Origin of the sequence: Burkholderia sp. SJZ089, from assembly GCF_007828315.1 — a bacterium.
Lineage (GTDB): Bacteria > Pseudomonadota > Gammaproteobacteria > Burkholderiales > Burkholderiaceae > Burkholderia > Burkholderia gladioli.
Genome location: NZ_VIUM01000032.1, coordinates 1 through 51635 on the forward strand (window position 1 = coordinate 1; position 51635 = coordinate 51635).

The following is a 51635-nucleotide window of genomic DNA, read 5'->3' on the forward strand; positions in this document are numbered from 1 at the left end:
AGGCGGGCACAGCTCGCAACGCATTCCGCCGTCTTCGTTTTCAGAAGGCGTTCGCGAATTTCCTGTGGCGCGCTGACCAGTAAAGCGCGCAACTGGTTGATGGCTTGCGCTCGCGGCTTCCGCCGCAGCCTCTGGACGGGAAAATGCCTTTCACTCTCTAAGATAAAGAGAAAACTTATCTGGATAACACACGGCCCTCCGCTTTCTGGGATATCGCGAAAAGCCTTGTGGGATGGACTTTCCCGTTCACGGATGTGCTTTATTTTCCGAATTCTGAAGTCGCCCCTCGTAGAAATGCCAGGATAAGGAGGTTTCGCATTCGCGCCGCGCACGTTTCGCATTAGCGGAGAGTTCGATTTTCTATAAAGTGCTTTCGCTTCGTCGCGCATTTTAAGAGGATGTATTAAATTGAGAGTAGTGTGTCACGTTGAGTTCACGGAATTGTCATACAGTCGTTGGCGGTACCACGACGCCATCGCCTGCAGGGGGAGGTTAGCCCTGAATGGCGGTAGGTCCGCTTGGCAGCGCAACACATGCCCGACGTGAGAGGCCGGGTGGGGTGCATGGAGTGCCGCCGTTGGTAACGCCGGAGAGGGCGATCGCGTGTGCATGGCAGTTGGCAACCATTTACGGCGACGGTCAGGCCCGCTCGCCTTGTGCTCGCTTCTCCCATGTTGGTGTCGTGCCGGGTGGTCATACAACAACGTAACCCGAGGGAAATGAATTGATCGAGATGTTTGGCATGCTTGGGAAGGTCATCTCCAGCACCGGTACTGAGCGCTTCACGTCAGATCTACGTAAGTTGCTCATCCGATCCGTGCCGATTTGTTCGGCCAAGGTCACCGCGTGGTCGGTCGACAAAAGCGCAGGACAGGTTGTGGAGGTGCGTCAACTCGGCGCAGTCGCTTCGCGTGAGCAGGGGCATAGTGCCGATTTTCCCGGCGATGAGGAGAAGGGCGACCTCGCGGTTGATCCGCTGTCGCGGAGGATCATTGCGGCATCTGATATTCAGCTGATCCATATCAATCATCTGCGTATCTGTGAGCGGCGTGGCGGTTTCGAAACCACCCCGGCGGGCTGCCATCGCTGGCGGTACGAATGCCATCTCGTGTCACCCAGGGCACACCGCCGCTACGTGATCTCCTTGTACCGTGTCGACCCTTCGTGCGCTTTTTCCCTTCAGGAAATGTCCTTCCTGAAAAGCTGCGGGGAGGTGCTACTGCCGCTTGTAGAGAAGCATGCGGCCCATCCGCGCTTCAGGTCCAGTTTGGGTGTTGCAACGTGTGTGCGCCAACACGAGGAGCGCACGCGCGAGGAGCCATTGCGCTTGCAGTTGCAGCACCGGCTATCAAGCGCAGCCGGGGTTCTGTCAGAACGCGAGATTGAGGTCTGCGTTGGCTTGCTGACAGGCAGCACCTTCCGTGAGATGGCGGAAGTCTTCAGCGTCAAGCCCAGTACGGTGAAAACTTATCTGAGGCGCGCTGCCGACAAACTGGGCTTCAAGGGCCGCCACGGCCTTGTCAAATGGGCTCTCGACCGCTCCTGATATCAGTGCGCGCTTCTCATCGGTCATCCGACCGGCGAGCGTGCGTACGAGCTAAGCGTAGCCGACGGGGCCGCCGCAGTCCTAGGGCGGGCACCACGCCCCGGCGCCGGCGACGCTCACGCGTTTCCTCCGAGGCCTGCGCGCCGCGCGAGGGCCTGGGCGATCTCACGCGCCCGGACCAGGGCGGCCATGTCAGGGTGATCGTCTGCCTCCTCGGTGGCGTCGCCGACGAGCGGCACCGGACCGAGATCGCGACCGTTTCGCACGGCGTCGATCCAGCGAGCGAAGTCCCGTTCGCTGGAGTCCTGCGCGTGAAGCGCGGTCGAAGTCGTCTCGCACGATCAGGCAGGCCCGCACGAACGTCGGGCCGCCGGCCTGCGCGCCGAGCGCGAGGCGGGCCTCCTCGCCTTCGGCGTGGCCGCCCTGATAGGCCGCCAGCAGCGCGGAGAATGCGCTCACATGGCCGCTAGCCGCCGCCAGGTCCTGGCCGGCGAGCGCGGCGAGCCGGCCGGCTTGGCGCGCGTGGGCTCGGGCCGAGATCGGCCCCCTTTCGCGCGCGAGCGGCGGTGCCGCCCAGCCGCCGCGCTCGGCGGTGTGATAAACGTCGGCCGCCAGCGCGTGATTGACCTGCAGGCGATCGTGCACCGCGCGCCGCGCGAAGGCCGGCGCCATGGCTCGCGCCTCGGCCCGGCTCGGCACCGGCGGGCTCGTGCGCCCGAGGTAGTGGACCGTGAAGTCGCCGGCGGCGTCGCGCTCGACCCAGACGGAAAATCCTTCCACCACCGCGAGCGCGCCGTGTGGGCCATTCGGTTGCCAGCGTGGCGCGGGCGCCGGCGCAGCGCCGTCGATCGGCGTCGCGGGATAGAGACGAAAGTCGGACATCGGAACTCCAGAGTCAGTATCGAGGCGGCCAGAAGCGGTAGGGGCGGCGAGGCCTGGCGCGCCGCGACCTGTTCGGTCGGTCCGTGCGTTTCACGCGCCGTGCGCATCAGCTCCAGCACTTAGTCTGTCATCGAGACCGCGATCGCCGAGGCCTGCTCGAAGCTGACGATGCCGCGCGTTTCATGACCGCGGGTGCGATCACCCACCTTCAGTTCCACGGACTGCGACCCGAGCGCCAGGCTGCGGGTCACGGTGTAGTACGGCGCCTCCCCTTCCCTGCCGAGGTAGATCGCGACCTGCGCCTGCGACGCGCCGATCGGCGCATACCACGTGTCGGCATCCGGCGCAGCGGCGGTCCAGGTGACGCTGCCGACCTGACGCGTGGTCCACGCAAACCCGCTGGCCCACGCCAAGGCATCCTCGGCGCTGGCGAACCCGCTCTGTCGAACGAACAGCTCGTGGCAGTGCTGATAGTCGACGCGTGCGCTGTAGGTGGGCGCCTCGTACGCGCTAACGCCGAGACTTTCTGTGATCGTCACCCGCGCCATGGCACCGCTCGCGATGCCACGTAGCTCGGTCCGGGTGCGCGAACGCATCGCGAACCAGCGATGTCCGGCAAAGTCGAGGTGCTCGTGCGGGGTGGCGGCCGCCAGCGCGGCCAGGGTCGTGGGAGGTTCCGTCATGCGGGTGTCCGGTGGCATATCGATGAATCACGGGGGCTCGGCCGCGAAGTCGAGCGCGGGGTTGGGCCGGGCGCACGGACCGGGTGCGTTGCACTCATCCGGCACGCCCGTTGCGTTGCAGCCAGCGTTGTCGCCGCTCGGCCGGCGAATCCGGACGCAGGGTCAGCGTGCCGGGCCAGGCGGCCAGCGCCGCGCGCAAATCCGCCTCGAGATCCGCCGAAGGCCCTCCGCGCGCCAGTTCGACGAGCTCGAAATCGCCCAGGCGCTGGAGGCCGATGCGAGTGAGGCGCCAGGTGTGGTCGTCGTAGACCTCCACCAGGAAAGTGGTCAGCCCGATATCCCAAATGGACACGCGCCAGGTCTGGGTGACGGCGCGCACGGCTTGGGCGCCGGCTGCGCGCGTATTCGATTGTTCCATGGGAGGTGTCAGTGGCGTGCGGCCGGATAGGCGAAATCGGCCTCGGGCGTAAAGGCGTAGCGCGTCGGGTCGTTGTCGAACAGCACGAAGCCCTCGATGCCACGCTCCCGCAGCGCCAGCACGGTGCGCCGGGTGCTGGCCAGCGAGAACGCCTGAACTTCGGCAGGGTCGACGGCCTTGCCGCTCGACACGGTGCCCAGGCCAGTCATCAGGAGGAGCATGGGCTCGTCGGAGTCGATCTGGCGGCCGAAAATTTGGTACTTCATGGCGCAGCTCCTGGCGGCAGGGGTGGTGGTGGATACGAAAACTGTAGTGATCCGCACGTTCGGGGTGGCGCCCGGTCGACGTCCCCCGTTTTCAGTAACACTCGACTTTGGAGTCCGGGGTTCATTTAGCTGCATTCGCCATCAACTGGCGGGCGTAGTTTGCAGGGGTCAGCCCATCCACCACGCCATCACCATCATGCCCCACGCGCACGCGAACAGGGAAACGGTCAGGTTGAGTCACTCACCATTGAACCTACCATCAGCTTTTTCAACTCGATGTCGCTTGCCGTCGATACCATGTTTAGCATGACGTCGAAGTCACGGCGCGGCGAGGTACGAGCGCGTTGTCGGGCAGCGACGGCACGTCCGTCTTGATTAAACGATCTTGCTGGATAAGTCCGCCTTGGAGCGCCTGAATCAAATCCGGTCAGGTTCATATGCTGCCTGGTTCTCGTTTATGAGAGACCCTCGGGTCATTTCTCTCATGGGCGGCCGCGCCCGACTCTGTCGTGGCGAGACTGGCCACACGGGCCGTTGTGGCCAGTCTCTGGGTATCGAAAGCGTCAACGGTCCGCTGCCGGCGATTAGAACAACAAACCAGCCATCGAGACTTCCCGCAATCATATGGCAACCGCAATTGATCAGGTTATCCGGCATCGGGCATAGACGTACAGCCCTATCGGATTTTGACAAAACATCACATTCTCTGGCCCGCCTAGCGTGTCGGAGATCGCTAGCGCAAGCTTCTTCCACTCGTCGGCGCGTGAAGCGCGCGACGGCGACCCGGTGCGCGAGAATCTTGCGACTCGCCCAGCCCACTACCGCCGTCAGATACACGAGACCCCGCGCCATCGGAATGCAGCGGTTCGAATCGAGCAGCCACGTCGAATGGCTCCCATCGACGCGTCTTTCAACCACCAGATCGCCTATTCCTTGATCAGGAAGCGACCCCGATCTTTTGCGTTCTTGATCCACCCCGGCGGCCGCCCCCGGCCGGACCATGTTGCGCCGGTCTTCGGATCGAGATACTTGGGGTGAAATCGAGCGCTTACCGGTCTTCCACGCTGTCGACCGAAGATATCCCGTTCGGTCATCCCATATTCAGCCACCTTCGCACGCACCTCGTCGAGTGCGGCCTGGAATTCCTTCAGGCGCGCCGCTTCCGCTTGTTCAGCGAGGGCGTCTATTTGTGCCTTCAGCTCGTGGTACGTCGCCATCCTTTGCTCTCCTGAATGTCCAACCTACCGGCACCTTACTTATGCATTTCAGTCAGGACACCGTTGGCTCATGCCTCGTCCAAATGAACTAGGACACCAGGCAACCATTTCAAGTTTCATACGACCAGCTGCGCATGATATTTTGCGCTCTCCTAGTGCATGCCACTGCTGGGCAGTCGACATAGATCGTCGTGGCTTCCGCGAGCCTCGCAACAGCTTTTAGGGTAGATCGGACCTATCACGAGCGACTTCTTGCATATTGCCAAGCGCCACGCAAAGATCCCTTAATTTTTCAAGTCCAATTTGGTTCTCGATTGCCTGATACTGACACTCGATACGAGGTTGTACTCTGGCTATCAAGCTTCGGCTGCGCACTGTCAGTTTAATTTTTGCACCTCGCAGATCCAAATCCAACCGTTTCCGCGTGATCAAGCCATCTCGCTCAAGCCGCTCGAGTATGCGCGTCAGGCTGGGCTGCAAAATACAGCATCGCTTCGCGATTTTCACCGCCTCGAGCCCCTGTCCCGCCTCGCTTTCCAGCAACCACAGAATGCGCCACTGCTGCTCAGTGAGCGTGTGCTCATTAAGGATGGACCGAATGGGAGCAAGCAGTGCCTCACGCACCTCTTGAAGACGAATGATCAAGGCGTGAATATCGTTCATGCGGACAATGTTCCATCGCTCGATCTTCTCCGTCAAGCGACAACTCGACGATCTCGCCAACAGCGACAGTGGCTGTTCTATAACGATTATCGCCCCCCAGTCTCACGCCTGCGCCCTGAGCGCGATGCGCGCCAGGGAGGCAGATCGGCTGCTTCAGCCTGCCTGGCGAGCGACAGGGCTTCCGCCTTCAGCTCGTGGTACTCGCCATCCTTCGCTTTCATGACTGCCTGATCCAACGGCGCCTTTCTTCGCCAATCTGTCGCGTCGACCTTAGATTATTTCCAGCCTCAACGTAATCAGACACCGCTTCACTTGGCTCCGCGTGTGGTCAGCCGAGCGTGATACTTCGCGCTCTCCTGGCGCATGCGCTGCTGCTCCGCATTGACGTAGATGGTGGTGGTCTGCAGCGAGCCGTGCCCCAGCACCTGCTGCAGCACCTCGATCGCCATGCCGGCCGCAGCGGACTGCGTCCCGAAGGTATGCCGGAAGGCATGCGGCGAGGTGCCCGCCAGCTGCCGGCGGGCGCTCTCCTCGAGATCCGGCAATTGCTAGAGCAAACGCCCGATGGCCCGCGTCACCACCCGACGTGCTGCGCGCGGCGTATAGCCGGCCACACGCGTCACCTGGCCGGTGTCCGTCACCCCAAATTTGTCCCGACTGGCGGGCGTGGGCGGCACCACGGTCGGCGCCACCAGCGGCAGGCCGTCGGCGTTAGCGCCAGGCGCATCCAGATCCAGGCCGCGGTCCTGCCAGTGCTCGCGCAAGGCCTCCACGGCGTCCTCGGTCAGCGGCACGATGCGCTCCTTGTTGCCCTTACCGACCAGACGCAGCATCCAGGTCGCGGGAATCTCGTCGTCGGCCGGCCACCACTGCAGCCCGCCCCGCTCCGCCGTCACGGCCTCCTTGATGCGCAGGCCAGCATCGCCCATCAGCAGCACCAGGGCCCGGGCCACGCGCCAATCCGGCCCCTGCGGGCCGAATCCTTCGGCGCGATCGGCGAGCTCCGCGCGCACCTGGCTCCAGACATCGATCGGCAGCGCGCGCTGCACCTGCAGCTTGGTCGCCCGCTTCACCGGCTTCGGGTCGGTCACGGCCACCCACGGGTTGCCGGCCAGGTAGCGCACCTTCACGAACCAGTCGAACGCCGCGCGCAGCGTGCGCACCGCGTAGCGCTGGCTGTCGAGCGACAGCGGCGTTAGGGCAAATGGGCGCCAGCGGCCCGAGGCCCGCGAGGCCGGCGGCCCGCGGAATGCATCCGACCGGCTGGCCAGGAATGCCTTATAGGGGTGGCCTCAAGAAACGGATTTTTACGTACGCTAAGCGTTCCGGGAACGAGTTTCAGCCCGAAGACGTCTTCGTGCTGGCCCGAAATTCCCGCGGCGAGTAGCCGACGAGCCGCTTGAATGCATGACTGAACGCACTGTCGGAGTCGTAGCCGAGTGATTGTGCGACTGCTGACACCGTCACATCCGATTTCCTGAGCGCGCGCATCGCGAGCTGCATACGCCAGCGCTGCACGTACTCGAGCGGACCGAAGCCCATCCGTTGCCTGAAACGGGCCGCGAACGTCGAACGGGAGACATGGCAACGGGCCGCGAGATCCTCGACAGTCCAGCGCCGCGCTGGATCTGCATGAATTGCCGTGATTCCCGTCGCGATGCGCGAGTCCGCGAGCGCGGTAAGCCAGCCAGTCTCGCCATGCGTGTTCGTCTCGGCATGAACCCGCAGCATCTGCACGAGCATCATGTGCGCGAGGTGGCGCACCATCAGCGATGCGCCGAGCGACGTCGCGTCGATTTCCTGCGCGAGTCGCTGCAACGCCCAGCGCAGGACTGCCGCTGGTTCGGAGCAGCCGCTCACGATGACAACGGGTGGTAGACTGCCGAACAGTAGTTGCATGTTGTCCTTGAACGTGAAGCGGCCGCCCACGAGAAAGCAGTTCTCCGGCGCGCCGTAACGAGCGATGCCATCCTCCATCTCGTGATAGACATCGATGGCCGCGACCGGCGGCACCGCCAGATCACTCGCCAGTACAAACCGGCGTGGTGCGGCAAGCAGGAAGCAGTCGCCCGCCTCCAGCCGCGTCGGCGGGCCGGCGCCGTCGACCGTGAGCCAGCAACTGCCGTCAACCACCGCGTTGAATTTGATGCCGTCGGGCGGCGGGATGTCGACCGCCCAATCGCCGCCCGCACGGAGGCCGGTGAAATACGAACTGCGGGTTTCCAGCAGTGACAACACGTCAGACAAAGGGTCCATTGGGGAATCCTGGACGATCTCGATGATATTCAGGATTCTATGGCATTCCCGGTCTGAATCTGCTTGACGAAAATAAGACGTGACGACCTGCCTGCCCATTGCAGCACGCGTCATTTATACGAGGAGTGCAGATCATGGAAAAGCAGATTCCCCTTTCCTCTGGCTTCGACGCAACCTCCACGGCACGCGACGTGCTCGCCGGCATCGATCTGACTGGCGCGACCGCGATCGTGACAGGCGGGCACTCAGGCCTCGGGCTCGAAACGACTCGCGCCTTGGCCGCTGCCGGCGCCCGGGTAGTGGTGGGTGCACGGCAGCCTGATGCCGCGCGCAATGCAATGCGGGATATTGCCGGTGTCGAGATCGCCGGGCTTGATCTTGCAGACCTTGAGAGCATAGGCGCGTTCGCCGCGCGCTTTGTCGATGCACGGCGCGCCGTACAAATTGTGATCAACAGCGCAGGTGTGATGGCCTGCCCCGAGACGCGCGTCGGCCCGGGGTGGGAAGCCCAGTTCGCGATCAATCATCTCGGGCACTACGTACTCGTCAACCGATTGTGGCCCGCGCTGGCGCACGGAGACGGTGCGCGCGTGGTCGCCGTGTCGTCGCTCGGCCACCGTCTATCCCCGATCCGCTGGGACGATGTGCAGTTCACGAGTGGCTACGATAAGTGGCTCGCATACGGGCAATCCAAAACCGCAAATGCGCTATTCGCGGCTCACCTCGATATGCTTGGCGCGCCGCATGGGGTACGTGCATTCTCGCTACATCCAGGCAAGATCGCGACGCCGCTGCAGCGCCACCTGACACACGAAGAGATGATGGCGCAAGGCTGGGTGGACGAGAATGGGACACCCATTGACCCGACGTTCAAAACCCCGGAGCAAGGTGCTGCGACCCAGGTATGGACGGCGACATCACGACAACTCGACGGGCTCGGTGGCCTGTACTGCGAAGACTGCAACATCGCACCGATCACAACAGGCAACGAAGAAGCAGGAGTGCGTCCACACGCAACGGATCCAGAGCAGGCGGCACGCCTCTGGCAGCTGTCTGCACAACTGACCGGGGCTGATGCATTCGCATAGCGCAACTGGACAGCCATTAGAGAATGGTCCAATCGGGGAGCTGTGGCACGGGCTGAAATCCAACCCGTTCAACCACGTTGCTCTTTCGTACGGCGAGATGCGAAGGCCTCGGTGATTTGCTGGGAGCGCTTGAGATCGTCGCCGCGTAGATACATCGAGGTTGTCGCAATCGAGGCATGACGCAGGTTATCGCGCACGCTGGTGAGCTCGGCGCCGCGCGCAATGGCATGGCTGGCGTGCGAGTGGCGCATCCAGTGCGGGCTGGCGCGGCGCAATTTCTCGGCAAAGACCGGGTGTTCGCCCTGAATTTCCTCGGCCACGTTCAAGAAGAAGCGGCGCATCACGCGCCATAGCCGCGCCTCGGTGATACCTAGGCCTCCGTCGTCGCCTAAGCTGGCGAGGATGGGCGTGATTGGATTCCAGCGTTCTCGCGTCACGGGCAGACGTCGCTCGAGCAGATATTGGTCGAGTGCCTCGGTGGCCAATGGCGGCAACGCCACTCTGCCGGGCTTGCCACCTTTACCAATGAGGTGGAGCCAGGAGTCACCGCGTTCGTCGAACCGAATGTTGCGCAGTACGGCGTTGACGAACTCGTTTGCGCGCAGGCCCGTTGCATAGCCGAAATCCAGGACAAAGCGCATCCGCTGCGCGGCCGGCTCGGACCAGCCATACGACCATTCGAGGCCATCTGCGAGGGTCCGTAGCAGCAGCCACTCGCCCTCGGTGAAGCCGCGGGCCGTGTCGAGTGCCGGGTGCGTCGCCTTGCCCCGCACCTTGACGCCCGCAAAGGGATTCGCGAGGACGTAGCGCTGCTCGATGAGCCAGTGGAACAATGCCGAGAGGACCGTTAAGGCATAAGCAGTCGAGCGCGCCGAGAGGCCTCCCGTGAAAGGCCGCCACTCGACGGAGTCGCGTGGCCGCGGCGGCCCGATCCAGCGCTCGCGCGGCGCAGGGCGTCGCATGAACGTCCGGTATGCAATCGCGTCTTCAGTCGTCAGCGACGAAAGTGCGCGGCCGCGCTCGACGATCGCCCAGAGGATCAACCGCTCGGCTTCCTTGCGGTAGGCACGTTGTGTTGCGGCCGTCTCGTGCAGCGCGAGCCATGCTTGTATCGCCTCGTAGTCGTTTTTCGCATTGAGCGTGCAGGCTTCGTGCGGCGCCCTGAAAGTACCCTGCGAGCCATCAACCTCGTGCGGTACACGCAATTGCTCCCACGGCACGACGCCAGCAGGCTGCGCGACCGTGATCAACGCGCGAGCACGTTCGGTCAACGCCGGGTGCGCTGCAAAGAAGGTTTCGATGGTTTGCGCACCTATCGCACCAAGCCCTCGAATCCGGAGCCACCATTGGCGCCGGCGCGGAATGCGCACGGTCAGTTCCGCGAGCGTACGAATGCCATAGGCGTGCAGTGCGCTCACCGTGCGCGGCGCGAACCACAGCACGACGTCGTCGGTGATCTGCGGTTGTGGTGCGGGCAGCGATCGCAGCGTCTCGATCGCGCGGTCGACTGCCCCGGCGCGGCGATGCCGCTCGGCCGACGTGTGTTCGAAGACAGCGGCCAGATCGGGCCGATGGCGGCTGTGGGCAAAGGCAATCAGTTGCCGGCGGATGGCCCCGATGAGACCGCGCGAAGATTCTCCGGCTGCTCGACGTTCGGGTAGATAACGAGCCACGGCCGCCCGTGAGGACAGGCCGGCATACCAGCTGCGCAACGCAGCAAGCGAGGCTGCCTCGGGGAAACCCTGATTCGCGGAATGTTGGGGCTGACGCGTTTCCACGGATTGAAGTTACGTCGATCTAAATCAGTAACGCGATAATATCAATTATCTGATCCACTTGGGACGAACGATCATTTATCTGGAAGCTGCAGTATAGTGAAATTCGTCGTACGTGCCCGCCGTATGGCCTTCCCGAGGCGTTTTGCTCGAAACGAGGCGCCTCGGCGGCAACGTGAGGACCAACGGAATGCCTCGACGTGAGTTGCTGACTGCTGCACAGCGCTTCGAACTACTCGCCTTTCCCGATGACGAGAGCGAGCTGATTCGGCTCGCCACGTTGTCGAAAGAAGATTTCGCGTTCCTTCGGCAACACCGTGGCGACCACAATCGACTGGGCCTGGCCGTGCTCATGGTCTATCTCCGCTATCCCGGTCGGGTGCTGGGTCCAAACGAGACGCCATATGCGCCCATCCTCGGCATCGTTGCGGCACAACTGCGGATCACGCCAGCCGTGTGGGACCTGTATGCCCGACGAGACGAAACCCGGCGTGAACATCTGCAGGAGCTTCTTGTCCGCACTGGACTTGTTCAGTTTTCGCGCGGGCACTACCGTGATCTGTCCGCGTTCCTGTTGCCCGTCGCGATGCAGACGACTCGGGGTATGGTGCTCGCGCGCCGCAGTAGACGAACTCCGGCAACAACACGTGCTGTTGCCGCCTATCGCGGCGCTCGAAAATCTCTGTGCGGCTGTCGCGACCCGTGCGCAACGCGACGTGTACCGATTGCTCACTCAGGCATTGACCGATGAGCAACGCACTGCACTCGACGCGCTACTGCTGCCTTACGGCGAGCGGCCGGTGAGCAAGCTCGCCTGGCTAAGGCAATCACCGGGCGAGCCCAATGCAAAGTCGGTGCTGAGACATATCGAGCGCCTGCGGGCCATCTGCGAGATCGGACTACCCTCTGACATTGGCCACAGTATTCATCAAAATCGCCTGTTGCAACTCGCCCGCGAGGGCGGACAAACCGCCGTCTATCAGATTGAGGAGTACGAAACCGATCGCCGTCACGCCACGCTGATTGCGATCCTGCTCGACACATCGGCAAGCTTGACCGACGAGATCCTCAATCTGCATGACCGACTGATCGGCTCCTTCTTCACTCAATCCAGACACAAGTACGAGAAACGTTTCGCCGCTGACGGCAAGGCGGTCAACGAGAAGGTCCGCCTCTATGCCAAGGTCGGCACGGCGCTGATCACGGCAAAGGACGAGAAATCCGATCCATTCGAGGCAATCGAAGCGGTCGTGCCGTGGGACATCTTTATCGCGAGCGTAAAGGAGGCGCAAGATCTCGCCCGTGATACCGAATTCGACCCGATGGCATTGCTTGTCGAGCACTATACGCAGCTTCGGCGGTACTCGCCAACGTTCCTCGACACTTTCGAATTCCACGGAGCGCCGGCACGGCAAGACCTGTTGGACGCCGTCGCCGCGTTACGCGAAATGAATCGCGTCGCGGCACGCAAGGTTCCCGTCGACGCGCCCACCGCGTTCCTGGGACCAAGATGGAAACGATTCGTCATCCAGGATGAAGGCATCGACCGCAAATTTTACGAAATGGCGGTCATGAGCGAGTTGAAGAATGCCCTGCGCTCGGGTGACATCTCGGTGCCCGGGAGCCGTCAGTTCAAGGATTTCGACGAATATATGATGCCGCGAGCTGTGTTCGACCGCCTGCGTCGCGAGGGGCGGCTCGGACTCTCGGCACCCACGTCGGCAAAAGCCTGGCTTGACGAGCGGCTGGGCCAACTTCGCGAAGCGCTCGACGAAACGAACCGGCTGGCCGCCGCCGGCGAACTGCCCGATGTCGAGCTGAACGAAAAGGGTCTCAAAATCACGCCGCTTGATGACGCAACGCCGCCGGCGGGTAAAGCGCTCAAACAGCGCGTGTACGACCTGCTGCCGCGCGTGAAGATCACGGATCTGCTGCTCGAGGTCGATCAATGGACCGGCTTCACGCGACACTTCACGCATCTGAAGAACGATGCCGAACCGACGGACCGAACGCTGCTGCTCACCGCGATTCTCGCCGACGCATTCAACCTGGGGCTCGAGAAGATGGCCGATGCCTGCCCAGGTACGAGTCTCGCGAAGCTCTCGTGGCTGGTGGCTTGGCACATTCGCGACGAGACCTATCAGAAAGGGTTGGTTGAGCTCGTCAACTATCAACACAAGTTGCCTTTCGCTGCCTACTGGGGCGAGGGCACGACCTCCTCGTCGGACGGGCAGCGCTACCAGGCCGGTGGCCACGGGCGCGCGGCGGCTACCGGAACGCGAAGTACGGCAGCGAGCCCGGCGTCCTGTTTTATACGCACATCTCCGATCAATACGCGCCGTTTTACACCAAGGTCATCAACTCGCCTGTCCGCGACGCCACGCACGTGCTCGACGGGTTGCTCTATCATGAGTCGGATCTGCTGATCGAGGAGCACTATACCGACACCGCCGGGTTTACCGATAATGTGTTCGGATTGTTTCCGTTCGAAGGGTTCGTGTTCGCCCCGCGCGTCGCGGATCTTCCCGACAAGAAATTCTATGTGCCGGGCAGAGCGTCCGACTGGCCTGCGCTGGTCTCCTTGATCGGGGGCACGACTAACCGGAAAGTGGTCGAACGAGAGTTCGACGAAGTGCTTCGATTAGCCGCCTCGATCAAGCAAGGGACAGTAACGGCCTCCCTGATCCTACGCAAACTCGGCGCGTATCCTAGGCAAAATGGCCTTGCCGCCGGTCTGCGGGAGATTGGCCGGATCGAGCGTACGCTGTTCACGCTGAAGTGGCTGCGAGATCCGGTGCTGCGGCGTCGTGTGACGGCCGGGCTGAACAAGGGAGAGGCTCGGAATTCGCTCGCGCGGGCCGTCTTCTTTTACCGCCTCGGCGAAATTCGCGACCGTTCGTATGACAACCAGCGATATCGCGCCAGCGGACTGAATCTCGTCGTGGCCGCCATCACGCTGTGGAACACGGTCTACATCGAGCGCGCGATCGCGGCGCTCCGGCAGCACGAAGAGATCGTTGAAAGTCTGATGCCGCACGTGACGCCCCTCGGTTGGGGCCACATCATTTTAACCGGGGACTACGTCTGGCACGCCAACAAACGGGTTGCCCATGGGCGATTTCGGCCGCTGCGGCCCATCAGACCGAGCACTCCCAGGTCTTAACGTACGTAAAAATCCGTTTCTTGAGGGCACCCCTACTTCGCGGACCTCGTCGTAAACCGCTATCACCCTGGATTCGAAAACAACGATGGTGGCTCAGGCGAGGTCTATCTCGAAGTCGATACGTCTCGCGTATGGAACGAGCACCGTGATTACTACACAGAGTCGATTTACTCGGAGCACGACCTGTGAAGATCACCACCTCTCTCGCCAGTGTTCCGGGCCTTTCGTATGGCGACGTGTGCGCCCGCTTGACATCGCCACCGTCCGAGCCACTCTTCGGCAACCTGTCTCTCGACTATGTGCAGCTGGTTCCACAAAGCCGAGAGCGCCTCACGCCCGACGTCATCGAGATGCTTCGATCGACGTTTCCCGATACGCGTTTTCGTATGCACGCGAACGTGCGGATCTGGGACGAGTTCATGCTCGTCGACCTGGCCGATTTCGATCGGCGCGATGCCTGGTTCCGTGACGCAGCGACACTGCATCGGCTGCTCGATGCGGACGCCTTCACCCTGCATCCTGGGCGACGCGCTAGTGCGACGCTTTCTCAACTGTTCGAGCTTGCTCGGCGCTGCGCCGATCTCTTCGGTTCGCCAGTTGGCATCGAGGGCATGTATCCGACGCACGGGGCACCGTACCTGCTTTCGACCTGGCCGGAATACGAAGCGCTCTTTGCATCAGGCGTGCCGTATGCGCTGGATCTGTCCCATCTGAACATCGTCGCTCATCAGTCGGGACGACACGACCTTGACCTGGTGCAGGCCATGTTGTCGTCCGATCGCTGCATCGAGATTCACGTTAGCGACAATGACGGCGACGGCGATCAGCACCGCGTTTGCGTGGATCCGCCTTGGTGGTGGTCATTGCTCGATCACGTCCACCCGGATGCCGTGGTGTTCTCCGAAGGCAACCACCGCTAGATAGGCTTAGCTCACGGGCCCGCGCAACACGCGGGCCCTTCTCTTTCAGATATCTGAGTAACGCGGCAGCAGATCCTGGTCGACCAGGCGAATCTCAATGCGATTGGCCGCGTCGACATGCTCAGCGTTGTCGACCGAAAACACGGTATCGATGACACTCACGATAAGGGTGCCGCTCTGCTTTCCTCCAGCACCCGGAACCGGTATCAAGGCTCGCGCTTCCGGCACCTGCTGCGTGGTTACCACCTTGGGCAGATACAGCATCCAGCCCACGCCGGGCTTGTCGTCGAACACCTGACGGGGAAAGTAGTCTCGGGAGGAAACTGAGACGTAGACCGGGTCATATACCGCGACGATTCCGGCGACGATTTCTGCAACATCCTCATAACCGTTGGCAGTCGCTAATCCGGTGAGCTTCGACGGGAGGCCAATCTCGACTTCGCTCGGCAGCGGTCTCGTATCGATCGCAAGTTTCAGCGTTGCGCTGTCGCCCTCAGCCATCCTTCCATTCCAGAAACCAAATACCTTGGGAAGATTCAATTTCTTGCTGTAACGCTGCGCCAGAACTGCCAGGACCGCTGGTGAAGGCACACCAGGCTCTTCATACATCGGATAGAGACGTGCTTCCTCTTCGGTATCTGCTTTCAGCCACCACTTACCCAAGCGTTCGTCCCGCTTCGACATGACCTCGACCACCGGCCACGCTCTGACCAGATGCGCCGCGAAGTCGCCGGTCTGAGCAAAGTCGGGAGAGCTGCGAAATTGAGCGACGATTTCCATATCTCAGGGTAGCCATTCTGATTCAATTTTAAGACGGACCAGCGGAACTCTCATGTAGCTCCAGGTCCGCTCGGTCTGAAAATACCATTTCAGGCGCGCTGGCGGATTCGCGTTGACGACAGCTGCCTGACCAAACGCCTGTTCCTCCATATCATCGAAGGCGCCGGTGTACGGGACATCTTGTTTGTTCAGAAACTGATCGTACTTCGCTTTCGCTTCGAGCAACAGGCATTCTTCCGGTCGAAAGCCGTCGAAGTCGCGCTCCCAGACCCACTCCATGCTCCACCGTTCTGCAATGCTGTAAGGGAGTCCGGTGACTCGTCCTTGGTATTCGCGAGAGTTGTCGCTCATGCTCCAGTTGCGGCGCTGCATGCCACCGGCTTCCGGAGGGCACTTCTTGCAGCTCTCTCCCGTGCGAGGCACGGCGCGTACGGCGGGTGTGGCCTTGCTCGCATCCTGTTTCGTGTCACCCGAGAGACTAGCCGTTCCCGCTACCGCGGCTCCGCCCAATAAGGCGGTTCCAGCTCGCGCCAAGACCGGTCCGAGCTCCACCACTGCCCCTTCGATCGCCGGTACCAGAAATCCCGCCATGTTCAGATCCTCCTTCGTCGTGCTGGTGTTCGATACGCCATTTCATGACGCGCAGGTAGTCGTGGAATCGCTCGTCGGGCGAGCGACCAGGTCGAGTCACCCATGCACGGAACGCCGGCTTATCGTAGAACTGGGGCGCGTAGGCCTCGGTCCGGAGAAACGCGGCCACATTGTCGTCCGACTGGATGCCATATCGGCGGGCCGCGACATAGGCGTTCCAGAGCCGCGTCGGCAAACTCGTGTCGCTGGCCAGCGCCGGCGTTTCCGCGACCAGGTCCGCGCGAATCCCATCGACATAGCCCCGCGCGTCGATGCGGGCCAGTTCCGCGACCTGTTCGTTCGTCAGTTCAAGCATGGGGGTGAACTCCCGTCAATCGCCCGTCACGCTCGACGAGCCAGTCGAAAACCACAACGAAGAACTGCATGCGCTGTGAGAATTCCATCATCGCGGCGATGTCCGGCATGATCCGCGCATCGTAGAACCGGAGCAGGGCCGTCCGCCCATCCGGAAGTCGCGCGTCGAGGCGCCGCCGGAGCTCGTCGGCGAGCGCGTCGATCCCATAGGCGCTGATCAACCACGAGACGCCGCCCGCGCCGGCGGCCAGCGAGGCAAGGCCCGCGCGCGTCGCGCCATCGGCGAGCTCATAGTCGAATAGCCACGGCCCGGCGTCGGCCAAGGGCGCATCAGGCGTCTGGTCGAAGAGCGCTACCGATGCCTGCGAGCGCTGCGGCACGCCGGCCCGGTCGGCATAGAGCAGGCCGTCGACCAGGGCATAGAGCCGCACGGTGGTCGAGATCTGCTGTTGCCGGGTGTCAAAGAATGCCTGAATCGCCGTGGGAGCCATGCGTCACCCGCGCGTGACCATCGTCGCGGCATTGGCGGCCGCTGCCTTCAGGCACTCCAGGCAAAGTGTCGGCGAGGGTGCCAGTGCCTGAGCAACGGGCGCGGCGATCGCCGCGCCGCTCGACGCCACGCCCGCGCCGATGTCGTCGAGCGACATGGCATGTTGGGACGCGATCAGCGTGGCGCCGCAGGCGGTTTTCATGCCGGCGACCGCCGTATCGCGCCCGTTAATCTGGTGCGGAATCACCCGCCCGGCATCCGGCAGAATCGGGAACACGCCCTTGCACTGTGGGCACATGACCTTGTGCCCAACCCCGGCAATGGGCTTGCCTTCGATGGTCGCGGACGCATCCCCATCGAGCACGCGGCCGCCGTGCGTCGTCGTGTCGCCGACGCAGATCATGGCTCGTTGTGACATCGGCCCTCTCTCTCATTTCGTTTGATTTTCCGAGAATCTACCATGCCGGCGGCACCGGCACGACGCCATCCGGTCGCCGAAGGCTCACCCCGCGGATTTCTGACCAGGCTTTGCAGTTTTCGTCAATTTGATGCGGTATGCTTCGACGGCTCTCGTGGAGACCAGACGACAGATGCTGATTCGGGAACAGGGAAGGCTCATCAAGGTGATGCGGGCAGATTCACCGGATGGCGACGGACGAGACGTGCGGTCGCGGCCGCGTGGACGGACGCGCCACGTGGTCCTTGGCGTCTTTCATGCCGACGGCGAGGTACCCGCTTCGTTGGCCGCCGCGCTGGTGCCCGAGGAACGCCAAATTCTGTCTCGGTGGCTAGATGCCTACCGGCGCAGTCGGCCGGCCGCTTCGATGCCGCCGGCTGCCGGGGGCGACGGACAGGACCTCGATGCGCTCGTTACGCGCGTAGCCGCTGTCGCCGATTCAGTCCGCCCGGCCGAGGCCGAGGCACTGCGATCCCGGCTGCAGCGCGTCAAGCGCACCCTGGCCCGATCGGCCCACGATGGGAGTCGACGAGAGGGGCGACAGCAATCATCACCAGGCGCGCACATCGACCTGGTCGACGCCGCCCTACCGGTCGGCAACACCAGCGCCACGGCATCCTAGTCGGCCGCCGGTACTCGTCGGAAACGGTCCATGGCACGACAACACCGCAACCCGCAGCGACGCTCCCAGCCATCGGCAAGCGCCAGGCTACAGCGCACGCTGTTACTCCCGCTGCCGCAGCGACACGCTGAAGAGTTGTCGCTGCAATATCACACGGCTTTCCAGGCCCTGCGCATGCGACAGGGATGCGCGCACGGGCTTGCCATCCTGCTACAGCTGGTGGTCTTGGCGGGCTTCATCGACGAAGCCCGGCGACATGAGATTCGCGCCGAAGTCCTGGTCGCGGCGGAACGTGGCATCAACGCCGCGCTCGAGCGCGGCAAAGCCAGTGGAGAGTGGATGCTCGACGCCCAGACTGATGAGCTCATGGCCTCGCTGATCGCCTGGCATGACGGTCAGCTTCGCACTACGCCCCTGTCGGTGATACGGCAGGCGCTCGATCGGCTCGAGCGCCTACGCGACGGAAAATCATTCAGCCAGCTGCCGGCGCGGCGGTAGCGCCCGGCGGCTTTGTCAAGTTCAGTGCTGGAGGCTGTTCGAATTGGTAATGCAAAGGAGTCCTTCTGATTATCGAGCGAAGCCTGCGTCGCTCCAGCGGTACCAGTCGGCAATGCGTCCCTTCAGCCGGGTGCGGTGATCCGCAGCCCTCATGCAGTGACGGGGTAGCGCAAAGTGTTGCCGGATCGGACCGAAACGTGAAAGGAAAGCCTGGGTGCGCAACGCATCGCGAAACCCCTGCATCTGGCGCTCACGCCGGCGCGTGGGCTGGTGACTGTTTTCTGCCCGGTTGTTCAGCCAGGCACAGGCCTTCACAAACACGTGCTTCACCCCGTCCAGTTCGGGCACCTCTGCCTTTGCCGCCGGATAGCTGCGCAACTGGTCGGTGACGATCTTCCGGGGTACTGGGTTTGCGCGCAGGATGCGTCTGAAGAAGCGCTTCGCGGCCGCCTTGTCGCGGCGCTTCTGCAGCAGCACGTCCAGTTCGATCCCATGTTCGTCCACCGCGCGCCACAGCACGTACGGCTCGCCGCGCAGCTTCACGAACAGTTCATCGAGATGCCAGGTCGTGCCCGGCCTGCCGCGCACGGCTTTCGTGCAATGGGCAAACTGCGCGCCGAACCGGTCACACCAGTTGCGTACTGATTCGTAGGTCACAGTCACACCGCGCTCAAGCAGCAACTCCTCGATGTCGCGCAGGCTCAGATTGAAGCGGTGGTACCAGCGTACCGCGCAGCTGATGATCGAGGCCGGGAAGCGGTAGCCGTGAAACGGGTTGCGGGTCTTTGGCATTTCCCCATTCTATCCGCTGGGCGCTTCAAGTTGACATTGCCGCTCGCAGGCCTCGTCTATCTGCTGTCAGAGTTCGAACGCGCGCCGATCCTTACCCGCGATCCATGCCGGTTCCCGACCTTTCCCGCTCCAGGTCTTGCCCGATTCCGGATCCCAGTATTTCGGCGTGCGAGAGCCGTCAAAGGTCTCCGCACACTATTCTCAAGCATGCAAAATAATCCGACGCTGATTTGCAAAACGGATATTCTGCACGGTGACTGGCCCCCCAGTAGCGCGATTACCGCGACGGATGAGCGTGCGATTTCGGCCTTCGGTTAGATGTTCGATTTTTTGAACTGTCCACCTGAACCGCTAGTCTGAGCTTCTCCCGTGATCTATCAGGAAATCATGATGAGAGACTCCATGAACCAGCTTGCCGATGCTAATAGAGAGCCCACCGAGCAAACAAGGCAGCAGTTTGCGTACGAAGCGTTGATCGAGCATTTTGATGGGCGATCTCCCGAAGAGCTTGTTTCCTCGCAACGACAGTTCCCCCATCACATCCGTCCGGAACTCCAGGAAACGCTTGCGCGTCTGTTGTCCCCATTTGCTCCGCGTCTTCTGGGGCTCAATCAGGCTCACGAGCGACTCCCGCTCACGGTTTCTTCGTTGTTCGTCCGTAGCCGAGGAGGAATGTCTGAAGCCGTATCGCTTGCGCCCGTAAAATATCGGGATGTTGACGTTGGTTACGACAAGCCAGTCGCTGTCCTTGACAATGGCCTGTGGCTGATACGCGATGGTGATCTGAAAGCTGCGGTGGTGTTCGAGCAACATGTCGAGGACCGAAATACCTCGATCAGCAGCATAGAAATTGTCAGCCTTCCCAATGCTCGCGGATTGACCTTCAGGGACGAGGTATATGAAGCCCTGGAACAGGCAGTCCGCGAATCGCACCTGTACCGGGGCAAAGTCATCTCTATCGAAGCAGGCGAAGATTATTCCGGAAAGGCCCAAGCGATTGTCGTGCATCGACTACCTGCCGTACCACGTCATGCTGTCATTCTGTCACCGCAAACCATGCAGTCGATTGAACGGAATATCTTTGAATTTGCGTTGGCCCGGGAAGGACTGAAGGCACTGCGCCAGTCATTGCAGAAAGGCATTCTTCTCTACGGGCCGCCTGGAACGGGAAAGACTCATACCATCAAATATCTTGCAAGCAACCTGCCAGGACATACTACCCTCCTGATTAGCGCTGATCAGGTCGCTCTGCTCGCTAATTACATGCAGTTGGCCCGTTTGCTCCAGCCCAGTATGGTCGTTATCGAGGACGTTGATCTCATCGGAAGGCAACGTAACGAAATGCGAGGACCGGCCGAAGAAAGTCTGCTCAACCGGCTACTGAACGAAATGGACGGCCTGCATCAGGACGCGGAGATTCTGTTCGTCCTCACGACCAATCGGCCGGAAGAAATCGAAGAGGCGCTGTCGGCCCGGCCGGGACGTGTCGATCAGGCGATCGAAGTCCCTGCGCCTGATGCGGATTGCAGAACGCGTCTTCTTCAACTGTACGGCGCGCAGATGAGCATCTCGTCAGATGTGATCTCGACTGTGGTGGAGCAGACTGAAGGTGTGAGCGCAGCCTTCATCAAGGAACTGGTTCGCCGTCTGGCTCAGCAAAGCATTGCCCGAAAGGCGCAGGGCAAAATCAATATGCAGGATGCCGAAAATGTACTGCGGGACATGCTTACACAAGGGGGGAAACTGACTCACTTGCTCCTGGGTGCCGCACCCGAACGGAAGAATACGCAGACGCGAACGGTAAGTAATCAATGCTTCTGATCACAGCAACATATACTACGTAGTGAAGCAGATGTCGCGTCTATTGTATCGGCGCGGCATTCTCAAGGAATGTAGGTTTTGGAGTTGCCCGATATAATCAGTTTACTTTGGAATAATGTGGGCCGACTCTCATGTAATATAGACTGTTGGCGGCCGACATTCTTACCGAGTGTAGCCTCGTGACGGTTGATGTAATCGGATCATGCATCAGATGTTATCGGGCTGTTAGACCTGACACGCTTGAGTTTTTTGGCGGATCACTGATCTGATGAATTAACGGGCTGGTACCATATCCGACAAGTGCGTATCTTAAAATTTCAGATACGCTGACAGACTCGACGGGAACAATCCATGACCGCAGCACATCCGGATTACGCTTCTGCAATGCGTATCGCTGTACTGGAAGACAATACTGCGCAGGCGAAGGCACTCGCAACATGGATTGAAAACGCCGGCTATCACGCTGTAGTAAAGGATGACGGCGACCTGTTCCTCGAACTCGTCGAGCACGAGAAGTTCGATATGCTGCTACTCGACTGGGACGTGCCTGGCACGTCGGGTATCGACGTGCTGAAGCGTGTGCGCGCCCGGCTGCAATATGCATTGCCGATAGTGATGATCACACAGTACGACGATGCACGCGATATCGTGCATGGCCTTGATCAGGGCGCCGACGACTACATCGTCAAGCCACTGGAAGAAAGGGTCCTGCTCGCCCGAATCGCTGCCCAGTTGCGCAAGTACTACCCTAAATTGCAGGCGTCGGAACGTCTCGTATGTGGCGATTATGTCTTGGATCCAGCGTCCTTACGCGTCACATGGAGAGGCGACGAGCAGCCGAAGCTCCAACAGCGTGAATTCGATCTGGCCTATTGTCTGTTCAAAAACGTCGGCAGCATCGTGAAGAAAGAAGTGTTGCGCCGCTTCACCGAAGCCGAACAGGATGAAACGGTGTCGTCGCTGAAGGACGAGAGTGATGCATTGAAGGCCGAACTCGACGCACTTGACGGTGACGAAGACCAGCGGCGGGCGCGGAGCGCTTACCTGATGGCGCGTATCAATGAACTGGATGCGCGACTGGCCGAACGGAAGCGGGATCTCGGCCGTAAGCAGGACGTGCTGCTTGCCACCTACATCAGCCGACTGCGCAGCAAGTTACAGCTGCGTGCTCAGAAGAGCGGCATGGTTATAACGACGGTTTACAGTTATGGCTATCGGCTCGAACGAGCCTCGGATAGCGCGAGATAATCGTGAATGAATGACCTATCCAGATTCGCACATCGGATTTTTAAGAGCCTGACGCGGCTCGGCCCGATACGAGGTCTAACGATCGTTGCGATGGTCGCAGTAGCATGCTTGAATGGGTATCCGGGCATCAGCGTCGTTTCCGGGGCACTCGACCGGATCCTGTTTGATGCAATGGGAGAGCTCTACGAGCGCGGGCATTCCAGCAAGATTGTCGTCGTCAATATCGATGGGCCAACGGTAGGCGCGCTTGGAATGCACAGCCAGCTCGATCAACCGGAGCGGTTTCTCGCTCGCCTGAAAGACGCACGAGCAGTCGTGCTAGATCTTCCGTTTGCGCCTTGCTCCAACGACGCGGCTCTCTTGCGTGGCATGCGCGAGAACGGACGAGTCGTGCTGACGTTTCCGGACTGCAACAAGCGGGGCGACGCCATCGCAATGCTCTCTCCAGACTCGACGCTTCGCGCCGTCGCGGCAGGCACTGGCCAGCGTGACATAACGATCGGGCATTTCGGCGTCGTCGACGGATTCGTACCCTATGTTCGGGTGGGCGACCGCATCTATCCACACGTGGCGCTGGAAGCGCTCCGCGTTGCAGGCTTGACGCCCCCTGTCGATCCGAAACGATATCTGCAACCGCACGCAGTCGCAGTCGGACAGGTACGTGCCGACACGGTGCTGACGAGCCTGCACAACCCGGAAGATCTTCCACAATACTCGTATATCGACGTGCTGAATGGACGGATACCCGATATGGCGTTTGCTGGAAAGATAGTCTTCGTCGGCCATTCGATGTGGCTGGGGGAAGGGAGCTTTCAAGTGTCATCGCTGAATACCGATGACGTATCCCGTGCGCAGCTCGATGCGTTGATTACCGAGGCTGTCGAGAACGGCCATCTGGTCCGCAGGATGCCCAGCTCGACAACTATTCCGGTCTACATTCTGATTACGCTCGGTCTCGTGCTGATCTGCATGCTTGTACCTGGGCGCAGAATGCACTTCGCAGCAATCGGGTGGAGCACGCTGGTGTTCGTCGTACCGCTGCTGCTGCTGGCTTTTCATATCTGGTTGCCGGTTGGATTCTTGCCAATCATGTGCCCGTTGATTTACGGTTTTTTTGCGTGGGAGCGACACGGAAGGATGGTGGCGTTGCTGCGCCGCGAACTCGCAGAGTTACGGGTAATTTCAGCATCGATAGGCTCGGTGCAGAACGCTCGAGCGCATCAAACACCGGTACTTTGGGAGGGTGGGGAATTGCATAACGTGAAGGCGGCGATGCGACAGATCCGGGCGTGGCAGAGGCTCTATGTCGACGTGATCAATCAGTTGCCGTATCCGGTGTTCCTGACTATGAGCGGCAAAGTAACAGTGTGGAACGCGAAGGCGGCCGACGTGCTGAGTACGCCAAATACGAAGGAGGCAGCGATGGGAGGCGCCGTCATGCAGATCGAGGCGCTAGTCGCGGAGAGTATTCGGTTCCATCGCAATTTCATTCGGGAAGTGAACTGGAATGGCCGTGAACACACGCTCATTTGCGAGCCGTTGTCGGCGGGGGCGGGAGAGTCTGCTACGGAAGTGGCTGCCGACAACGAAGCAGCCGTGTCACACCTCGTCTGTCTGATCGACGTCGCTGACCTGAAGAGCGTCGTGTCGCACGACAAGTTGATGCTGCGTCATATCGCCCATGACATGCGTAGTCCGCTGTCGTCAATTCTGGCGCTTATCGAGCGGCGCGGTCTAGAAGTGCCCGCTTCTAGTATCAGCGCTGGCGTCGACGAAACCTTCCTCAGCGACCTACGCCAGCAGGCCGACTATTCGCTGCGCGTCGCTAACGGGTTCGTGCAGTTGTCGCGTGCGGAACAACTCGTTCGGGAGTGTTTCGTGCCGATTCTGTTAGACGACGTCGCAGGGCAAGCGATCGACCGTATCTGTGTCCAAGCGCAACAGAAATCCATCGCGCTTGTCGGTCCGGGTGTTGTTGGCAACAACGCACTGGTGCTCGGAGATCCGGGTATGCTGGAACGCGCGCTCGTCAACGTGCTCGACAATGCGGTCAAATACTCGCCGGCCCATACGACGATAGAGGTATGGGTAACTGCTGAGCGCGGCGATTGTTTCGCACTTCATGTCAAGGACCAGGGCATCGGTATGTCGGAGGACAGCGTGCGCAAGCTGTTTGAGCCGTTCTTCCAAGCGCAGCGCCGACGCGATACCGACGCCGGGGTTGGACTAGGGATGCCGTTCGTGAAAACAGTGATCGAACGGCACGGTGGCGAAGTTACTGTATCGAGCGGGCTCGGGATCGGCACTGAATTCGTGATCCGGATGCCAGCCATGCGGGCGGGATGACGAGTCGCCGCCTCTTGCCGCCCATCGGTGACGTTGATCGGGATGTCGTTTATCTCGCCACATAACGTGCGCTCGGTCAGCGTCTCTTTGAGCGCCACTGTGGCGACGTTGATGGCATCGACTGTCATCAGGCTGTTGCCTGGACTGCTCCAGCAACTTGGCAGGACCCGCCGGCAGCTCCGCCGGTTTGGTTTTCGGTTGACGACACAGACGTCCTCATTGGGACAATGAATATACTCCGATCATGAAATTAAGCAGACCTTAATTCAATGGATCAAAATTAGCACATGATCAGTGAATTCACACGTTGTTGTCGCCTACGTGAATCAGATTGACCGTCGTCAACCTGCCCTAAAAATTTCCCGACTTGTCGCAACTAGACAACGTCGCAGGCCAGCCAAAATTATTTCAATCAACCATCACCCATTGAATTTCGCAACAGCATATTTCTCACCGAATCCACAAGCTCGACATCTGTTTTCACCCCGAGCTTCTTCATCGCGCTCGATTTTTGCGTGCTGATGGTTTTTCTGCTCCGGTTGAGTTTCACTGCAATTTTCCCAACCGCCATCCCTTTCTCGAAGAGTCTCACCACATCCAACTCGCGCGGAGACAACGTTCCAGCTCGCCCTCTCCTGTCGGAACCACCATCAATCGAATCACAAAGAATTTCGCCCGCTATGCCGGTATCCAGATATTTTTTTCCACGAATAACGCGCTCCACTATCTTCGGCAAGTAGAGGGAATCGTCGCTGGACTTAGTGATGAGCGCCGACACCCCCTTCTGCATCGCTAGACGAACAAACAATCGATCCTTGATCTCCGTCAGGAGTACAATCTTGACATGCGGATAGTTCCTTCTAATTCTTTCAACCATCCTTATTCCGTCGGGAATCGTATCATCGCCAAACGAATAGCCACATACCAGAACGTCGACCCTATAATTAGCCAAAAGCGAAGCTACGCCCGACAACGAGTTTGTGTCGGCAATGACATGCATATGTTCCACGCTCTCGAAGACGTGACGTATGCCTTGGACAATCATCGGATAGGGATCCGCAATTACGATATTAATTTTCTTCATCGAAAAATTGACAAACTCGCCGCTTGCAGGATGTGCGCCACACACCTCCCCAACAAAATTTTCACGATCAACCAATTTCATCGGGAGCACTCCAAATAATATTATCCAGACAATATCTCACCCTCTCGTAATTAAACGATAGGCTTAGCCAGCCCTAACCGCCGCATCACCCGAGCCCCCTTTTACTGGAATTGAACCACCACAATCCGCGCCACACACACTAGCACTTGACGCAGGCCCGTCCACCCAGAAAATTCTCATTCTTAGGTGGATTGTTGCCCAATAAAAGCACCTTAATTTAATTACTTGCGCGCCATGGATTTGGCGCAGATCGGTTGGGATCGGTTTTTTCCGCGATGAAGGCAAACCATTAGGCCAGATCGTTTGATCGTCGTAGGGCGGCCACACTCCGGCATCGGGATCGCTCTTTACGTTTTCGCACTAAAACCCGCACAATGTCCTGCCTAACGACATTCTGGGGAAGATCGACGGATGCGACACACTTCTTCAACTATTTCTGAATTGCGCGACTACGCACGGACAACCACCACGGCCCGAACACGTTCAGCGCGAAATCAAGCGTGTTTGGTGGGTCAAGACGAAATCCAGTTCACCGGGCACTGGCCGTGCCCCTGCCTGATGTGCGGGCTCATGCGTCGCATCGAACCAGTATGCGAAGCCGGTCTCGGTCATACCAACCGCTTCGGCCGGGCGCAGTGTCGAAGCACGCCTCAAGCCGGCCCGACGATTTCGGCCAGTTTTTGAAGACGTGGTAAGTACCCGAGCTTTTGGCCGCACATCCAGGCCTTCAAGTTCACCAATAACACGCCCCCCTCCCCCAGACGACATGCCCTCGCGAACACGCCTCGCAAGCCCTGCCGAAACAGGCGAGGTGACCTCAGAAGAGATTTCCCGCGATGTATCAACACCTAGTGTTGCCGACATTTTGGCGCCCTGCTCCGGCGCCATCGAAATTGCCGCTAGATACACGGTGTCCGGCGAGGACGGCCCATGGCGAGCGCCGAGAATATACGTCGCGGCAACGCATAACGACGTAAACGCGAGGCTGGCGGCCAACAACGGCCGTGACCGGCAGCGCGGCGGATTTACCGTCAGCCACGCGCGGTTCTCCGAGCCAAAATCGGCGGCGCAACGTGCACGTGGTCCGTGCAATGTACGCAAGTCAAACACGCGTAATCCGGCTCGATGGCTTGTTACAAACAGAGCGCTTCCCCGACCATATGGCGGCGGCAGATTAGAAAAGGGCCTCGCGACCGGGACCGCAAATCGATCGGCGATATCTTGCATGCTCATGATATAGACGGTTGATCTTTGTGCACTCGACGTTCCAATAAACATTTCCTCGGTCAAAACCACTACCCGGTGCTAACGTCGAACGCAATCATCGGCAAGCCGGCCAGTCAGGATCGAGATGACCCACGGCCAGCTTGCTCCTGCCATCCAACGCGCGACTCCGTCGGACGAATCGAGATGCCCGGATTCCACCGCACTACATAACGACCGCCCGCGCAGTCAATTTATCGATGAACTCAGTGGCCACCTATCGCTTTGCCAGCGCTTGCGGTCTGCGCGTCAGTCTCTCCTTTCTGCTCAAACGAGGGGACGGCACTGCCTCTTGTCGAGCCTCCCGTTCGAGCATGTACTGCCAGCCTGAATAGGCCCGCTAACCGAGCCAGGCGACATCGATACCGATACACCGCCAGTACCTCTACACAAGCGGCGTCTTATGGGAAGACGGATTCTGGATATTCATGGAGATCACCCGCTTTCTCAGCCATCGGGATGTATCGGTCAGAGGCGAACAGCGCGGGTCGCCGGCTCGATAAAACGGAGCGGGCTCCCGCTCCGCGGTAGGCTTACCACTGGTACGAAGCACCCATGCCAATCGTATTACCGCCGCTCGACAGGCCTATGCCGGCCTTCATCTTGAGGTTCTTCGTAATGCGAGCCTCCCCGCCAAACGCCACCGCCTGATAGCCTTTGTAGCTGGCACTTCCGATGCCGAACGACAGCGTCTTGTCCGGATCTACGCCAGGTATCATAGTCAACGCTGTAGCTGCCGCTATGCCCGAATAAGCATTACGCGACACTCCGTTGACCTGATCTTGCAGCCCGCCGACCGCACGGTCGAGCTGTCCCTTGGTCGTCGCATCCGACGCGTTCACGCCATCCGCGATGTTTACGATCCGGCGGTTGCCTCGATCGGAGCCGTCACCGAACGAGACCGTGTTGTCCTCGTTCGCGACGGCACCCGCACCAATCGCAACGCTGTTTTCGCCCCGGGCAGTCGAACTCTGGCCGATCGCTGTGCTGCTCGCCGCGTGCGCCTTCGAGGCAGCACCAATCGCCGTCCCGCCCATGCCATCCACCGCGGAATTCGCACCAATCGCAGTGGCGTTGCTCGCCCCATCCTCGATCGTCGCGTTCGAGCCGATTGCCACGTTATTACTACCGTTGCCAGGATTAGCCGGCGTCAGGCTCTGGCCGTTATCACCGGTACCCGCCGAAAAGTCACTAACACGTCTGCCGGATTCGCCACCGACAACTTCGATCTTGCCAATGCGACTGTCCACGTTGTCCAGCCGGTTCTCGAAATCGCTTTTCAGTGACGAAAGCTGACCGTAGTTGACAGCGTCGTACTGGTTCTTGCCGTCGGCAACGTTGGCGAGAATCACCGGCCCCGCCGCCGGCCCACCTAGCGTGACCGAACCGTAGTTTGGGTGCCCTTGGGTATCGAGGTCATAACGCACCGCCAACGAATCCGTCGCGCCATACACCGCTGCGGCCTGAACCGCCTCAGACACGGTCGAGTACTTGTGACCGCCCACTTCAATCGAATTGACGGCAATCTGCCCGCTCTCGTCGACTGTCGTGTCGCCACCAATCGCGCGAGCGATGCTCTGAGCGGAACGGTGCAACTGCGATCCGTTCACTGCGTCGAGGCTGTCGGCCGTTACCGCCCCATTCGCGACGTTATGTAGACCGACGGCATTGCCAGCAGCCCCTAGCGTGACGGACGCGCGATTCGGTAACCCGTCAACGTTGCGATCGTAGGTCACCGTCGCGACTGGTTGTCCGGTTTTCGGATCGATCACACCACTGTTCGCAATCGCGTCCGTTAGCTTCGAAATGTCGCCCGAATTTGTCGTAACGCGCTCGTCGAGGTTGCTGATTGCCGCACCTATACCGTTCACCATCACCGAACCGCCTGCGAGCGAATAGCGTGGTGCGGAGATCGTTCCGTCCTCGCTCACCGACGCTCCCCCACCGAGCGCGTTGGCTACACTCTGCGCCGTGCCGAACAGCTGTGAACCGTTCACCGCATCCGTACTCGCCGCGCTCACCCCACCCACCCCTACGTTTTTCAGCGTCGTGCCCTTCTCGCCAGACAACGTGATCGAACCCTTCGTCGCGTCGTCGTACGCAACCACATTCGCATCCACGCCACCGCCGCCGCTCTCCGCCGCTGCCGCAATCGCATCACCCACATTCCCGTACGTCTTGTCGCCCACGCGGTACGCCGGTGCCTTCACGCTACCGTCGGCACTGATGCCCGCGCCACCGCCCAGTACCATTGCCACACCGTTCAACTGATTCACGTTCACAGCGTCGTTACCCTGCGTACCCGCCGCCACGTTGACGATCTGGCGCACACCGGCCACACCGCCGCCTACCGAGACGGTATTCGCTCGATTCGCCCTCGAACCGGTTCCCAGCGCCACCGCACTGCTCGCGCCGTCGTCAACGCTACTATTGGCGCCAAGCGCCATTGCGTCGGTCACGTTCGGTTGAATGACCGCGCTCCTGCCCAGCACAACGCCATTGGTCGACCCCTCGAGGGATTGCGCGCCGTCGCCTATCGCAATCGAGCTATCGCCCAGCGCGTACACCTTGTTGTTGCCCACCGCGATCGCGTTGACGGCATTCGCTTTCGCCCGCGAGCCAATGGCTAGCGCTCCCGATCCATTGGTCGTGACCTCTGAACCGATCGCCACTGAGTACGGCTGATCCGCACCCGTCGCCGCCATGTTGCCAATCGCTACCGACTTGGACGAAAGCGCGAAGCTTCGCAAACCAACTGCGACCGCATCCGCACCAGCCGCTGCCGAACCCAAGCCCATCGCTGCCGCGCTCACGCTAGTCGGATCGCCGTCGCCAATACTTGCGCTATTCTCAAGGCTCCCGTCCGCTCCCATGCCGTCAACCGCTACCCACCCTCCCGCGCCATGATATGCAATCGCATTCAGCTCGGATAGCAAATTGGATTTCTGGGTAGCGACACTCAACTTCAACGCTCCCAACGCGTCATACAGTTGCGAGCCATTGATTGCATCCGTGCTTCTCGCCGAGACATCCCCCTTCTTCACATTGACGATTTTTCTCTCGGCGCCTACATCGCCTACAGACACCGTCATCGCTTGGTCAGCGACGGAATTCGCACCGATCGCAACTGATCCGGGCTGCTGGGTACGCGCACCAGCACCCAGCGCCAGCGAATTCTGGCCACCAGCTGCAGCCCGAGAGCCGATCGCGACGGCCTGGTTACCACTCGCAATCGCCGCTGCCCCGGTCGCCTTAACCTTGATGTATTTCAAATCGATCGTACCCTCGGAGAGTTCGCGCTTCACGTTCGACATCCCCGCGTTCAACTGGCCAACGTTTACCGCGTCGGTGTCGGCCGCGCCCGCCGCCACGTTCTTCAGCGCAACCGGGCTCGTCATATCTCTGCCGATCAACGTTACTGAGCCGTGATCCGCCGTGCCGTCCGACATCCGGTCATACGTCACCACATCAATCATCTTGCCCGTCTCGTTGTCCACCAAGCCTGAGTCAGCAAGCTGATGCTTCAGGCCTACAACGTCCGACGCATTCGTCACCACGCGATCATCCAGATTCGACATCGCCTCTCCGACGGAGCGTGCCGTCACCGTGCCGCCGTTCAGCAAATATGTCGGCGCTGTTAGCTTCCCGGCCGCGTCGACCGTCGCCCCCCCACCCAGCACACTCGCTACGCTCTGCGATGCGCCAAACAGCTGGGAGCCGTTCAACGCATCCGTGCTCGTCGCGCTCACCCCGCCCGCCGCAACGTTCCGCAGTGCAACCGGACTCGTCGCATCCATGCCGACCAGCGTCACCGAGTCATGATTCACGGTGCCGTCAGGCTCACGGTCGTATGTCACCGCTGCGTTAGTCTTGCCCGTGTCGTTATCTACTAGGCCTGACTCCGCAAGCTGATCCTTCAGACCTATAACGTCCGATGCATTGACTGTCACTCGACCGTCGAGATTCGACATCGCCTCTCCAACGGTATGCGCCGTCACCATGCCACCGTTCAGCGAATATGTCGGCGCCGTTAGCTTTCCAGCAGCATCCACTCTCGAACCGCCACCGAGCGCATTGGCTACACTCTGCGACGTGCCGAACAGCTGTGAACCGTTCACCGCATCCGTACTCGCCGCGCTCACCCCACCCACCCCTACGTTTTTCAGCGTCGTGCCCTTCTCGCCAGACAACGTGATCGAACCCTTCGTCGCGTCGTCGTACGCAACCACATTCGCATCCACGCCACCGCCGCCGCTCTCCGCCGCTGCCGCAATCGCATCACCCACATTCCCGTACGTCTTGTCGCCCACGCGGTACGCCGGTGCCTTCACGCTACCGTCGGCACTGATGCCCGCGCCACCGCCCAGTACCATTGCCACACCGTTCAACTGATTCACGTTCACAGCGTCGTTACCCTGCGTACCCGCCGCCACGTTGACGATCTGGCGCACACCGGCCACACCGCCGCCTACCGAGACGGTATTCGCTCGATTCGCCCTCGAACCGGTTCCCAGCGCCACCGCACTGCTCGCGCCGTCGTCAACGCTACTATTGGCGCCAAGCGCCATTGCGTCGGTCACGTTCGGTTGAATGACCGCGCTCCTGCCCAGCACAACGCCATTGGTCGACCCCTCGAGGGATTGCGCGCCGTCGCCTATCGCAATCGAGCTATCGCCCAGCGCGTACACCTTGTTGTTGCCCACCGCGATCGCGTTGACGGCATTCGCTTTCGCCCGCGAGCCAATGGCTAGCGCTCCCGATCCATTGGTCGTGACCTCTGAACCGATCGCCACTGAGTACGGCTGATCCGCACCCGTCGCCGCCATGTTGCCAATCGCTACCGACTTGGACGAAAGCGCGAAGCTTCGCAAACCAACTGCGACCGCATCCGCACCAGCCGCTGCCGAACCCAAGCCCATCGCTGCCGCGCTCACGCTAGTCGGATCGCCGTCGCCAATACTTGCGCTATTCTCAAGGCTCCCGTCCGCTCCCATGCCGTCAACCGCTACAAAACTCGGTGTAGCCTGAACTTCCCCAGAGAACATGTTGGCAACAAGCAGGTCCTTACGGGATTTCAGATCCGAAGACAGTTTGTCGGTCCGATCGTAAATCTTTTCGATGGCATTGGACAACTGATTGACGTTAACCGCGTCGTTCCCTTCGACACCTTCCGCCAGATGCGAAATACGGCGCTCATGCCCCGCATCGCCAACCGAAACCTGGTTCGCCTCGTCAGCAACGGAGTTTAAACCGATAGCCACCGAGTTCAGTGCGGTCGCGCGCGCCCCCATGCCAAACGCCAATGCTCCGCTTGCAGTCGCGTTTGCTCCCGAACCAATAGCAACCGAATTTGCTCCCACGGCCATAGCATGAGCGCCACTTGCCTTGACCTTGATATACCGCATTCCCAGCGAGCCGTCTGCCAGGCCACCAGTGATCTCACCACGCACCTGGTTCAATTGCGAAAGGTTGATAGCATCCGTATCATCAGCGCCAGCTGCAACGTTCTTCAACTGCACGGGAACCGACGCCGCCCCCCCCCCGAACGTCACACTGGCGCGTTTCACATCGTCATACTTCACGCCGTCGCCGTTCAGCGAAACATTAGCGAACGCTTTGTTCATTTGCCCGAATGTCACCGCGTCGCTTGCTTCGGTTGCGTCGGCGACATGGGTGATCTGGCGCTTCAGCACTTCGGAGCCAACCGAAACCTCATTACTTCGCTTCGAAACTGAAGCGGATCCGATCGCGACCGAACCCGCTTTCTCGACAGCCGCGCTCCAGCCGACAGCAATCGCACGTTTCCCTTTGGCCCTGGATCTGCTCCCCAAAGCGATCGAGTCGTCGCCGATAGCCTGAGCGCCTCTGATCGCATCCCCACCAATGGCGATCGAATGCTCTCCGCTGGCGACCGTTGTGAGGCCAGGCGCGCCGTCCCCACCGCTGCCCAACGCGACCGAGCCCGCTCCAGTGGCGATTGAGCCGATTCCAATCGCGGTACTACCCGTGCCGGAAGCAACGTTGTAAAGCCCTATCGCGGTGGCCCCGGCTCCGGCAGCATCGTTCCCGATCCCGCTTGCCGTCGAGCCTGCCAGTTTCGCCTGGTTCTGCATCCCGGTCGCCGATGAGCCCGCACCTAAAGCCTTGTTTCCACATCCTGCGGCAAACGAGTTGAACCCCCAGGCAAGGGTAGCCTGACTACTCATCGGGTTCGTTTTTCCGCCACCCATGATGTCGGGATTAGCATCGTAGTAACCAACTTGCACACCGTTGATTGTCGTTGGTGCCGGGTGCGCGGCATCGGGTCTAGTAACCTGCGATGTCATTCCAAGCAACCAGCTCAGATTTGCCTTGCTCATGACCAGCCGCTGACTGGCCAAGCTCAAGCAATCGTCGTCGCCGGTTATGACACTCCCTTGGGGACCCGCCCCGATATAGCTTTTGCTCAACCCTCCAAAAGTCTGGTTCGTGCCCCCATCAATATTTGACCCTTTGCTACCCCCACCTGCGATTACAGTACCCGCCCAAACCCCCCCAGATGACATGGCAGTTACGGCAACCACACCCGCCGTCACCGCAGCGGTTTTTCGGCCACACGCATTCATGAACTGCTTTCGATGTCTCCGCGAAGACTGCCGGCTTATTCGAGATGTCGCGACTTCAGAGGCAACCGCCCAAGTGCCGTTGGACGCGTTCCACACCACTTTATACGACTTGTTCATCATATTCCTCAAAAACCCAATGCAAACCAGCGCTTCGTTACCGCAAAGGCTTGCCACGTCTACCAAGCGATCGAATCATCATGCTCATTCATATGCCGACCGATTGCACGCAAGCGATGCAAATACGGCAACCAACGCTCCAATTCATGATCCAGCTCATACCGTACCGGAATCGATCCGCATCTTTAAATGCAAACCACGACAATCACCGGCTCAATCGAAATGAGGTGCAAATTATCCTTTCCGGGCGCACTTTGCCGTATAGCACATTGTCCCAAAGTTACCATCCCATTGTCCGAGCCCCCTCCCGAGATAAGACTTCGCCTATTTCCATTTTTAAATAGCTCATTTTCAATCCCATTCAACACCTGAAAATTTCGCCTCAATCAATTCATAAAAATTTCAGAAAAATAGACGGACTCATAAAAATGGCAACAAAAATTTAAAATCCGCTACAATTTCATTGTAGGCACGGAGCAATGCTGCCGAATTGCGTTCGGGAACGGCACACGCCTGGCCGCGATCCTAACTGGCGCGAACGTCAGCGATGTTACGCAGTTGCTGCCGCCGGTCGACGCGATTCCATAGATTCGCGGCCTGCTCGGCCACCCAATTCAACGATCTCGCGTGACCTACGCCGATCGCGAATACGACGCCGAGCGGCATCGGCGAGCCCTGCGCAATCGCGGCGTCCAGCCAGTGATCGTCAAGCGCCGGACCGGACACGGCTGCGGCCTCGGCAAGTATCGTTGGGTGGTCGAACGCACGCACTCCTGGCTCCACAGTTTTCGTCGCCTACGCACTTGCTTCGAGCGACGTGCTGACATTCTCGAAACATTCCTGAAACTCACTTGCTCGCTTGTCTGTTGGAACATTTTCAGGCGTATCGAGCAGCCTTTTGAAGTGGCCTCTTAGTAAATTTTAAGGTCACCTCGCTATGATTCCATCATGATGAGATACGCCACCACCCCCATTCATATCGCCCAGCATCCTCGACCTTCACCGGAAAAATCTGACAGGCGTCGCTAGGGAAACGCTGATTAATAGGCCAACGCGCGAGCTTGTCGTCGATGCTGACGCGCAAATTCCGGATGCCGAAGTGAAGCGCAGCGAATTCGGGGAAGTTTGCCCCGGGAAAGCGCCTCATTTCCTGCATTTTTCATACAGGTGACGGACTACTCCCGTGAACCGACCGAAACCGGTTTTGCGCAATCACCAAGTTCGCCAAGGCGAACAGGCTGAACAGTTGCGCCGTGTTCTTCGCCAGTCCCTTGTAGCGCACCTTGCGATGGCGGAACAGGTTCTTGACAACATGGAACGGATGCTCGACCCGCGCGCGGATTTGCGCCTTGGTTCGCTCAAGCGCGATCATCAGATTCTTCAGCGCACGATCCTGCATCGCCTTGATCTTTCCTCGCTTGGCCGCCACGCGCCACTTCACCGACTGGCCCTTCATTTCATTGAGCTTGTCTACGCCGATATAGCCCGCGTCGCCGAACGCTTCTTGTTCATGACCATGCAACAGCGCGTGCGCTTGCGAAACATCCGACACGTTGGCGCAAGTGCCGACCACGCTGTGAACCAGCCCCGAATCGGCATCGACGCCGATGTGGGCCTTCATGCCGAAGTGCCACGCGTTGCCTTTCTTCGTTTGATATATGTCCGGATCGCGACGCTTCTTGGCGTTCTTGGTCGACGGCGGCGCTTCGATGATCGTCGCATCGACCAGCGTGCCTTCCTTCATCATCAGCCCGCGTTCGCACAGCGATATGCCAATCTCGTCGAACAGCTTGCGCGTCAGGTCATGTTCGAGAAGCAGGCGCCGGAACTTCAGCAGCGTGGTCGCATCCGGCACGTTCTCCACGGCCAGATCAATCCCGGCGAAGGCCCGCATCGCGATGCTGTCGTACAGCGCATCCTCCAGCCCTTCGTCCGACAGGCTGTACCACTGCTGCAGGAAGTAGATTCGAAGCATCCGCTCCAGACCGATCGGCGGGCGCCCGCGCGTTCCTTTCGGGTAGTACGGCTCGATTGCCGTCAGCAATCGCGACCACGGCACGAGTTTCTCAATCTCGTCCAGAAAACGCTGGCGCCGGGTCACGCGCTTCTTGTCCGCGCTTTCCGCTTCCGCAAAGCTCGTTTGCCGTTTCATCGTCGTGGGCTCGTTCCGTGAACTATCTTCTACAACGTCCTCGGCTGCGTCAGCGATGACCACCGAGCCGGATTAATCAGTGTTTCCCTAGCGCTAATGTAAAAAGGTTTTTACGGAACAATCGCTTCATCAAGAAATTACCAAAAATTTTCTAATTTTATTTATACATTCCCTCGATCAACCACGCCAACTCAAGCTCAACACGCCAATAAAGATTTATCGCGACCACCAACGAAGGGCGAGCAAGATAATCAATACAGGCACCCTCGATAAAGAGCAGTTGATACCAACGCCGATAGACGGGACCGTTTCGAGGCTGGTCAGATTATTGATCCGCAAAGGCGCTCACACTGCCGAAGCTTGGATCTTGGTCAAACAACACGTCGGCGAACGATACACCGCTAGCCAACTATTATAGGTTCCGCGAGTTCCCACCCAACCCGCCCTCGATCCCCGTGATTTTTATGATACAGTGTTTACAATTTTTAATATTTTTACGAAATCCGGATCGTGCAACCTCTCCTTGATTAACCGACAAGAACCTTGCCCCTCGGCCGACACCGGCACTCACCTGAAATTCTAATTTCATCTGCAAACTCGATTACTTGGCGACCGGGCTTTTCGCACCCGGCTTATCGGTGCGGAAAAACGACTCACAACCGTCTACACACAATGCCAACGCTGCTCAGCCACACACCTGCAACACGACCATCTGTCCCAGTAGTATGAAATCAGCCCTGATCTTCCCGTGACTCTTTGCCGGGGACATCAGGTCTGCCCGGAATCAACCCGCCTTGTTGTTTCGGGAACTGACGTACAAGGTAGTCGGTGACCTGAACTGCCCCTTCGACGCTCTTCGTATAGGCAGGTCCTGTTTTGTACTTCCCATGAATCACAATCGTCGGTACGCCGCTTATCGAATAGCACTTAGTCAATGCGACCGACTGGCTGACTTGCTCATGCACGCCGAACGAGTTGTATGCAGCTAAGAATTTCGATTTTTCGATTCCTTGTGTCGAGAGAAAATCGGCCTGCGATTGTGGCGTTAGCAGATAGTTTCGGCGCTTCAAAATGGCGTCGAAAATTGCCGGCGATATTTTATCGGAAACACCAAGCGCAGACAGTGCGTAGAACAGCTGCGAATGCGGAACATAATCAGAACGGAACGCGACGGGGATTCGCTTTAAGTCGATCTTATCGGCGTTTTTCCGTACCCACGGCTGGATTGCCAATTCGAGGGAATGGCAATGCCTGCATCCATACCAGAAGAATACGATGACCTCAATCTTGCCAGGCGGTGCCGAGAAGGGCGCTGCCGATTTCATCACCTCGTAGTCCGTGCCGGCAACTGGTGCGGATGGCGAGGCCAATGCGAAGCCGGCTGCCATGTTAAAAGTCAGAAGAAGAATACCAAGCAGAATTTTCATGGGACAGTGTATTTCTGTTCGTAGATTTCGTTCGATACAAACGAGCGGTTGACACGTATGAAAGCATGCTAACCGTCGCACACGGGCGTTCGATGGGGCAAGGCTGGGCGGCACCGGGAATGCGTCAAAACCATGCACGATTCGCGACAAAATCGCACCATCCGCGGACGAGTCTTCACAGTGGCAGGCATGTTGGCATCGGCCTAGTACCATGCATGCCAAGCCCCTATAGGGTTCATACATCACCGGCATGCTCGATCACCAGCCGCTGTACTGGAAGAACTTGCACTTGTAAAGCTAATCCAGAGCGATGCCGAGAACCCGCCTGTAAGTCGGCTGCTCACATGCGTCGCCGCCAACATCCTTCCTTGCTTTCATCAGCATACGACTGCCGCTCGAAGACAGCTTGCAGTCCCTCCCTTTAACAGAACACGTTCACGACTCGCTCTTGTCTTTGAGCAGGCCAGCGAAGCGCGAAGTCGGGCCGGACGCTTTCACAGCGCGATGCCAGTGGGGATCGTCCGTTGAAGTCCAGTCTGTCGCCATCGTGATCGGTCAACTTCGTACTAAAGAAATAAGAGACACGCCTGAAAAACACAGGCGCAGTGTCCTCGTCTTCCCGGCCAGCGCCAACCAACATTGACGAAGTCTTAACGAAAATGCCTGCGCATCCGTGAAGTGTTCAGGATGTGTTCAGGATGATGGATGAACGCCAAGTCTCGGGGGAGACTGCGAACCGCGTTGAGTGCTGGCGAGACGACGCAGAGCAATTGGGTTCATCACCACGCACCTTTGTCGACGGTCATCACGGCATATCGAAAATCGGAAAAGGACATATGAGCACGCAATCCGCGATTCGTTTCAATCTCAAGCTAGAGCGGCTCGTTGCATGCGCATCGATGTTAGTTGCACCGCATGCAATCGCGCATTTACATCGCCAGCGCTCCGCACACCTCGCTCCCAACGGTACGCCCATGGACGAGGGCACTCATGCGGCAACGGTTTTTGAGTTGATTCCCCCTAAAAAATAGAGATTCCACATTGCGCACCGGCTGCTCTCCAGGTGTTCCGGCGACGCGACTCCACGTGATTTTCAACGAGCGGTTCTAAGCGGAAAGTTTATTGCCGAGCATCTACCATTCACTCGCCCCAATTGCCATGACGTTACTCCACTTCCAGCCTGGACGCCCGATAGGTGTCCCACACCCCAAACTGCATTCGGTTGCCGCAGCTGCTGCGTTGGCTTGCCTCTTTCTGGATAACGGTGCAATAGCGTCTCCTGCATTGAACGAAGTTCGATACGACCGCAAAGCACTCGAGGCTTTGGGTGTGGACTCTGCTCACGCCGACGACCTGCTTGAACAGGTTGCGCGGACAACGGGCGTTCAACAAGTTGGTATCTACCTGAATGGCAAGTATCTTGGCGTAAAAGAGGTTGATTTCAACGAGAACGGCGAAGCCTGCCTGAGCACAGAACTATTGGATACGTTCGGCGTGAAACAGAAGCTTGTCGCGCTCGACGATGACGGCGGATGTCTCAATGTCGCCGCGATGCCTGGGATGCAACTGCGATATGAGAAGAAGTCCAATGCGCTAACCATCAGCCTGGGGGACTATTACCTCAATGACACGTCTGTTTACAAGAACGTTCAGGTTGGCGGTTACGGTACCTTTTTCAACTACAACATCGCCACCAACTACAGCACCAGTAACGGATCCAGTGGAAGCTCGACGACGGCGCTCATGTCATGGGGAGCTAACCTTGACAGCTATCTGCTGCGCACCGACTTCGCTTACAGTCGTTTCGGGTCGTCGTCGGGATTCAACTACGCTAGGAGCAGCCTGAACGGTGCGTATGCGGAAACGGACATCGCGGATGCGTATCGCGTGCGTGCCGGATATATGGCCGTCGGCAATTCGATGTTCGGCGCCGGACAAATCTATGGCTTTACCGCCAGCAACAACGTGGGCCTGCAAAGTGGCGGCGCCACCGTGGACATCAACGGCTCCGCCACCGATTTCGCGCAGGTCGAGGTGCTCCAGCACGGCCGGGTGGTTTTCAGCAGACCGGTCCCGGCCGGCCAGTTTGCGTTCGAAGCGGTGCCACTGCAGACCGGCTATGCGGACGCCGAAGTGCTAGTGCGCACAACCAACGGCGGCGTACAACGCTTTACCGTGCCCAAGGCAGCATTCAAGGTCAGCCGAGAAGCATCGTCGAACTTTTCCGTCTTCGCGGGACAGATCGATGCGTCTCGCAGCCTCGGAAACGGGCCTGTATTGGGCGGCGAATACAGGCTACCGTTCAACAACGACGTGCAGCCTTACTTTGGCGCCCTGCTGGCCAGCAGGTACACGGGCATCGGCGCAGGCGTGAGCTACAACTGGATTCCGGCAGGCGTGAATGGAAGCACCAGCGTGACCCTCGCGCGCAGCGGACGCCACGGTGATGTCGGGACAAAGTTCAACACCACGTTATCGGCGCAGGTACGTGCATTCAATCCATATTTTTCGGTCGACTGGCAGAGCCGAAAATACCGGGATCTGGGCATGAGCCAGTTGGATCTTCGGACCTGGACCGGGTCGCAAGTCGTGCCACGCTATACCGTCGCGGCCGGCGTCAGCGTACCCGTTGTCAGCCGCTTAAACCTGGGGCTGTCAGCGGCCCGCTACACGCACTACAACGAACGCGCGAACAATACGCTGACTTTGAATTCCAGTTACGCGGCATCCCGCTTTACCCTCGGCGGCAGCCTAAGTTATGGCTGGACGTCGAACGAATCCGCATCGGGCCCACGCAGATCATGGCGGGAAACACGTCGTAGAGGCAACTTGTCAGCTTACCTTAATCTGACCATTCCGTTCGAGATCGACGGCAAATCCGGCTCGTTGACGTCGTACGTTTATACATCGCCGAAACAGGCTCGCTTCGGCAGCAGCATCAGCCAGAACCTCACCGAAAACCTAAAGTTGAGCGCAGGCATGGAGCGCAGCGAGTACGCAGGTTCGCCAATCAACCGCCATTATGGCCAGGCTTACTGGCGCACTCCGTACGCGAATACCAACTGGTACTACTCCGGCACCAGTCAGGGTAGCCATTCTTATGCCGCGAACTTCATCGGTTCCGCCGCTGCGGCAAAAGGCAACATTGTGTTCTCCTCCGAACCGGTCCGGGACTCGTTCGCCATACTAGATACAGGAATTCGTAGCTACGTCGATGTGAACACACCTACCGCAAGGGTGACCACAAATCGCGACGGCTTGACCGTCGTCCCGCAGCTTTTTGAGGGCAAGCCCAATATCACCGCCATCGTCACCAAGACCTTGCCGAACGGTGCATACGTCAAAAACCCGCGTCAGGAAATCAGCATCAAGCACGGCGCCGTCGGTAAAGTCGAATTCGCTTCCGATGACGATCGTCAGTATCTATTCCGGCTAACGTCTGGAAGTTCAAGGTTTCCAATGGGAACGTTAGTCACGGACAGCAATGCGGACATGCTCGGCTACACCGTCGACGAGAACGTGCTGATGCTGAACGAGAAGGGGGTAGCGCGCCTCGCCGAAGGCGGAGCCCGCTTGACCGACAGTGGTAAGAACGCCTGCCGTATCGACAAGCAAGCGCTGGATCTGCGCCATGCAACGGACCTTATCGATATTTCTGTTTACTGTGGAGATAAGCATGACTAAATACTATACCACCGTGACCCTGACTGCCATGATGAGCATTGCAATTGCCGGTGGCACAGCGCACGCACGATCCGGTTCGGCCGTCCAGCCAGACACATCCGTACTGGTCATAGAGGAAGCTGACAAGGAAGGCTCCATCGGTGTGAAGAACACACAGGATCAACCCGTCCTGCTGTACACCAAGATCCAGCGTCTAGACGACGACGACCTGGATGGTGCGTTGGTCCCGGTGCCTGCAGCGGTACAGGTGCAACCCGGAGAAACGCAGGTCGTGCGTGTGCTGTTTCGCAGCAACAAATCGCTAAGCAAGGAGCATCTTGCTCGCGTGCAGTTCATGGGCATCCCACCGTCCCACGAGAAGGCAGGCCGCGTCAGTCTCATGATTGGCCAGGATTTGCCGGTCGTCATTCGTCCGAAGGGATACAGGCCCGTGGAAAACAAATGGGAGTACCTGAAGTGGCGTGTCCAGGGCGACCAGCTTTGTGTATCGAACGACACGAAGATGGCCATCCGTTTTGTGAACGACGTCACTTTGCAGCCCAACAATGTGCCGGTGAGCATGCCCAAGGCCTATGCATTGCCGTCCTCAGAAAATTGTACGGCACTACCCGCCGGATATGCGGCGCAGGCTGGCGCAACAGTCACGTTTTCTGCTGTATCCGATTACAGCTATGTCGTCAACGATCGTAAAGCCACACTCGACATCGCGAGGGAGTCAGCTTCCGAAGAACGCCCTTCTGGCGGACAAGCACCTGCGGGCGAGCTGGAATCCCGAACTGAAAACAAGCACGAGTAACCGTCCAGTACCACATATCTGGTAACTCGAGGCATATCCGAACCGGCGGCGGACGATCCGATCGTTCTCCGCCCCCCTCGCAGCTGTCTTGCTGCAAAACATGGGTTTCCGAAATGGAAACATCATGCCGTCAACTATCTCAATGGAGAAATTCAACATGCGTATCATCAAATTTACCGCGCTTTGTGCATTGATGGCCGCCGGTGTCGCTCACGCTGACACCGCCGACGTCACGGTAAAAGGGGTGATCACCCCGCCCGCTTGCCAAGCCTCCTTCACTGGCGGAGCAGACCTCGATTGGGGGAAGATTCCCCATGCGAACCTCAATCCAACGGACTTTACGCAACTCGATCCCAAACCGGTAACGCTCTCGATGCAATGCGCCGATGGCCTGAAAACCCGTGTCGCCTTCTGGGCACAGGATCCGAACAAGGATTCGGCGCTGGCCGCTAAGCAAATCGGTGGGCTTCCGAATGGTAACGAGCAAGCTCGAATCTTCGGTATCGGCAACGACCCCGTTAACAACAACAAGATTGGCAACTTTACGATGATTACCAAGTCTTCATCCTATGACGCAACCGAGAACAAAACGAACTTCGGCTGGGCTGGTCACGGCGAAACGATAACGGCCTTCTCTCCGGTTCAGTTCGGCTGGGGATACAATCAAAACGAGCAATATACGGTGCTTGACGCCGCGTCGCAGCCCGCAAGTGCCAATGCGTTTACTTTCTCGTTCGACGTGGTACCACAGATCAACCACGGCAATTTGATCACGAACACTCAAGAGGTTCCGTTCAACGGGAAGGCACAGTTCTTTGTCCGCTACTTCTAAAGCACCGACGCAATAACATGCTCAAATAAGTCGTAGGTAGGTGAAACATACCGGCGGGCTAATGCCTGCCGGTTTTTGCTTGTACGTCTGGTAGACGCACCTTGATCTCTTTGGCATGGAAAAACTTAGATTGAGCGCGCCGTTCGACGAACTTATTCGACCGCCACCGCGATCTACAGCAGCCACATGAGCAAAGTACGATTTTTCAGCTATTGCCAAAAACTTCTTTAGAAAATATAAAAATTATGCAATCAAGAAATAAATCAACATCACCACCCAAAATTCACCACCTTTTCATACCAAAATCACACAAAAAAAGATGAATTGGAAGTAAGCCGATTCCTATTTTTATTTTAAATAGGCCATTTCTGATTTTCCTTGCCGCCCACCCTCGATAGCAGCTCTCTTGGTATTCTTTAAGTCAGTCTTGTGTGGAGGATTGCGAAATGACTTGGCGCGTTGTGCTTGCAGATGATCATCCAATCATATTGCTCGGCTGTCGGGTCATCATCGAACATGGTGGGCTGAAAGTAGCTGACGAAGCGCGCAACTCAAGTGAGCTCCTGCAGATACTGAGCCGTATCGCTGGCGACGTTCTGATCACCGACTTTGCCAGGCACCGGGCACGCCGACGGCTTGGCCATGTTGGGCGCGATCCGACGGGAATACACCGAATTGCCGTTCATTGTACTGACGAATATGACCAATGCCGGTCTGCTGCGCGCGATGCTACTCGGCATCGTGGCAAACGGCGCCGAAAGGAGCGAGTTGCAGGCCACTCACAATTCAGGTGGTCATGAGAGGATCCGATTATGTCAATGACAAATTACGACACAAACTGGCCAAATTCGGGATGACTTCGGCGGAAAGCCACACGGCAGCCCGTTTGACAACTCGCGAGCGGGAAGTACTGCGTCTTCTGACCGGCGGTAAATCACCAGCAGAGGTTTCTAAAATGCTGCATCGAACAATCAAGACGGTCAGTTGGGCCAAGATATCGGTCAAGCGCAAGCACGGCCTTAAAAGGGATGCCGACCTCTACGAATACGCACGCAACCTGGGACTCAATGTGTGGTGCAATCTGAGGACGAATCCGCCATCGTACATGGCAGGGCAGCCACGGCACGTATCGATGGGCGTTCGAACGGACCCATACCTGACTCGATGGTTTTCGCTGACTTCACACTCGCTTCGATCGTCGTGCGGACATTCACAAAGCTTTCCTCGAATTCGGTTGCCCTCTCATCTGCTGGAAAATATTAAGGCTTCCCGAGTAGGTTTCTGAACGTGCGATTTAGCGCTTATACGGCAGAGCAACAAACAGCCCAGCGCAAGCATCGTGCCTTTCTCGGGCGACGCCGGCCACGTCGCTGACATTCAGCATCCTGCGAAGCGGCTTCGGGCGAAGGCTGCTCGTTGTCTGGTTGTTCTAGCCGAACGTCAATCTGCGTGTTTCACCATTGGAGCAACCCAAGCGACGACGCGTGCTGTTCGCTTGGAGGCCGTCATTGACGACACGGCCGCGCGCATTACCCCTCTTTCGCCAACCGTCCGGCGCATGGGCGCCGGTCTGGCTCTACTGGAGAAAAGCAATGTCTCAACACGCTGACGACGTCGAAATCGCGGGCATTACGCCAGGGTTTTGCGCGACGCGGAGCCTGCCCGGCTCGGCTAGCCCCGTGGTTGCGGTATGGCATGACGACGGCGACCACGACCTCGCTTTCATGCTGCCGCGCGACACCACCGTCGAGCAGATCAACCAAGCAATCGCAATTTACGAGCGGGGCTATCGACAAGGGGAAGTGTATGGCGTGGCAAAGGCTCAACGCACATTCCGCGAGGCGATCGGACTCGGGCACCTGTGACCAGTACGAAAGGGAGCCGCACAAATTCTGACGATCGGGTGTATGTCGTGTCGTCCTCGCGAAGGCTCCGCCGCTAGGCATTGGCATAGATTGTAGAGGCCAGCAGCGAGGCTTGGCCCGGCCCTGCTGAAGTACTTGATAGCCACGCCAACTGCACGCTGAACCATCTTGACCTGCCTGATTACTTCGGGCGATTTCAATCTTGGAGAACGGCCTCGGTTGCTTCAGTTGAACAATACCGCGGCTTGAACTCGTTGGGCGTCAGATAGGCCAAGCTTGAATGCGGCCGGATGGCATTGTAGTGACGCCGCCACTGCTCGATCACAACCTTCGCTTCCGTGCGCGTTCGAAACCATTCAAGGCTCAGGCATTCATCTCGTAACTTGCCGTTGAAGCTCTCGTCAGCGCCGTTCTGCCAAGGTTTGCCGGGATCGCTGAGCGCCATGTCCATGCCGTGCCGGGCAGCCCATTTCAGAATGGCGCGTGACACGAACTCCGGGCCGTTGTCCGAACGCAGGTAACGTGGCGCACCGTGCAAGCTGACCAGCCGTGACAACACTTCGATCACCCGCCACGAGCGAATCGACCCTGCCACATCGATGGCCAGGCATTCGCGCGTGTATTCGTCGATCACGGTTAGACACTTCAACTGCTGGCCGTTGGCGCAGGCATCGAACACAAAGTCATAGGCCCAGACGTACCGGGCCGTCGTGGCAGGCTGAGGCCGCGGGCGATGCACTGATACTCGCCGGCGTGGGCGTTTGCGAGGCACTTGCAAGCCCGCGAGACGCCACAGTCGCCAAGCCCGGTCGGCGCTCATCGGATGGCCTTGCCGATCCAGAAAAATCTGGATGCGGCGGTAACCGTAGCGCGGATATTGTGCCGATAAAACACACATCGCCGCCAGCACCGGCGCATCACGCCCAGCCAGCCTCGACTCGTAATTCAGGGCCGACCTCGCGACCGACATCAGCGCGCACGCTCGCCGCTCCGACAGACCACGCGCTTTCGCGTAGGCAACCTGCTGACGGCGAGCGGGCGCGCTCACCATTTTTTTGCGTTGATCTCCTTCATCACATCAAGTTCGAGATCCCGGCGGAACTATCGTAGCAAGGTTTGTGGTCGGCGAGCGCCAGTGCGGGCAATGCCACGCAACGTGCTAAGCGGCGGGTACGGCCCGCGTACCGGAAGCGTGTGTGCCGACTGGCCCTACTCTTGGGAGCGCGTGATCGAAAAGAGGCGTTCAACCGTCTCGTCCAGACTCCCGAGCAGCTTGAAGGCACCTTTCGTGAGTATCCGCTGATTCGCTCGTTCCGCTTTTATGCCTTGTGCATTGCCACGCGTCTGGCGTGCCAGCGCGCGCCCGGTGAGGTCTGGCAGTGGCTGGCCCGGTTCCGCGCCGAACCACCGGTACTCCATGATCTCCAGATCTTCCGTAACGCCCAGCCAAACCACACACCCGCTCGGCGCGTGGGCCAACCGCTGGTTGATGGTCACCTGTCCTCGCGAGCCGTCAACCAACGACACCTTGAACTGAACGTGTCGCATCGCGCTACCGCAGCACATGACGAGGTCATAGCCGCTCGAATCAAATTCCGCACGCAGGATCTCGACGTTCAGGGCGCCGAGCTGCCAGAGCCGCCGCATGGCCTCGCCGACGAAGATGTGCTCGACAATCCGCTCCCGCAAAACCGAGTATTCAGCATACCTCGCCCGGGCATCGACCATTGCATTCGATTCAGCTTCCACGTTCGCTCCGCTTTGTCTTTGACGGTGTTATGTCGGACCTGCTGCTTGCTGCGCTGCGTGGCGCTCGACGAGCGTTTGGTGGTACCACTCGCCAAACGCTGCCGAGCGCGGGACATCAAGCTCCAGGGTGTACGCGTTCTCGCAGGCGCGTTCAAGCATCCAGCGCGCAGTCTCTTCCAGATCGGCGGTGATCTCGGGTTGCTCGTAGTCACTAAAGTGCTTGAGCGCGTTCCGCACGCGATTCGCTTCGGCAATTGCCGCTTTGCGATCCACCGCCGCATAGCGGTTGACCCGGCGATCGAGTGCGACCTGCCTGCCGCGTCGGTTCACCTCTTTGCCCAACACCTCCTCGGCTGCGGCCGCGAGCGTGATCACAGCCGGAAAGGCGCGGTGCTCGAGAAACAGCATGAGCGCTGCATCGAGTTGTTCGAGCGCAAGATCAATGCGGTGGTAGGTTTAGGCTGGCACGAGTCGCCTCTATTTACGGTTATGAACGTTGGGTCGGTCGATACGCGTCATCGCCTCAACTGGCAGTAGCGAGGTTTTACGCCGGCTTCGGGCCTTCTTCCTCTGCCGGGCGCGCGGCAGGCTGTGCCGCTGGATCCACGACCCCCAGTTCGCGCCCGAGAGGGGTCCCGGTCACGACCCGTCGGATTAAGCGCGCGAGGCGATCGGTGTCAGGTGCACTTAAGATCGATTGGCATGCATTCACGAAGCGCTCGGTAGCGTTGCAGAAGTGCGGATCGTAGTTTCGCCGCTCATTTCGCATGCGAATCATGTGCTTCAAGAAGAAGGCTCGGTCATCCATGCCTGACTGGCGAATGGTCGACTCGAAGTCGAGCGCGGTGGCGTTCTTCATCGCGAATTCTTCGGTTGCGCCCCATCCGCTCTGCTTGACGATTCGTCTCACCACCTCGAGCAGTGACGCGTTGGCTGTCTCGGCAACATGTCGCACGTCAGCCCGAATCTCTGCTGCGATGGCGGGGTGCAGCTCACTCAGATCCTCATCCGCATCGCGACCGGTTTTCTCCCGCGTCCGAAACTCATCGATCCATGCTTGCACAAACGCCTCTCCCACTTCGGGCCCACCCGGCAGTTGAGCGAGCTCGTTGACCAGGATCGTCACGAGGTAGGCGTCCCAGTACTTCGCGTGAGGAATTGCATTCCTGGCTTCGTCCACCAGCCGCTGGTCGCTGGAATCGATATCCCAATACAAGCGTCGACTCAGCGCCTGCCCAGTCTGTTGCGCGAGCAGTTGATCGGCTTCCCGTTGGTAGCGGTCGAGAATATTCGTCACCCCGCTGGCATCGAACTGGCCGTCTTTCAGGAAGGCGATCACGAGCTCCTCGAATTCGTCGCAGCTCATGATGCCGAGCTCGCGCAGCAGCTCCCGCCATTTGGCGCGCCGCGCGGCTATCTCGTCCTTGCTTCCCTTCTCGTCGTCCCACTCCACCTCATCGCGCGCGTGATCGAAACTGCCAGCATTCAACACAAAATCGAAATCGGGAGCGTCGTCCATGCCGTGGTAGTGAATCGTGCTCAGCAAAGCGATCGAGGGGATCGTTCGATCGAGAACCTCCGGCTTTAGCGCGCGCTCTGCCAGGATGCGATTGACCGCGCGAATGATCCTGCGGATGACGCGGATATTGTCGACGCCCAGCATGTCGACGACCGCTTTCGTACGAGACGCAAAGTCATCGCGGGTTCGGGTCTGTGCCTGCGCGATCTCGAACGACTCTTCTGGCGTGGTGATGAGCCGCACCTCTTGATCGATGACCTTTTCGCGCAACGTGGCCCAAGCGTGCTTCGCCGCGTCGTCGAGCTTGTCATCGTTCAGAATCAGAAGAAAGCGAGCGTCATGCTGCTGCGTCAGTTCGTCGATAAAGCCAAGGATCTCGTCGACCGACAGCTTCGGATGCTTCCGCTCAATATCGTCCACCACGACAATGCGACCATGGAGAAACTGTGGTGCTGCCAATAGGGCTAGCTCCTCGAGCGCACCAAACCCCCGGTGAAACCCTTGCATGATTTTCGAGCCCGCCAGCGCGATCTTTCGGATGCGCTCGGCCCAGGCCGAATCGTCTGCGGCCACGGGCACCGCCGCGCGCAGGGCCTTGAGTAGCAACTGATTGATGTCCGAGACGCCGAACATGCTCACATAGACCGCGCGGGCAATGTCCTCGTCTCCACTATTGTCTTTGATGTCGCGCCACAAATGGCTCTTTCCCGTGCCCCACTTCCCCGACATCGCGACGACCCGGTTTTCCCGATCGCCCAACGCCGCAATCAAATGCTCTCTTGTGTCTTTCAGCGTCATGGGCACCCCGCATGTTGTTCTTCGGACCGGCTGAATTTACGTCCTCTCACGCGCTGGTGCCAGTCCGTTTCGCCATGCTTCGCGTGTTCGCGCCGTCTCCGCTCGCCGCATTCACGTGCCGCGCCGCTCGAGCGCACTCACGGTGCACGACTACTTGGCCGCGCAGATGAGCTTGAGAAATCGCTCGCTACATCTCCGGATGTCTGCGATCGACTGACGATCTCTTGGTGCATGCGGAATGGCCCAGTACTTCGATTCATTCCATCCGAGCTCGCGCGTCCTGCCTTGCACGGTCTTCTGCGTCACGAAGCCCCAGAACCACAGATCGTCCCATACCAAGAGCTCCTCATCGCGATACCCAAGATCATTGTGGAAGTACCGGCCGACGTTCGGGGCGGAAATTGCTTTTGGCCAATTGATGCGAGGGGCAAGCGTCTCAAAGATCGTCAAGATCACCGCGTCAACCGGCAATCGCAGCTGGTCGCCCTCAAGCACGCGGGTATCGCGCCAGAACTTCGCGCGCAGTTTCGGCGTCGATTCGATATACGCCAGGTTGCGCACGAACAGCGCAGCGGTCTTCGCGCCCCAACCGGGTTGCAGTGCAAGACCGTCGACCACGCGCAGTTTTCCATCGGCTGTCACGAGCTTGCGGAAGGCAGCGAAGGTTCGGTGCGCTCGTTCATCCCGGACCCTGCTGAAAAACTGACAGATCGGGTCAAGTTTCGGTCTCGACTGCGTCTGCAGCACCCGGTGCATCAGTAGCAACGCCCGATCATCGACGGTCGCCGGCGACAGCGACTCGCCGATGAAGCCATGTTGAATGACCGCGTTGACGTGGTGGTGTTCGACCAAAAACGCATACAGTTCCGTGATCGGTTTCGGCCGTGTTGTCATCATGGTGCCCGTCGTTCCTTGTGCTTATGAATGTGGGCGTCCGGATCCCGCCTGACGCCCGCGTTGCTCCCCGTCGCCCCCGGTGTCCTTCTTGCGCCGCCCGCAGCCCGCTCGGCAGATCATTGACAACACCGCGTCGACCCTACTCGCCGCGTCGGGCCGCCAGCCGCGCGTGATACTTCGCCGCCTCCTGCCGCATCCGCTGCTGTTCCGCGTTCACGTAGATCGTGGTGGTCTGCAGCGACGCGTGGCCCAAGACCTGCTGCAGCACCTCGAGCGCCATGCCGGCCGCCGCGGACTGCGTGCCGAACGTGTGCCGGAACGCATGTGGCGAGGTCTGAGCCAATTGGCGCCGGGTTGGCTCGGCGAGGCCCGGCAGCTGCTCGAGCAGGCGCTCGAGCGCGCGCGTGACCACCCGTCGTGCCGCGCGTGGCGTATAACCAGCCACCCGCGTCACCTCACCCGCGTCCGTCACGCCGAACTTTTTTCGCCCGGCCGCCGTGGGCGGCACCACGGTCGGCGCGACGAGCGGCAGACCCGCCGCGCCGCTGTCGAAATCCAGTCCGCGGTCCTGCCAATGGTCGCGCAGCGCCTCGATCGTGTCGTCCGTGACGGGCACGAAGCGTTCCTTGTGACCTTTGCCGATCACCCGTAGCAGCCACGTCGCCGGCGTCTCGTCGTCGGCCGGCCACCATTGCAGGCCACCGCGCTCGACCGTCACCGCTTCTTCAATTCGCAGGCCCGCATCGCCCATCAACAGGATCAAGACGCGGGCGATGCGCCAGTCCCGGTCCCTGCGGCCCCTGCCCTTCGCTGCGCGCGGCGAGCTCGGTCCGCACCCTCGCCCAGACGTCGATCGGCAGCGCCCGTTGCACCTGCAGCGTGGTCGCGCGCTTCAGCGGTTTCGGATCCGCCACCGCGACCCACGGATTGCCGGCGAGGTAACGCACTTTGACGAGCCAGTCGAACGCCGCGCGCAAGGTGCGCACCGCATAGCGCTGACTGTCGAGCGACAGCGGCTCCAGCGAAAACGGCCGCCAGCGGCCCGAGCCGCGCGGCGCCCGCAGGCCGCGAAATGCGTCCGACGGTGACGCCAGAAAGGCCTTATACGCTTCGCAGTCGTCGACCAGCATCGAGGACATCGGCCGCCCGCGCTCGAGCACGCACCACAGCACGAAACGCTCGAGTTCGCGCCAGTACGCGCGCTGCGTCGTCGCCTGACCATCGTAGCGGTGCAGGTACGCGAACACCGCGTCGAGATCGTGCGCGGCGGCGATGTACGGAAACGCCGGCGCGCGATTGACGCCGGACGCGCCCGCCAGATCCTGCGGCATCCTCAGCCGGTGGATCGGCACCAGCTGATCGCGGCGCAGTGTGACGCGCGCGCTTGGCTCGGCCACCAACCGGTCGACGCTATCGACGTCGACGGCCACCGTATCGCCGATCGTCTCGGCGTGCCGGCGCAGCCACGCGACCAGCATGCGCGCGCGCCCGACGCCGATGCGCGGCACCGAGCGCCACCAGCTGCCGCCGCGCCGGTTGCAGTACGTGACGAGCGCGCCGAGCGTGTGCACGTCGACGTCGGCGAGGCGCTGTGCGACCAGCGGCCGGAACCAGCGTGCGATCGCGTGGCCGGGCGCCGGCGCCGCCTTCGCCCAGCTGCCGGCGGCCTGCTCGATCATCTGCAGCGAGACCGGCGAAAGAGGGTTGGCCGGGATTCACAAAAAATCCGCCACATCGCAACTTAAGGTACTGATTCTAAATAAGATTGGGTGATCGGGTCTCGATCCGATTCGCTTAGCAGGCCGTTGAAATACCCATCGACTGGACTCGGACGTTTCCCGCAGATGGCATGAATTCGCTCAACGGCTTCGCGATGCGTTTCATCGAGCC

Annotated in this window: 34 protein-coding genes and 10 pseudogenes; 17 read left to right on the forward strand and 27 right to left on the reverse strand. The window is 59.6% G+C overall.

Annotated features, from left to right (window positions below):
* Window positions 1–733: 733 nt before the first annotated feature.
* Entirely contained in the window at window positions 734–1546 is an 813-nt protein-coding gene (locus FB600_RS35120) for a helix-turn-helix transcriptional regulator (RefSeq protein WP_261383545.1), read from the forward strand.
* 192 nt (window positions 1547–1738) lie between these two features.
* Here FB600_RS35120 and FB600_RS35125 read toward each other — a convergent pair whose 3' ends face one another.
* The 9 genes and pseudogenes from FB600_RS35125 to FB600_RS35160 all read right to left on the reverse strand — a co-directional run bounded on the left by FB600_RS35125 (window position 1739) and on the right by FB600_RS35160 (window position 8030).
* On the reverse strand, window positions 1739–2428 hold the full coding sequence (locus FB600_RS35125) for a hypothetical protein (RefSeq protein WP_145758184.1): 690 nt from the start codon (window positions 2426–2428) through the stop codon (window positions 1739–1741).
* Between the two features lie 119 nt (window positions 2429–2547).
* Window positions 2548–3111, reverse strand: coding sequence for a hypothetical protein (locus FB600_RS35130; protein ID WP_145758183.1), 564 nt, complete (start codon window positions 3109–3111; stop codon window positions 2548–2550).
* Between the two features lie 94 nt (window positions 3112–3205).
* Window positions 3206–3490 (reverse strand): hypothetical protein, encoded by a 285-nt coding sequence (locus FB600_RS35135; RefSeq protein ID WP_145758182.1) that lies wholly within the window; start codon window positions 3488–3490, stop codon window positions 3206–3208.
* Between the two features lie 47 nt (window positions 3491–3537).
* Window positions 3538–3795, reverse strand: coding sequence for a hypothetical protein (locus FB600_RS35140; protein ID WP_145758181.1), 258 nt, complete (start codon window positions 3793–3795; stop codon window positions 3538–3540).
* Window positions 3796–4052: 257 nt separating this feature from the next.
* Window positions 4053–4232: pseudogene (locus FB600_RS38255) on the reverse strand (hypothetical protein); the annotation flags it as partial.
* Between the two features lie 489 nt (window positions 4233–4721).
* On the reverse strand, window positions 4722–5012 hold the full coding sequence (locus FB600_RS35145) for an H-NS histone family protein (RefSeq protein WP_145758180.1): 291 nt from the start codon (window positions 5010–5012) through the stop codon (window positions 4722–4724).
* Between the two features lie 219 nt (window positions 5013–5231).
* On the reverse strand, window positions 5232–5711 hold the full coding sequence (locus tag FB600_RS35150) for a MarR family transcriptional regulator (RefSeq protein ID WP_145758179.1): 480 nt from the start codon (window positions 5709–5711) through the stop codon (window positions 5232–5234).
* A gap of 272 nt (window positions 5712–5983) precedes the next feature.
* Window positions 5984–6958: pseudogene (locus FB600_RS38260) on the reverse strand (tyrosine-type recombinase/integrase); the annotation flags it as partial.
* A 55-nt stretch (window positions 6959–7013) separates the two neighbouring features.
* Window positions 7014–8030 carry an AraC family transcriptional regulator gene (locus FB600_RS35160; RefSeq protein ID WP_244102835.1) on the reverse strand — a complete coding sequence of 339 codons (1017 nt, stop codon included), beginning with the start codon at window positions 8028–8030 and terminating at the stop codon, window positions 7014–7016.
* Between the two features lie 35 nt (window positions 8031–8065).
* Here FB600_RS35160 and FB600_RS35165 point away from each other — a divergent pair, with 35 nt between their 5' ends.
* Complete coding sequence (locus FB600_RS35165) at window positions 8066–9019, forward strand: SDR family NAD(P)-dependent oxidoreductase (RefSeq protein ID WP_409995270.1); 954 nt, start codon at window positions 8066–8068, stop codon at window positions 9017–9019.
* A gap of 68 nt (window positions 9020–9087) precedes the next feature.
* On the opposite strand, the gene FB600_RS35170 is transcribed toward FB600_RS35165, so the two are convergent.
* A complete protein-coding gene (locus FB600_RS35170) occupies window positions 9088–10797 on the reverse strand; it encodes a phage integrase family protein (protein ID WP_145758178.1) in 1710 nt (569 codons plus the stop codon).
* 187 nt (window positions 10798–10984) lie between these two features.
* Between FB600_RS35170 and FB600_RS35175 the strand changes: the two are divergent.
* From FB600_RS35175 to FB600_RS35180, 3 genes and pseudogenes are all read left to right on the forward strand, one after another.
* Window positions 10985–13957, forward strand: a pseudogene (locus FB600_RS35175) (Tn3 family transposase).
* Between the two features lie 60 nt (window positions 13958–14017).
* Window positions 14018–14146: pseudogene (locus FB600_RS38265) on the forward strand (hypothetical protein); the annotation flags it as partial.
* Window positions 14143–14877 carry a hypothetical protein gene (locus FB600_RS35180; protein ID WP_145758177.1) on the forward strand — a complete coding sequence of 245 codons (735 nt, stop codon included), beginning with the start codon at window positions 14143–14145 and terminating at the stop codon, window positions 14875–14877. The pseudogene FB600_RS38265 and the gene FB600_RS35180, both read left to right, overlap by 4 nt.
* Window positions 14878–14922: 45 nt before the next feature.
* On the opposite strand, the gene FB600_RS35185 is transcribed toward FB600_RS35180, so the two are convergent.
* The 5 genes from FB600_RS35185 to FB600_RS35205 all read right to left on the reverse strand — a co-directional run bounded on the left by FB600_RS35185 (window position 14923) and on the right by FB600_RS35205 (window position 17510).
* Window positions 14923–15657, reverse strand: a complete 735-nt coding sequence (locus FB600_RS35185) for an immunity 52 family protein (RefSeq protein WP_096753118.1) — start codon at window positions 15655–15657, stop codon at window positions 14923–14925.
* 3 nt (window positions 15658–15660) lie between these two features.
* The gene (locus FB600_RS38100) at window positions 15661–16029 is read right to left on the reverse strand and encodes a restriction endonuclease fold toxin 5 domain-containing protein (RefSeq protein WP_310638593.1); all 369 of its coding nucleotides are present in this window, start codon (window positions 16027–16029) and stop codon (window positions 15661–15663) included.
* Between the two features lie 106 nt (window positions 16030–16135).
* Window positions 16136–16603, reverse strand: a complete 468-nt coding sequence (locus FB600_RS35195) for a hypothetical protein (RefSeq protein WP_145758176.1) — start codon at window positions 16601–16603, stop codon at window positions 16136–16138.
* A complete protein-coding gene (locus FB600_RS35200) occupies window positions 16596–17093 on the reverse strand; it encodes a DUF4123 domain-containing protein (RefSeq protein WP_145758175.1) in 498 nt (165 codons plus the stop codon). Before FB600_RS35200 ends, FB600_RS35195 begins: the two co-directional genes overlap by 8 nt.
* Before the next feature lie 3 nt (window positions 17094–17096).
* A complete protein-coding gene (locus tag FB600_RS35205; RefSeq protein ID WP_145758174.1) occupies window positions 17097–17510 on the reverse strand; it encodes a PAAR domain-containing protein in 414 nt (137 codons plus the stop codon).
* Between the two features lie 691 nt (window positions 17511–18201).
* Between FB600_RS35205 and FB600_RS35215 the strand changes: the two genes are divergently transcribed.
* A complete protein-coding gene (locus FB600_RS35215) occupies window positions 18202–18669 on the forward strand; it encodes a hypothetical protein (protein ID WP_145758172.1) in 468 nt (155 codons plus the stop codon).
* Window positions 18670–18738: 69 nt separating this feature from the next.
* Here FB600_RS35215 and FB600_RS35220 read toward each other — a convergent pair whose 3' ends face one another.
* Both FB600_RS35220 and FB600_RS35225 read right to left on the reverse strand, forming a co-directional pair.
* Complete coding sequence (locus FB600_RS35220) at window positions 18739–19461, reverse strand: IS6 family transposase (RefSeq protein ID WP_145758171.1); 723 nt, start codon at window positions 19459–19461, stop codon at window positions 18739–18741.
* A gap of 66 nt (window positions 19462–19527) precedes the next feature.
* Window positions 19528–19614: pseudogene (locus FB600_RS35225) on the reverse strand (H-NS family nucleoid-associated regulatory protein); the annotation flags it as partial.
* A 249-nt stretch (window positions 19615–19863) separates the two neighbouring features.
* Here FB600_RS35225 and FB600_RS35230 point away from each other — a divergent pair.
* The 3 genes from FB600_RS35230 (at window position 19864) to FB600_RS35240 (ending at window position 24876) form a co-directional block, all read left to right on the forward strand.
* Complete coding sequence (locus tag FB600_RS35230) at window positions 19864–21282, forward strand: AAA family ATPase (protein WP_244102828.1); 1419 nt, start codon at window positions 19864–19866, stop codon at window positions 21280–21282.
* Window positions 21283–21633: 351 nt separating this feature from the next.
* Window positions 21634–22530: a response regulator transcription factor gene (locus FB600_RS35235; protein ID WP_145758169.1), complete on the forward strand. Its 897-nt coding sequence runs from the start codon at window positions 21634–21636 to the stop codon at window positions 22528–22530.
* Between the two features lie 6 nt (window positions 22531–22536).
* A complete protein-coding gene (locus FB600_RS35240) occupies window positions 22537–24876 on the forward strand; it encodes an ATP-binding protein (RefSeq protein ID WP_145758168.1) in 2340 nt (779 codons plus the stop codon).
* A 412-nt stretch (window positions 24877–25288) separates the two neighbouring features.
* Here FB600_RS35240 and FB600_RS35245 read toward each other — a convergent pair whose 3' ends face one another.
* Together FB600_RS35245 and FB600_RS35255 are read right to left on the reverse strand one after the other, a co-directional pair.
* Complete coding sequence (locus tag FB600_RS35245) at window positions 25289–26041, reverse strand: response regulator transcription factor (protein ID WP_145758167.1); 753 nt, start codon at window positions 26039–26041, stop codon at window positions 25289–25291.
* A gap of 1796 nt (window positions 26042–27837) precedes the next feature.
* Window positions 27838–34029, reverse strand: a complete 6192-nt coding sequence (locus FB600_RS35255) for a YadA-like family protein (RefSeq protein ID WP_145758165.1) — start codon at window positions 34027–34029, stop codon at window positions 27838–27840.
* A 498-nt stretch (window positions 34030–34527) separates the two neighbouring features.
* Here FB600_RS35255 and FB600_RS35260 point away from each other — a divergent pair.
* Window positions 34528–34941, forward strand: a pseudogene (locus FB600_RS35260) (transposase); the annotation flags it as partial.
* 244 nt (window positions 34942–35185) lie between these two features.
* Here the strand turns inward: FB600_RS35260 and FB600_RS35265 are convergent.
* On the reverse strand, window positions 35186–36178 hold the full coding sequence (locus FB600_RS35265) for an IS5 family transposase (RefSeq protein WP_145758164.1): 993 nt from the start codon (window positions 36176–36178) through the stop codon (window positions 35186–35188).
* Window positions 36179–36909: 731 nt separating this feature from the next.
* Entirely contained in the window at window positions 36910–37605 is a 696-nt protein-coding gene (locus tag FB600_RS35270) for a thiol:disulfide interchange protein DsbA/DsbL (RefSeq protein ID WP_145758163.1), read from the reverse strand.
* An 836-nt stretch (window positions 37606–38441) separates the two neighbouring features.
* Between FB600_RS35270 and FB600_RS35275 the strand changes: the two genes are divergently transcribed.
* From FB600_RS35275 to FB600_RS35300, 7 genes and pseudogenes are all read left to right on the forward strand, one after another.
* On the forward strand, window positions 38442–38636 hold the full coding sequence (locus FB600_RS35275) for a hypothetical protein (protein ID WP_145758162.1): 195 nt from the start codon (window positions 38442–38444) through the stop codon (window positions 38634–38636).
* A gap of 91 nt (window positions 38637–38727) precedes the next feature.
* Entirely contained in the window at window positions 38728–41289 is a 2562-nt protein-coding gene (locus FB600_RS35280) for a fimbria/pilus outer membrane usher protein (protein ID WP_261383544.1), read from the forward strand.
* On the forward strand, window positions 41282–42085 hold the full coding sequence (locus FB600_RS35285) for a fimbria/pilus chaperone family protein (RefSeq protein WP_145758161.1): 804 nt from the start codon (window positions 41282–41284) through the stop codon (window positions 42083–42085). The genes FB600_RS35280 and FB600_RS35285 overlap by 8 nt, the downstream gene beginning before the upstream one ends.
* A 157-nt stretch (window positions 42086–42242) precedes the next feature.
* Window positions 42243–42917, forward strand: a complete 675-nt coding sequence (locus FB600_RS35290) for a DUF1120 domain-containing protein (protein WP_145758160.1) — start codon at window positions 42243–42245, stop codon at window positions 42915–42917.
* A gap of 853 nt (window positions 42918–43770) precedes the next feature.
* Window positions 43771–43908 (forward strand): annotated as a pseudogene (locus tag FB600_RS38010) (LuxR C-terminal-related transcriptional regulator); the annotation flags it as partial.
* Between the two features lie 103 nt (window positions 43909–44011).
* Window positions 44012–44194, forward strand: a pseudogene (locus tag FB600_RS38015) (IS5/IS1182 family transposase); the annotation flags it as partial.
* Between the two features lie 315 nt (window positions 44195–44509).
* Window positions 44510–44782, forward strand: a complete 273-nt coding sequence (locus FB600_RS35300; protein ID WP_145758159.1) for a hypothetical protein — start codon at window positions 44510–44512, stop codon at window positions 44780–44782.
* A 196-nt stretch (window positions 44783–44978) separates the two neighbouring features.
* Here the strand turns inward: FB600_RS35300 and FB600_RS35305 are convergent.
* From FB600_RS35305 to FB600_RS35330, 6 genes and pseudogenes are all read right to left on the reverse strand, one after another.
* Window positions 44979–45877, reverse strand: a pseudogene (locus FB600_RS35305) (IS3 family transposase); the annotation flags it as partial.
* Between the two features lie 114 nt (window positions 45878–45991).
* Window positions 45992–46531, reverse strand: a complete 540-nt coding sequence (locus FB600_RS35310; protein WP_315898362.1) for a hypothetical protein — start codon at window positions 46529–46531, stop codon at window positions 45992–45994.
* A 27-nt stretch (window positions 46532–46558) separates the two neighbouring features.
* A complete protein-coding gene (locus FB600_RS35315) occupies window positions 46559–46939 on the reverse strand; it encodes a hypothetical protein (protein WP_145758158.1) in 381 nt (126 codons plus the stop codon).
* 136 nt (window positions 46940–47075) lie between these two features.
* A complete protein-coding gene (locus FB600_RS35320; protein ID WP_145758157.1) occupies window positions 47076–48848 on the reverse strand; it encodes an NTPase KAP in 1773 nt (590 codons plus the stop codon).
* A 150-nt stretch (window positions 48849–48998) separates the two neighbouring features.
* The gene (locus tag FB600_RS35325) at window positions 48999–49745 is read right to left on the reverse strand and encodes a hypothetical protein (RefSeq protein WP_244102825.1); all 747 of its coding nucleotides are present in this window, start codon (window positions 49743–49745) and stop codon (window positions 48999–49001) included.
* 139 nt (window positions 49746–49884) lie between these two features.
* Window positions 49885–51445: pseudogene (locus FB600_RS35330) on the reverse strand (phage integrase family protein); the annotation flags it as partial.
* Window positions 51446–51635: the final 190 nt, after the last annotated feature.

What these genes read in the sequence shown, in the direction of transcription:
- FB600_RS35120 (WP_261383545.1), top strand. Translation starts at nt 734, where the DNA reads ATGTTTGGCATGCTTGGGAAGGTCATCTCCAGCACCGGTACTGAGCGC.
- FB600_RS35125 (WP_145758184.1), bottom strand. Translation starts at nt 2,428, where the DNA reads ATGTCCGACTTTCGTCTCTATCCCGCGACGCCGATCGACGGCGCTGCG.
- FB600_RS35130 (WP_145758183.1), bottom strand. Translation starts at nt 3,111, where the DNA reads ATGACGGAACCTCCCACGACCCTGGCCGCGCTGGCGGCCGCCACCCCG.
- FB600_RS35140 (WP_145758181.1), bottom strand. Translation starts at nt 3,795, where the DNA reads ATGAAGTACCAAATTTTCGGCCGCCAGATCGACTCCGACGAGCCCATG.
- FB600_RS35145 (WP_145758180.1), bottom strand. Translation starts at nt 5,012, where the DNA reads ATGGCGACGTACCACGAGCTGAAGGCACAAATAGACGCCCTCGCTGAA.
- FB600_RS35160 (WP_244102835.1), bottom strand. Translation starts at nt 8,030, where the DNA reads ATGGGCAGGCAGGTCGTCACGTCTTATTTTCGTCAAGCAGATTCAGAC.
- FB600_RS35165 (WP_409995270.1), top strand. Translation starts at nt 8,066, where the DNA reads ATGGAAAAGCAGATTCCCCTTTCCTCTGGCTTCGACGCAACCTCCACG.
- FB600_RS35185 (WP_096753118.1), bottom strand. Translation starts at nt 15,657, where the DNA reads ATGGAAATCGTCGCTCAATTTCGCAGCTCTCCCGACTTTGCTCAGACC.
- FB600_RS38100 (WP_310638593.1), bottom strand. Translation starts at nt 16,029, where the DNA reads ATGCAGCGCCGCAACTGGAGCATGAGCGACAACTCTCGCGAATACCAA.
- FB600_RS35195 (WP_145758176.1), bottom strand. Translation starts at nt 16,603, where the DNA reads ATGCTTGAACTGACGAACGAACAGGTCGCGGAACTGGCCCGCATCGAC.
- FB600_RS35200 (WP_145758175.1), bottom strand. Translation starts at nt 17,093, where the DNA reads ATGGCTCCCACGGCGATTCAGGCATTCTTTGACACCCGGCAACAGCAG.
- FB600_RS35205 (WP_145758174.1), bottom strand. Translation starts at nt 17,510, where the DNA reads ATGTCACAACGAGCCATGATCTGCGTCGGCGACACGACGACGCACGGC.
- FB600_RS35215 (WP_145758172.1), top strand. Translation starts at nt 18,202, where the DNA reads ATGGCACGACAACACCGCAACCCGCAGCGACGCTCCCAGCCATCGGCA.
- FB600_RS35220 (WP_145758171.1), bottom strand. Translation starts at nt 19,461, where the DNA reads ATGCCAAAGACCCGCAACCCGTTTCACGGCTACCGCTTCCCGGCCTCG.
- FB600_RS35230 (WP_244102828.1), top strand. Translation starts at nt 19,864, where the DNA reads ATGAACCAGCTTGCCGATGCTAATAGAGAGCCCACCGAGCAAACAAGG.
- FB600_RS35235 (WP_145758169.1), top strand. Translation starts at nt 21,634, where the DNA reads ATGACCGCAGCACATCCGGATTACGCTTCTGCAATGCGTATCGCTGTA.
- FB600_RS35240 (WP_145758168.1), top strand. Translation starts at nt 22,537, where the DNA reads ATGAATGACCTATCCAGATTCGCACATCGGATTTTTAAGAGCCTGACG.
- FB600_RS35245 (WP_145758167.1), bottom strand. Translation starts at nt 26,041, where the DNA reads ATGAAATTGGTTGATCGTGAAAATTTTGTTGGGGAGGTGTGTGGCGCA.
- FB600_RS35255 (WP_145758165.1), bottom strand. Translation starts at nt 34,029, where the DNA reads ATGATGAACAAGTCGTATAAAGTGGTGTGGAACGCGTCCAACGGCACT.
- FB600_RS35265 (WP_145758164.1), bottom strand. Translation starts at nt 36,178, where the DNA reads ATGAAACGGCAAACGAGCTTTGCGGAAGCGGAAAGCGCGGACAAGAAG.
- FB600_RS35270 (WP_145758163.1), bottom strand. Translation starts at nt 37,605, where the DNA reads ATGAAAATTCTGCTTGGTATTCTTCTTCTGACTTTTAACATGGCAGCC.
- FB600_RS35275 (WP_145758162.1), top strand. Translation starts at nt 38,442, where the DNA reads ATGAGCACGCAATCCGCGATTCGTTTCAATCTCAAGCTAGAGCGGCTC.
- FB600_RS35285 (WP_145758161.1), top strand. Translation starts at nt 41,282, where the DNA reads ATGACTAAATACTATACCACCGTGACCCTGACTGCCATGATGAGCATT.
- FB600_RS35290 (WP_145758160.1), top strand. Translation starts at nt 42,243, where the DNA reads ATGCGTATCATCAAATTTACCGCGCTTTGTGCATTGATGGCCGCCGGT.
- FB600_RS35300 (WP_145758159.1), top strand. Translation starts at nt 44,510, where the DNA reads ATGTCTCAACACGCTGACGACGTCGAAATCGCGGGCATTACGCCAGGG.
- FB600_RS35315 (WP_145758158.1), bottom strand. Translation starts at nt 46,939, where the DNA reads ATGCTGTTTCTCGAGCACCGCGCCTTTCCGGCTGTGATCACGCTCGCG.
- FB600_RS35320 (WP_145758157.1), bottom strand. Translation starts at nt 48,848, where the DNA reads ATGACGCTGAAAGACACAAGAGAGCATTTGATTGCGGCGTTGGGCGAT.
- FB600_RS35325 (WP_244102825.1), bottom strand. Translation starts at nt 49,745, where the DNA reads ATGATGACAACACGGCCGAAACCGATCACGGAACTGTATGCGTTTTTG.